Raw genomic sequence first — 51,782 nt, 5'->3', positions numbered from 1 at the left:
CGCTGTTGAGTTCTCAAAGAACGGACGCTTCCATCGCAACCCTTTCACAGGCCACTCCGGGCGCTTCCCTCTCGGTGTCCACTACTTTAGCGGATTTCCTTCCCGGCTCCTAATCGGAACCTTCAGGGACGTTTATGGCACGCCAATTAACGACCCGTTGGGGAAATCGTAGGTAGTGTTTGGCCGCTTCCGGATGCATCCGCCCGGCTTGAGAGCCTGAGGACGACCTGCCCGGTTTCAGCGACTCGGTCAACGTTAGACCTTGGGACCATCGGAGTCAAGTGAGCTTTGGCGCCGCCTGGGTTGGTGCGGACGGTACGGGCTCACGGTGGGGTCGCCGTCGGCCCAGTAGCGCCACGGGTGGACCGATCCGGCACCGCCCACACCGGTCCTGGGGCCGCTCCGCACTTGCTTCTGCTGTACGGGCTCACCGGTGAGGACACGGAGCGGGGCGCTCTCGTCGACGCCGCACAGATCCGTTCCGTTCAGGGACTTGTCGACGTCGAGGGCGGTCGCGAGCCGGGCGGGCCCCTTGGCGAGCTCCGCGTCCTTACGTGCCTTGGGACGCCGCGCACGGGCCAGCCCGGCCCCGGTGATCACCTCGCCTGCGCGCAGCAGGACACCGCTCGCGTGGCCTTCCGCGCCGCACACGAGGTTGAGGCTGAACCACATGCCGTAGATGAAGTAGACGTACGCGTGGCCGGGCGGTCCGAACATCGAGGCGTTGCGGCGGGTGAGGCCGCGGAAGGCGTGCGATCCGGGGTCCGCCTCCCCCGCGTACGCCTCCACCTCGGTGAGGCGGAGGACGATGCAGCCCTCGTCGCTCGTCCGCACCAGGTAGCGGCCCAGCAGTTGCGGGGCCACCTCCAGCACCGGGCGGTCGAAGAACGAACGGGGTAGCGGTGTGTGGCTGGGGTCGTTCCTTCGCGTACGGTCTCGGCCAGCGATCATGCCGCCCGAGGGTAACCGACCCGGGATTCCGGCTTCCGACGCATCAAGTGCGCGAGAACGGGGCGCTTTCCGGTGCGGGGCGGAACCGCCGGCCCTCCTCGGGCGTACTGGTAGCAGAGCACGCACGAGTGATCGGCGAAGACACACAGGCTGCGCCTGGGAGGGACTGGAGAGATGGGTTTCAAGAAGCTGTTCGCGAGTCTGGGCGTAGGCAGTGCCTCTGTGGACACCGTCCTGCACGAGCCGAACGTGGTGCCGGGAGGGGTGGTCCAGGGTGAGGTGCACATCGAGGCGGGCTCTGTCGACCAGCAGATCCAGGGGCTGTCCGTCGGTCTCATGGCGAAGGTCGAGGTCGAGACGAACGACGGGGAGATGAAGCAGAACATCGAGTTCGGCCGGCAGCAGCTCGGCGGCGCGCTCGAGCTGAAGGAGGGTGCCAAGCACACGGTGCCGTTCCAGCTGGAGGTGCCCTGGGAGACGCCCGTCACGATGTTCATGGGGCAGCAGCTGACGGGCATGAGCATCGGCGTCTCGACGGAGCTCGCCATCGCGCAGGCCGTCGACTCGACCGACATCGACCCGGTCAACGTGCACGCCCTGCCCGCGCAGCAGGCGATCCTCGACTCCTTCGGCGCCCTCGGCTTCCGCTTCAAGTCGGCGGACATGGAGAAGGGGCGGATCCGCGGCACGCGCCAGCAGCTGCCCTTCTACCAGGAAATCGAGTTCCTGGCGCCGCAGCAGTACCGGGGGCTCTCGCAGGTGGAGCTGTCCTTCGTGGCCGACGGCAGGGAGATGGACGTCGTCATGGAGATGGACAAGGCGCCGGGTCTCTTCACCGGCGGCAGTGACTCGTACCGGGCGTTCCAGGTGAGCCTGACGGACTTCCAGCAGACGGACTGGACCGCGTTCATCAATCAGTGGCTGACGGAGGTCGGGGGCCAGCGCAACTGGTTCTGATCCGACTTCACGAGGGGCGGTGGGCGCTTCGCCTGCCGCCCCTCGGCGTGCTCAGCCCAGGAGAACGGTGAGGGGGGCGCTGCGAACCGTCCAGTAGCCCACCGCCGCGGTGAAGACGTTGACGGCGGTGGCGGCGGAGGCCGGGTCTGCCTGCTCGAAGCCGGGCCAGCCGGCCGTCATCAGCATGTAGCCGTTGGTCTCGCCCCACCAGGAGAGGTCGGTGAGGGAGTCGGCCAGCGCGTCCCAGTTGCGTCCGAACCAGTCGGGAAGTTCCAGACCGGTGGCGCAGCGGTCCATGAACTCGACCTTGGTGGTCACGTCGCTGAGGTCGATGACGGCGCCGATCCAGTCCGCGGCCTCCGCCTGCATGAGGACGTCGGGGCCCACGGAGTCGCAGCGGTACACGCCGGGCGGGACGGTGCCCTCGAAGAGGCCCGGCAGCCCGTCACCGGGCAGTTCGGGGAGTTCGGGCAGGTCCACGGGACTGGTCATCGTCGCACCACCGCTTTGCAGGTCTCGTCGTGGATCCCATGGTGACAAAGTCCGGCACCATGGCTCGTTAGGCTGGCCGGTGCAGCGATTCGCGCCATCAGGAGGTTCCCACGTGACCGAGCAGAAGCAACCGCCGCTCCCCCACGACTTCCACCCGCCCGTCGCCTCGTTCGAGGTGGTGAGCAGCGACGTCTCCGAGGGCGGACGGCTGCGTCCGGAACAGCAGTATGCGAAGGGCAACGTCTCCCCGCATCTGCGCTGGGAGGGGTTCCCTCCGGAGACCCGGAGCTTCGCCGTGACGTGCTTCGACCCGGACGCGCCTACGGGCAGCGGTTTCTGGCACTGGGTGGTCTTCGACATTCCGCTCTCCGTGACGGAGCTGCCGGTCGGCGCCGGTACGGGTGAGATGGAAGGTCTGCCCGAGGGCGCCGTGCACGTGCGCAACGACTTCGGGACGCGCGACTTCGGCGGCGCCGCACCGCCCCCCGGTGACGGCCCGCACCGTTACGTCTTCACCGTCTACGCGGTGCAGGAGGAGAAGCTGGGCCCGGATGCCGACGCGACGCCTGCGTTCGTCGGGTTCAACCTGCGCTTCAAGACCATCGGACGTGCGCAGCTGATCGGCGTCCACGAGGTGCCCGCGGACGGCTGAGCCTGCCGGAACGCCCTCCGGGGCGGGCGGAAAATCCTTTGCGCCTCGTCGTCCCCGAAAGCACAGTTGTCGCCGGGCAGCCGGCACCGCAGTGCGGGGGCGGCGAGGCGCTCGTGTCTGCGCCAGCAGTCCGTCGGAGGCCGGCCGGGGGCCGGGCGACCGCGTCGGCTGCCCCTTTTCCGCATTGCTGTTTCTTTCCCCTCCCGGTTTCGACCTTTCCGGTTCTCTGCCGGTTGCGATCTTCCGGTCCGCCGGTACGGCCCGCTCGTCATCTCCCGCGCGCCGCCCCGTAATTGCGTTGTCCCCTGTCCCGTGCGACGGCACAGTGGTGCCAACCGCCAACGGGGGCGGAACGGAATCGGGGAGGTGGAGGGGATGCGCGAGACGCTGATCCTCAATGCGAGCTTCGAGCCGCTTTCGACGGTGTCGCTGCGGCGAGCCGTTGTGCTTGTCATGCAGGACAAGGCCGTCGTCGAGCAGTCGCACCCCGGTCTCCGTATACGAGCGGCTGACATCGACCTTCCGGTGCCCCAGGTCGTGAGGCTCCGCAGATACGTGCGGGTTCCCTTCCGACAACGGGCGCCGTGGTCGCGGCGCGGCGTCCTCGTACGGGACCGGCACCGGTGCGCTTACTGCGGGCGGCGGGCGACCACCGTCGACCACATCCTGCCGCGCTCGCGGGGCGGTGCCGACACGTGGCTCAACACCGTGGCCGCGTGCGCGGCGGACAACCACCGCAAGGCCGACCGGACGCCCGCTCAGGCGGGCATGACGCTGCTGGTGAAGCCGTTCGAGCCCACGCCTGCCGACGCGCTGCTCCTGGCGCTGAACCGCGCGGACGGTACGTCGCTGCCGCAGTGGCTCACCGTCTCGCGCGCCGCGGACTCCGCGACGGGACTGCCTGCCACTGCGTGAAAAAGGAGCCGGGCCTCAGGGCCCGGCTCCTTTCGTCAGCGGACGAGCTGGTGGACGAGGGCCGCGGTTCCGACCGTCACGATGATGACGCGGAGGGTGGTGGGCCGCAGTCTGCGGCCCACCGCTGCTCCGAGCACGCCACCGGCCGCGGAGCCGCCCGCCACCAGGAGGACGGCCGTCCAGTCGAAGTCCGCCACGAAGAGGAAGAACACCGCCGCGGCGCCGTTCACCAGGGCACCGAGCACGTTCTTCACGGCGTTGATCCGCTGCAGGTCCTCATCCAGCAGCAGTCCCATCAGGGCGAGGTAGATGATGCCTTGCGCCGCGCCGAAGTAGCCGCCGTAAGCGCTCGCGAAGAGCATGCCGGACGGCAGCAGCACGCCGCCCTGGGGACGGGCGGACGCCCCCTTCCGCTCGCGGCGTCGCTGCACGGCGCGGGCGAGGCGGGGCTGGAAGGCGACCAGGAGCAGCGCCACCGCGATGAGCGCCGGCACGATCGTGTCGAAGGCGCTGGACGGCAGGACGACCAGCAGTGCGGCTCCGGAGAGGGCACCGACGAGCGCCACGCCGCCCAGCAGCAGCACCCGGCGCAGCTGCCCGCGCAGCTCACGCCTGTAACCGATCGCCCCGCTCACCGATCCGGGCACGAGTCCCAGTGCGTTGGAGACGTTGGCCGTGACGGGCGGCAGGCCGACGGCGAGCAGCACCGGGAAGGTCAGCAAGGTGCCGGAGCCGACGATCGTATTGATGGCGCCTGCGCCGACGCCGGCGACGCAGACGGCCACTGCCTCCCAGATGGTCACGCGAATCCCCCAGTTGATCAGTGCCGTACACACTGATCATGCCCGAGGGGCATTTCGCGCGGGCATCCGGGTCCGGTCGGCCGTGCGGGCCGGCTTCCGCTCAGTCGATCCTGGGGCTGTCCCGCCGGGGCGGCTTGACCATGCTCGTGGGGTCGCTGCCGCTGCCGCCGGTGCTGCCACTGTTCCCGCCGCCTCCGGGCCGGAAGCCGTCGAGGGCGCCGCCGAGTCCCTTCAGGGCGTCGCCGATCTCGCTCGGGACGATCCAGAGCTTGTTGGCGTCGCCTTCGGCGATCTTCGGGAGCATCTGCAGGTACTGGTAGGAGAGGAGCTTCTGGTCCGGGTCGCCGGCGTGGATCGACTCGAAGACCGTGCGGATCGCCTGCGCTTCGCCTTCCGCGCGCAGCGCCGCCGAGCGGGCCTCGCCCTCGGCGCGCAGGATCGACGACTGCTTCTCGCCCTCGGCGGTGAGGATCGCCGACTGCCGCACACCTTCGGCCTGCAGGATCGCGGCGCGCTTGTCGCGGTCGGCACGCATCTGCTTCTCCATCGAGTCCTGGATGGACGTCGGGGGCTCGATGGCCTTCAGCTCGACGCGGTTGACGCGGATGCCCCACTTGCCGGTGGCCTCGTCGAGCACGCCGCGCAGCGCCGCGTTGATCTCCTCGCGGGAGGTGAGCGTCCGCTCCAGGTCCATGCCGCCGATGATGTTGCGGAGCGTCGTCACCGTGAGCTGCTCGATCGCCTGGATGTAGCTGGCCACCTCGTACGTGGCAGCCCGGGCGTCCGTCACCTGGTAGTAGATGACGGTGTCGATGTTCACGACGAGGTTGTCCTGCGTGATGACGGGCTGCGGCGGGAACGGGACGACCTGTTCACGCAGGTCGACACGGTTGCGGACCGTGTCGATGAAGGGGACCACGATGTTCAGGCCCGCGTTGAGGGTGCGGGTGTACCGGCCGAAGCGCTCGACGATGGCGGCGCTCGCCTGCGGAATCACCTGAATCGTCTTGATGAGTGCGATGAAGACCAGCACCACCAGGATGATCAGGACAATGATGATGGCGTCCATCGCCGTCCCCCTGCACGTATGTCACTGATTGACGTCTGTCAGACGGTAGAAGTACCCCGGGCGCAAGCAACTCGCCCTGCTCGCAAGGGTGTTACCCCGCCTCGCGGCTATCCCATCACGACCGCGGTGGCTCCGTCGATCTCCACCACGTCGACCTGCCTGCCGGTTTCGTAGGCCGCGTCCGCGTCGAGCGCGCGGGCCGACCAGACCTCACCCGCCAGCTTGATCCTTCCGCCCTGCCCGTCGACGCGTTCCAGCACCGTCGCCTGGCGGCCGCGCAGGGCGTCGACGCCGCTGCTCATGGCCGGCGCCTGACTCCGTGAACGGCGCGCGATCGGCTGGACGACGACGATCAGCGCGGTCGAGACGACCGCGAAGACGAGGACCTGCGCGACCATGCCTCCGCCGAGCCCGGCGGTGACGGCGCCCGCCACACCTCCGACGGCCAGCATTCCGAACTCGGGCATCGCCGTGAGGACGAGTGGAATCCCGAGCCCCACCGCGGCTATCAACCACCACACCCATGCATCCACAAGGCCATGGTAGGCCCGCGATCAGCTCAGCGGCAGACCCTGAGCGGTCCAGCGGTCGCCGCGCTCCTCCACGACGAGCGGAAGTCCGAAGCAGCGGGAGAGATTTCGGGAGGTCAGCTCGGTCTCCAGGGGGCCCGCGGCGAGGACCTGGCCCTGACGGATCATCAGTACGTGCGTGAAGCCCGGTGCGATCTCCTCGACATGGTGGGTCACCATGATCATGGAGGGGGCGTACGGATCGCGGGCGAGGCGGCCCAGCCTGCGCACCAGGTCCTCGCGGCCGCCGAGGTCGAGTCCTGCCGCCGGCTCGTCCAGCAGCAGCAGTTCGGGGTCGGTCATCATGGCGCGGGCGATCAGGGTGCGCTTGCGCTCGCCCTCGGAGAGCGTGCCGAACTTGCGGTCCAGGTAGTCGCTCATGCCGAGGCGGTCGAGGAAGGCGCGGGCACGCTCCTCGTCGATCGCCTCGTACTCCTCCTGCCAGTGCGCCGTCATGCCGTACGCGGCGGTGAGCACCGTCTGCAGGACGGTCTGGGAGCGGGGGAGCTTCTCGGCCATGGCGATGCCCGCCATGCCGATGCGGGGACGGAGCTCGAAGACGTCGACTGCGCCGAGCCGTTCACCGAGGACGGTGGCGGTCCCGGAACTCGGGAAGAGGTAGCTGGAGGCCATGTTGAGCAAGGTCGTCTTGCCGGCGCCGTTGGGTCCGAGGATGACCCAGCGCTCGCCCTCCTTGACCGACCAGGAGACGTCGTCCAGCAGAGCGTGGCCCTCGCGGACCACGGATACGTCCACCAGCTCCAGTACTTCGCTCATGAGCGCGTTGTCTCCCATTGCAGTCGCCGTTTCCCGTGCCTTGTGGGCACAGTCCCCAGACAAAACCTACGCCACGCGTTCGACGGCCTGTTCCTTAGGCTGTGCTCATGCTCCAAGAACCTCGTTCAGGGCGGATGGCCGCCTGGGGAAATGCACTCTTTGCCGGGCTGATCTCGCCCGATGAGGCCGCCGAGCGGATCGTCGGGGAGGACGCGGCGCACCGCGTGGCGGCGCTGCCGTCGTCCGCCGCTCCCGGAGCCGGGCCGGAGCCGGAGCACGTGGGTCTCACTCTCGCGCTGGGCCGGCTGCGGTCGCTGGGCACGCACGGACTGCGGGTGGCACTTCCCGCGCCCGGGCATCCGCTGGGGCTGAGCGGGCCGCCGGAGCTCAACTCCCGCGCTCTCGACGCGGGCGAGGCGGTGCTGGCTCCGGGGGCGGGTCTGGGGCTCGTCCCGGAGCTGTACGAGGCGGGGCCCGAGGGAGACGTGCAGGTCGAGGTGGTGTGGCACTGCCTGCCCCTGCGGGACGGGCCGCCCGCGGACGTGCCCTCCCTCGCCGAGGCGGAGCGTGAGCTTGCCGAGGCCATGCGGGAGGCCACGGATCTCCTCACGAAGCTGGACGTGGCAGGTTCGGGCCCCGTGGCGGACGCGGCCCTGGAGGCGTACCGGGCGCGGATGGAGGCGGGCAGGCGACTGCTGGCCCCGGGCTACACGCCGCGTGCCGTGCGGGTGCTGGAACTCGCGCAGCGTGTGCGGGCGCTGGTGGACATCGCGCAGGGAGACGTGCCGGGCGGCGGCAAGGGCGCGGGAGACGGCCGGGAGCACGGCGGCGCGGTGAGCTCGTCCGAGATCGCGGCGCGGGCCGAGGCGCTCCGTCCGGTGGAGCGCACGGCGAGGCGGGCGCAGGTCGCGGCGTACAACGCCTACGCGGAGGAGCTCGAACGCAAGCGGATGTAAGCGAGCCTGGCCGCTGAGGAGCGGAACTCGCTGCGTGCGGCGCCCGGAAAGTCCGCCGGAGGGGAGTGCCGCCGGGCTCAGGGCGGGGCCCGTCAGTGCGTGAGCCCGTGGCGGACGGCCCACAGCGCCGCCTGGGTGCGGTCGGCGAGGTCGAGCTTCATCAGAATGTTCGACACGTGGGTCTTCACCGTCTTCTCCGACAGGACGAGCGCCCGGGCGATCTCCCGGTTGGAGCGCCCGTCCGCTATCAGCTCCAGCACCTCCCGCTCGCGCTCGGTGAGCTGCGTGCCGCGCCCCGCGCTCCCGCCCGGCCCCTCGGAGAGCAGCGCCCCGGCGACTTCGGGCTGCAGCAGCACGTGGCCCGCGTGGATGGAGCGGATGGCCCCCGCGAGGGCGTCCGGGTCCACGTCCTTGTAGACGTAGCCCGCGGCTCCCGCCCGCAGGGCCGGGACGACGGTGCGCTGCTCGGTGAAGCTCGTGACGACGAGCACGCGGGCGGGGTTGCCGAGCTGCACGAGCTGTCTCAGCGCCTCGATCCCGTCGGTGCCGGGCATCTTCACGTCCATCAGGACGATGTCCGGGCGCAGTTCCTCGGCGCGGGCCACGCCCTCCTCGCCGTCGGCGGCCTCCCCGACCACCTCGATGTCGTCCTGGATCTCCAGGAAAGTGCGCAGTCCGCGCCGTACGACCAGGTGGTCGTCGACGATGAGCACACGGATCGGGTCAGCCACCGGGCACCTCCATCTCGATGACGGCGCCCTTGCCGGGCTCCGACTGCACGGCCAGCCGGCCGCCGACGCACTGGGCCCTGTCGCGCATCGACACCAGTCCCAGGTGACGTCCCGCCTTGCGCACGGCCTTCGGGTCGAAGCCCCGGCCGTCGTCGGCGACGCGCAGCCGCACGGCGGAGGCGCCGAAGGTGAGCACCACGTCGACGCGGACGGCCGAGGCATGGCGGAGCGCGTTGTGCACGGCTTCCTGCGCGACCCGCAGCAGCGCCTCCTCGTGCGCCGAGGGCAGCGCCCGGGGGCTTCCCTCGGTGGAGAAGGCGACCTCGGCCGAGTGGGCGCGGTGGAGCACTCGGGTCTGGGTTCTCAAGGTGGCGACGAGCCCGTCCTCGTCGAGCGCTGCGGGACGCAGTTCGACGACGGCGGCCCTCAGTTCCTCGGCCGCCTCGGCCGTGAGCCGGTCGATCTCGTGCAGTTCGGCCTTCGCGCGCCCGGGATCGCGGTCGACGAGGGCCGTCGCCGCCTGGGCGGTCAGCCGCAGCGAGAAGAGCTTCTGGGCCACGGCGTCGTGCAGGTCGTGGGCGATGCGGGCGCGCTCGCCGGCGATCGTCAGCTCGCGGCTCCGCTCATGGAGCCGGGCGTTGGTGAGGGCGATGGCGGCGTGCTGGGCGAGGAGGCGCAGCAGCCGCTCGTCGTCCTCGGAGAACGAGCAACCGCGCGCCGCCGCCTGGTCCGGAGGCCCCTGCCCGGGTTCGTCCCGGGCGGGCGGGCAGCGCTTGTTGGCGAGGAAGAGGGCGCCCAGGACGTTCTCGCCGTCGGCGACGGGCATGCCCAGGAAGTCGGCCAGTTCGGGGTGGGCGCTGGGCCACCCCTCGAAGCGGGAGTCGGCGCGTACGTCCGCGAGGCGCTGCGGTGTCGCCTCGTGGAGCATCGCCGCGAGGATGCCGTGCTGCCGGGGCAGCGGGCCGATTGCCTTCCACTGCTCGTCCGAGACTCCGTCGACGACGAACTGGGCGAACCCGCCCTGGTCGTCGGGTACTCCGAGTGCCGCGTATTCGGCGTCCAGCAGATCGCGGGCCGAGGCGACGATCGTCTGCAGTACGTCGCGCACCTCGAGTTGCCGGTTCATGGCGAGCAACGCGGCGCTGACAGCGGCGAGCCCGGAGCTTTGGAGCATGCCGTCACGGTACCGGCGGGACGTCGCGGAGGTATCGGACGGACGCCCCGGAGGAGGGGGTCTCAGGACCTAGGACCGAGACCCAGGCGCGTGACTCTGCGTTTATAGCTTCTACACACTGCGTAAATGTAATCGGGTATGCGGTGTGAGTCGCCGCATAGGACGCAGATCACGTACGAGCTTGCTTAGTAGTAGTTGCCCACTGACCGGACGTGCAGCGCTGACACGTCAAGGCCTCCGACCTTTTCGCGAACCACTATCAAGGTTAGTAATGGTGATTTTTGCTCGGTGACTGACGGCAGCTGAGAATTGCTGCCGCCGTAGCGGCCACTGTCGCTGCGGTCCGCAATCTGGAAGAGGTTTCCTCCCCATGAGCGTTCCCACTCCCGAACGCCACGGCAGGCTGTCCCGTCTGCACAAGATCTCGGCGGCCACAGGTGCGGCCGCCGTCGGCGTGACCGCCATCGCGTTCAGCGTCGTGCCAGGGCAGAAGGACAGCGGAAACGACACTGCCGGATCGGAGCCGGCAGCACAGGCGATCGCCCTTCAGACAGCCGCCGGCAGCCCCGCCGCCCAGAAGGCGGGCATCGACGCCCAGACCACGGCCGCCGACGGCCGGGCCCGCGCGAGCGCCGAGAAGGAGGCGCGCGAGAAGGCCGAAGCCCGCGCCAAGGCGCGGCTGGAGGCGGCCGAACAGGCGAAGAAGGCCGAGCGCGAGCGTCAGCGCAAGCAGGCGGCGAGCCGGTCCGCCGAGCGCGCCGCGTCCCCCTCGGGCTCTCCGAAGCAGATCGCGCGGCAGATCATCGGTTCCGAGAAGCAGTTCCAGTGCTTCTCGAACATCGTCGAGCGCGAGAGCGGCTGGGACGTCCACGCGCAGAACCCCAGCGGCGCCTACGGCCTCGTGCAGGCCCTGCCGGGCTCCAAGATGGCCTCAGCCGGCCCGGACTGGCGGAACAGCGCGACCACGCAGATCAAGTGGGGCCTCGGCTACATGAAGGACCGCTACGGCAGCCCGTGCGGCGCCTGGTCCTTCTGGCAGGCCAACAACTGGTACTGAGCCGGCAGCAGCGGGGCGTGTTCCCGTACAGCGCGAAGGCGGCGGTCCCCGCGAAGGGGGCCGCCGCCTTCCGTGCGCGCCGAGCCGAAGGGCCCGGCCCTGCCGCTACTTGCGCATGACCTCCGGCTCGTGGCGGCGCAGGAGCCGCGCGACGACGAAGACCAGCGCGACGCCGAGCCCCATGAGGACGGCCATGTCGAGCACGTACGTGGCGGCCGTGTGCTCCCACAGCGGATCCGGGTTGCCCTTCTCCCACGGCAGCAGCGTGTTCATGTCGGCCGTGGCGCCCATGGCGGCGACCGCCCAGCGGGACGGCATCAGCCAGGAGAACTGCCCCACACCCGGGGTGTCGAACAGCTGGAAGAGCACGCCGGTGAAGACCACCTGGACGATGGCGAACATGACCAGCAGCGGCATGGTCTTCTCCGCCGTCTTCACGAGCGCGGAGATGATCAGGCCGAACATCATCGAGGTGAAGCCCAGCGTGATGACGGCGAGCGTCATCTCGACGGCGGGCAGGTCCTCCGCCAGCAGGCCCTCCGACGGGAGTTCACGCGGGGCGAAGCCGATGGCGGAGATGATCACACCCTGCACGGCGGTGACGATCCCGAGCACGAGCACCTTGGACATCAGATAGGCCGACCGCGAGAGGCCCGTGGCCCGTTCGCGCTCGTAGATGACCCGTTCCTTGATCAGCTCTCGTACGGAGTTGGCGGCTCCGGAGAAGCACATGCCCACCGCGATGATGAGCATGATCGTGCTGGCGTCCCGGTTCGTCCGCGCCTTGTTCAGCGGGCCGTAGCCGAGTCCGTAGTCGCTCGGGATGAGGGTGCTGACGCCGCCGAGGACAAGGGGCAGGATCACCGTCAGCGCCAGGAAACCCTTGTCGGAGGCGATGACGGAGACGTAGCGGCGCACCAGCGTCCAGAACTGCGAGCCCCAGCTCTGCGGTTTGCGCATCCGCGTCGGCGGGGCCTGGACCTGCTGCGCCTGCTGCGGGGAGACGGCGTCGAGGTCCGCGGCGTACATCTGGTAGTGCTGCGAGCCCTGCCAGCGGCCCATCCAGTCGTAGTCGCGGTAGTTCTCGAAGGCGGAGAAGACGTCCGCCCAGGTGCTGTAGCCGAAGAAGTTCAGCGCCTCCTCGGGGGGCCCGAAGTAGGCGACGCCGCCGCCCGGCGCCATCACCAGCAACTTGTCGCACAGGCCGAGTTCCGCCACGGAGTGCGTGACGACGAGGACCGTGCGGCCGTCGTCGGCGAGGCCGCGCAGCAGCTGCATGACGTCGCGGTCCATGCCCGGGTCGAGGCCCGAGGTGGGCTCGTCCAGGAATATCAGCGACGGCTTGGTCAGCAGCTCCAGGGCGACGGAGACGCGCTTGCGCTGACCGCCGGAGAGCGAGGTGACCTTCTTGTCGGCGTGGATGTCGAGCTTGAGCTCCGCGAGCACTTCCTCGACGCGCGCGTTGCGCTCGGCGACCGCGACGTCGCCGGGGAAGCGGAGCCGGGCCGCGTAGCGCAGAGCGGTACGGACCCGCAGCTCCTTGTGGAGGATGTCGTCCTGCGGGACGAGGCCGATGCGCTGCCGGAGTTCGGCGAAGTGCTGGTAGAGGTTGCGGTTGTCGTACAGGACTTCACCGACGTCGGCGGGACGGTAGCCGGTCAGCGCACGCAGCAGCGTGGACTTGCCGGAGCCGGACGGGCCGATCACGCCGATCAGCGACTTCTCCGGCACGCCGAAGGTGACGTTGTTGAGGATCACCTTGCCGTTGTCGACCTTCACCGTCAGATGGCGGGCCGAGAAGGAGACCTCGCCGGTGTCGACGAACTCCTCGAGCCGGTCGCCGACCAGGCGGAACGTCGAGTGGCCGACGCCGACCGTGTCCTGCGGTGTGATCACCGCGGAGCCGGACTTCGGAAGCAGCTGCCCGTTGACGTACGTGCCGTTGTGGCTGCCGAGGTCGCGGATCTCGAAGCGTCCGTCCGGCGACGCGTGGAACTCCGCGTGGTGCCGCGAGACCTGCAGGTCGGAGACGACCAGCTCGTTCTCGAGGGCGCGGCCGATGCGCATCACCCGGCCCAGCGCGAGCTGGTGGAAGGTGGTCGGACGCTCGCCGCCCCTGTGCGGTGCTCCCCCGGCCTGGGGGTGTGCCTGCTGGGCGCCCTGCTGGGGGTGCTGGCCCTGCTGCGGGTGCTGAGGCGCGTAGGGCTGAGCCTGCGGTGCCGCCTGCTGCGGTGCGTACTGCTGTGCGCCCGCTCCCGCGGGGTAGGCCTGGCCGCCGCCCTGCTGTGCCGGGACTCCCGGCTGCTGCCAGCCCGCTTGCTGCTGCGGGACACCGGGCTGCTGGGGCTGCCCGCCCCAGCCCTGCGCCGCCGGCTGCCCCTGCACGCCGCCGGGTGCGCCGCCGCCAGGGTGCTGCGGCGGGGCCTGAGCGGCCCGCCCCTGGGGCGCCTGCGCCTGGTGTGCGGGCTGCTGCTGGTGCTGCGCGGGTGCGCCCGCGCCCCCGCCCGCCGGTGCCCCCGAGCCCGAGAGCTTCAGATGCGGCCCGTCGGTGGCGTTGCCCAGGTGCACGCTCGTGCCCGGGCCGAGCTCCGCCTGCTGGACGCGCTGCCCCTGGACGTACGAGCCGTTGGTGCTCCCGCTGTCCTCGATGACCCAGCCGCGTCCGCTCCACTTGATGGTGGCGTGCCGCCAGGAGACCCTGGCGTCGTCGATCACCACGTCGCCCTGGGGATCGCGCCCCAGCGCATACGTCCTGGACGGATCGAGCGTCCAGGTTTGTCCGTTCAATTCCAGTACGAGTTCCGGCACTCCATGCCCCACAAAGTTGTCCCCCGAGTGACTCCCCCACTACGGGAGCCTAGGGATGGCGAACATCGTCTGGAACTATTTCAGGCCCAGGTCCCTGACAGGAAGTCGGCCCATGTCACAACCCCGATTCGACTGTGGCCGACCGGGTGCGTACGAGCCCTCGCCGAGTGCAACGTGGCTGCTCAAGACCGCCTCCGGCGAGCGAAAGGATCCGGACGGAGCTGAGCCCCCGGGGGGTGCGACCGGCCTCGCAGCGATACCGTAAGAACATCATGACCACATCGCCGGCCACCCCGCCTTCGTACGCCGACACCCCCACGCTCCTGGTGAAGATCTTCGGCAAGGACCGGCCCGGCATCACGGCCGGACTGTTCGACACCCTTGCCGCCTTCAGCGTGGAAGTCGTCGACATCGAGCAGCTCGTCACCCGTGGACGCATAACGCTGTGCGCGCTCGTGACCGCACCCGGCACCGGCGGCTCCGGCAACGGCCAGGGACCGGCCTGCGAGGGCGAACTGCGGGCCACCGTGCACAGCTGGGCGGAGTCGATGGGGCTCGAGGCCGAGATCATCTCCGGCGTGGGCGACAACCGGCCGCGCGGCACCGGCCGTTCGCACGTCACGGTGCTCGGGCAGCCGCTGACCGCCTCGTCGACGGCCGCCATCGCCGCCAGCATCACCGCGACGGGCGGCAACATCGACCGCATCTTCCGGCTCGCCAAGTACCCGGTGACCGCGGTGGAGTTCGACGTCTCCGGGACCGGGACGCAGACGCTGCGCACGTCGCTGGCGCTGGAGGCGGCGAAGCACGGTGTGGACATCGCCGTCGTCGCCTCCGGGCTGCAGCGCCGCGCGCAGCGCCTGGTCGTGATGGACGTCGACTCCACGCTGATCCAGGACGAGGTGATCGAACTCTTCGCCGCCTACGCGGACTGCGAGGACGAGGTCGCCGAGGTCACCGCACGCGCCATGCGCGGGGAGCTGGACTTCGAGCAGTCGCTGCACGCACGGGTGGCCCTGCTGGAGGGCCTGGACGCGTCCGTCGTCGACAAGGTGCGCAAGGACGTACGGCTCACGCCCGGCGCACGCACGCTCGTGCGGACCCTCAAGCGCCTCGGCTACCAAGTCGGCGTCGTCTCCGGCGGATTCACGCAGATCACGGACGCGCTGAAAGTGGAACTGGGGCTGGACTTCGCCTCCGCGAACACGCTGGAGGTCGTCGACGGCAAGCTCACCGGCCGCGTCACCGGGGACATCGTCGACCGGGAGGGCAAGGCGCGGCTGCTGCGCCGCTTCGCCTCCGAGGCGGGGGTCCCGCTGCTGCAGACCGTCGCCATCGGCGACGGCGCCAACGACCTCGGGATGCTCAACGCGGCGGGTCTGGGCGTGGCGTTCAACGCGAAGCCCGTCGTGCGCGAGGCCGCGCACACCGCCGTCAACGTGCCCTTCCTGGACACCGTCCTGTACCTGCTCGGGGTGACGAGGGAAGAGGTCGAGGCCGCCGACGGCTCCGCCGGGAGCGACGACCACGACACGGACGGCGAACGTCTGCTGGGCGTCCCGGCCTCCTGAACGTACGGCCCCCGGCTCCGCCGCGCACCGTCCGGTGCCGCCGCGCAAGGGCCGGGCCCCGCACCCGTGTTGCGCCCGCACACGCCAGGCGGCCCGCGCCGGGGACCGGCGCGGGCCACCGCGAGGCTCGGGGAATCAGGCGTGTCCGGGGGCGGCGCCCCTCACTCGTGCGGTTCGTGCGGCGCCCAGTAGCCGGTCAGGGTCGCGGTGCCCGGCTCGACGGACTTCCACGTCCCGTCGAAGCGCAGCACCGCGACCGCCGACGTCGGAAAGCCGTTGCGCTGCATGCGCTCCAGGGAGTCGCCCTCGGAGGAGCCGGTCAGCACCTCGGCGACACCCTGCACTCCCGGGTTGTGGGCCACGACCAGCAGGTTCTCGACGTCCTCGGGAACGTCGTTGATCACCGCGATGATCTCGCCGGGCGAGGCGTCGTACAGGCGCTCCTCGTAGACGGTTCTGGGACGGTGGGGCAGATGCGGCGCGGTCAGCTTCCACGTCTCACGGGTGCGGACGGCTGTCGAGCAGAGGGTCAGCCCGGGGGCGACGCCGTGGGTCGCCAGCCACTCACCGACTGCCGCGGCGTCCTTGCGGCCCCGGTCTGCCAGGGGGCGCTCGTGATCTGCGACTTCCGGCCAGTCGGCCTTCGCGTGCCGGACAAGGACGATACTGCGGGGCACATCGACGCTCATGTCTCCCAGCTTCGCACGAAACGCCGTGCGGGGCGGAGGGTGTTGACAGTGCGGAAAGAGCGGCCGCTTTCCGGCCGTCAGCCGAGCAACGCCTGCTCGAAGCGCTCCAGGACCACCGCGAGGACGTCCGCCCAGGGCTGCGGAGCCGCCGCGTTCGCGTCTCCCCCGCCGATCAGCAGGCTCAGCAGCAGCGCGAAGGCGAGGACCGGCAGCACCGCCGCCCACCAGGGCAGCAGCTCGCGGCCGTCACCGCCGGAAGGCGGGGCCTGCCGCCGGGCGGCGGTGACGCTGCGCGGACTGTCGTCACGGGCACGGGCCGTCGTCATGGGCTCGCCTCTCCCTCGTCCGTAGAGCGTCCGGCGGTGTACTCGGAGACGCTACGGAGCAGCGGGCGGGCGCCCCATCCGGTGATCCACCCACTTTCCCCTGACCCAGACCCCCTGGGGGTGGTGGGGCCAGCACCACCATCGGACGGCGCGGCGGTCCCGCAAGCCGGTCAGAGCCGGGCGTCGGGGAGGGGCAGCCTCAGGGGTCGGGCGGGCGTCGGGGTTCGGCGGAAGCCGGGGTGCAGGGGGCGTCAGGGAGCGGCGATGTTGGCGACGACGCCGATGACGATCATGATGCCGAAGATCGCTCCCATGATCAGGAGCAGCTTCTTCTGGCCGTTCTGCGGGGCTGGTTCGAGCACTGGCATACCGGTCAGTGTCGCACTCAGCGCCCGTCCTCGATGACGCGGTCCCGGCCGGCCAGCACTCCCACAGCCGTCTGGGCCAGCAGCAACGCCATCATCAGCAGCAGGGGGACGCGCCAGCCGCCGCTGACGTCGTGCAGAACACCCACGAGCAGCGGCCCGGGGATGGACAGCAGGTAGCCCGTGCTCTGCGCGAAGGCCGACAGCTGTGCCACGCCCGCGCTGGAACGGGACCGCAGGCTGATCATGGTGAGCGCGACGGGGAAGGCGCAGTTGGCGATGCCCAGCAGCAGCGCCCACAGCCAGGCCCCGGCTCCCGGCGCGAACCACAGGCCCGTGTACCCGGTGAGCCCGCACATGGCCAGGGCCACGATGAGAGGGCCCTGGTGGCGCATCCGGGCCGCCACTCTCGGCACGACGAAGGCCAGAGGCACGCCCATGCCCATGGTGACGGCGAGCATCAGCCCGGCGGAGGAGGCGGGGACGCCGGCGTCCCGGAAGATCTCCGGGAGCCAGCCGAGCACGATGTAGGCGGCGGACGCCTGGAGGCCGAAGAAGCCGCCCAGCGCCCACGCGGTGCGCGAGGTGCGGATACGGATGCGGCCGTCGCTCCCGGGGCTGTCTGCGTCGCCGTCGCGGCGGCCGGCGGCCCCGTCCCCGCCGCCGCTGCGTCGGCCGGCGGTGACGCCCGGACGGCCGGGCTCGCGCCCTGCCGGGGACGCCGCCCGGCGGCTGCCCGGGTCCTTCAGCACCACGGCCCACGGGATGATCGCCAGCACACCGAGCAGCGCCCAGGCGCCGAGACCCGCCCGCCAACTGCCTCCCAGGGCCCCGGTCATGGGCACGGTGACCGCCGCGGCGCCCGCGGTGCCGAGGGCGAGACCCATCGAGTAGAGGCCGGTCATCGACCCGATACGGCCGGGGAACCATCGTTTGACGACGACCGGCATCAGGACGTTGCTGACCGCGATGCCCGCGAGGGCCAGCGCGCTCGCCGCCAGGAAGGACACCGTGCCCCCGGCGAAGGGGCGCAGCGCGAGGCCCGCGGTGATCGCGACCATGCCGGCCAGCACCACCGGGGCGGGGCCGCGGCGCCGGGCGAGCCGCGGGGCGAGGCTGCCGAAGACGGCGAAGCACAGCCCGGGCACGGAGGTGAGCAGCCCGGCCACCGCGCCGCTCATGCCCAGGTCGGAGCGGACCTCCTTCAGGAGCGGGCCGAGCGCGGCGATGGCGGGACGCAGATTGAGCGCGGCGACGAGCAGGCCCGCGGCGAGCAGCGGCACGACCCAGCGCGGTACCGCGGGCGCGGCCCCGTGGGGGCCGGTCTGCGGGGTGGCGGGCGCAGCCGGGCGGCGGTCCGCGGGGAGGCCGTCGCGCTGCAGGTCGTCTTCCGTCATGGGCATGCGCCCCATCATAGAATCATGGGATGAATACGTGCCAACGCGTATCCTCCCCTCCACAGGAGCTGACGGGAAGAGCCCGCGGCCGACGCACACGGGAGAGAGATGAACCTTCCCTCGCCGCAACGCTCCGCTCTGGCAGACCAGGTGATCTCGGCGCTGCGCTCCGCGATCACGTCCGGCGAGTGGCCGGTCGGGACGCGCATCCCGACGGAGCCGGAGCTCGTGGAGCAGCTGGGAGTGGCCCGCAACACCGTGCGGGAAGCGGTACGCGCCCTGGCGCACAACGGGTTGCTGGACATCCGTCAGGGCTCCGGCACGTACGTCGTCGCGACCAGTGAGCTGGCGGGCGTCATGCACCGCCGCTTCGCCGACGCCGACCCGCGCCACGTGGCGGAGATGCGGGCCGCGCTGGAGACCTCGGCGGCGCGGCTGGCGGCGCTGCGGCGCACCGAGGGCGACATGGCGCAGATCGAGGCGCTGCTGGAGCGCCGCGAGGCGGCCTGGGCGTCGGGCGACGTGGAATCGTTCGTCGAGGCGGACGCGAGCCTCCACCTCGGCGTCGTCGCGGCCTCGCACAACGACGTACTGACAGCGGTCTACTCGGACTTGGGGGAAGTGATGCGCGACTTCCTCCGCTTCGACGTCGGCGGGGAGCTGCGCCCGGAGAACCACATGGACCACGCGGGACTCGTCCGGGCGGTCCAGGCCGGTGACGCGGAGGCCGCGGAGCGGGAGGCCGCCTCCCACACGCAGGAGTGGGGCTGCGGGGTGCGGAAGGCGAAACAGGGCGCCTGAGCGCCGCCCACGGGGCTCCCGCGCTGACGTCGACGCGCAGCGGCCCCGGCGTCGCACCGGGGCCGCTCGTGCCGTGAGGCGTGGGGTGGAACGTGGGTGGGGCGGGTGCCTGCGGTCAGGCGCCCATCATGTGCACGCCGCCGTCCACGTGGACGATCTCCCCCGTCGTCTTGGGGAAGAAGTCCGACAGCAGACCGACGACGCCGCGCCCCGCCGGGTCCGGGTCGGCCAGTTCCCAGCCGATGGGGGCCCGGTGGTTCCAGACGTCCGCGAGCTCCTCGAAGCCCGGAATGGACTTGGCCGCCATCGACTTGATCGGGCCGGCCGAGATCAGGTTGCACCGCACGTTCTTCGCGCCCAGATCACGTGCGAGGTAACGGTTCGTCGACTCCAGCGCCGCCTTGGCCACGCCCATCCAGTCGTACTTGGGCCAGGCGATCTGCGCGTCGAAGGTGAGTCCCACGACCGAGCCGCCGCGCGGCATCAGCGGAAGGCACGCCGTCGTCAGCGACTTGAGGGAGTAGGCGGAGACGTGCACGGCCGTGCCGACGTCCTCCCAGCTCGCCTCGAGGAAGTTGAACGCGCCCTGGGGACCGAAGGCGATGGAGTGGACGATGCCGTCGAGCTGGGCGTCCTCGCCGAGGTGCTCGCCGATCTTTCCGGCGAGAGAGTCCAGGTGCTCCTGGTTCGTCACGTCCAGCTCGATGACGGGGGCTTCCTTCGGCAGGCGCTTGGCGATCCGCTGGACCAGGGAGAGCCTGCCGAACCCGGTGAGTACGACCTCCGCGCCCTCCTCCTGCGCGATCTTCGCGGCGTGGAAGGCGATCGAGCCCTCGGTGAGGACGCCGGTGACAAGGATGCGCTTGCCGGCCAGGATTCCGCTCATCTTCAGTGGCCCATGCCCAATCCGCCGTCGACAGGAATGACGGCTCCGGTGATGTATGCGGCTTCCTCGGAGGCGAGGAAGCGGACGGAGGCGGCGACTTCCTCCGGCTGGGCGTAGCGGCCCAGCGGCACCTGCCCGACGATGTTCTCGCGCTGCTCGTCGGTGAGCGCCTTCGTCATGTCGGTGTCGACGAAGCCCGGCGCGACGACGTTGCAGGTGATGTTACGGGAGCCCAGTTCACGGGCGACCGAGCGGGCGAAGCCGACCAGTCCCGCCTTGGACGCCGCGTAGTTGGCCTGTCCCGCCGAGCCGAGCAGGCCGACGACGGACGAGATGAGGACGATCCGGCCGGAGCGCGCACGCAGCATCCGCTTCGTCGCACGCTTCACGACGCGGAACGTTCCCGTGAGGTTCGTGTCGAGCACCGCGCCGAAGTCCTCCTCGGACATGCGCAGCAGCAACTGGTCCCGCGTCACACCGGCGTTGGCGACGAGGACCTCGACCGGGCCGTGCTTCTCCTCGACCTCCTTGTAGGCCCTCTCCACCTGTTCGGGGTCGGTGATGTCGCAACGGACCGCCAGGGCACCGCTCTTCATGAGGGACTCGGGCGGCTCGCCCGAGCGGTAGGTGACGGCGACCTGGTCCCCTGCGTCGGCGAAGGCCCGGGCGATGGCGAGGCCGATGCCGCGGTTGCCTCCGGTGACGAGTACCGAGCGGCTCAAGGTAGGACCACCCTTTCTGCGGTCTCCGCTCTTGTCGCGTACGCGCTGCGCACGGCGAGGAAGCGGCCGATGTCTGTCCGTACGAAACTATCCGCCGAGGCGGCCCGACCGGGAATCCGTCAGCGACAGGGGGCCGCACGAGGCACTGTGGGATCCCTACACATTCCGGCGGCGGGGCGGGGCTCCCCCGACGGCCCGGCCGGACGGGCCCGGCGAGCGGCTCACCGACCCGAATAGACTCTGGGCGACCCTTGTCCGCTCCGATCTCCAGGACAGAACGTGACACGCCTCGGCGACTCCGTACAGCGCGCCAGCCAGCTGCTGGCGCAGGACCTCTCCTCCGACGAGACCGTCGAGCGGCTGCTCGCGGAGACGGGGTCGCGGCGGTATATGGATCTGAGCGACCTCCCGGCGAAGGACCAGGCCGCGCTCATCGGCGCGCGCGCCGTCGAGGTGCTGCCCTCGGTGGAGAAGCTCGCCGAGGCGATCGAGGCGAAGGCGACCGCCGGGAAGGGCCTGCACGTCAAGCTCGGCATCGACCCCACGGCGGCCGACGTGCACCTCGGTCATGCCGTGCAGATGATCGTCCTCAGCCGCTTCCAGCGGATGGGGCACGACGTGACGCTGATCATCGGCGACTTCACCGCGAAGATCGGCGACCCGTCAGGCCGCACCGCGGAGCGCCCCGCGCTCACCGACGCGGACATCGCCAAGAACCTGGCGGGCTACCAGGACCAGGTCCGTCCGTTCTTCGACTTCGAGAACGTGAGCTTCCGGCACAACAGCGACTGGCTCGGCAGCATCGGCTTCGCGCAGCTGATCTCCCTGCTCGCACAGGTGCCGGCCTCGGCACTGCTGCAGCGGGAGGACTTCCGCAACCGGCTCGCCCAGGGGTCGGGACTGACCATGTCCGAGCTCATCTACCCCGTGGCGATGGCTCTCGACTCCGTCGAGCTGGAGTGCGACATCGAACTCGGCGGCGTGGACCAGCTGTTGAACATGCAGATGGGCCGGCGGCTGATGGAGCAGCACGGCCAGCGGCCCCAGATGATCGCCGCCATGCCGTTGATCGAGGGCACCGACGGCTCGGGCGCCAAGATGTCCAAGTCCAAGGACAACTACATCGGTCTGACCGCCGCGGCGGACGACGTCTACGGCAAGATCATGTCGATCCCGGACCGGCTGATGGTGCCGTACCTGCGTGCCTGGACGGAGTGGACGGACGCCGAGATCGACCAGGCAGCTGCCCGCTGCGAGGCACGGACGCTGCATCCGATGGATCTGAAGAAGGTACTGGCGGGCGAGGTCGTCACCGCGCTGCACGGCGCCGCGGCGGCGAAATCGGCCCGGGCGGGCTTCACCGCCCAGTTCAGCAAGAAGTCCTTCGGCGACGTCGGGACGCTGCCGGTCGTGGACGCCGCGGAGCACGGCGGCGAAGGCATCGCGGCGATCCTCACGCGGGTGCTGGAGTTCACGCCGAGCGCCTCGGCGGCACGGCGCATCGCCAAGCAGAACGGGCTGAAGCTGGTCGTCGAGACGGACGGCGGGGACCAGCGGTCCATCGTGCTGCCGGAGGCGGAGGCGCTGCGCCCGCTCGGCGAGGTCGTGTCCGAGAAGCTCGCCGAGGCGGGCACGAGCGGGACGCTCTACCTCAAGGCGGGCCGCAAGATCGCGCAGATCCAGGGCATCTAGACGCCTGCCACACGTCCTGCCGCGCGCCGTGCAGTCCTGCGGTCGCGCGGCAGGACTGCACGGCGGGCCCCGCGGCAGGACGGGCCCGCGGACGGCTGCGGGACCCCGCACGGGTCAGACGCGCTGACGCCGCCTCCTCCCCCGGATCGACTCCCACAGCGGGGTGCCCAGGGCGACGACGAGCACCGCGCCGCCCAGCTGGAGCCCGTGCCTGATCCAGTCGAACCCGCTGGTGACGCCGACGCCCGCCCACGAGGCCACGGCGTTGCCCAGAATGGCGCCGAGGAGCCCGAAGACCGCCGTCAGCCACAGCGGGATGTGCTGCTTGCCCGGGATGATCGCGCGGGCGAGCACGCCCAGCACCAGCCCGACGATGATCGCCCACAACCAGTTCATCGTGCCTCCGTCTCCGTCCGCGCCCGGATCCGCCGTCGCCGGCGCGGGAGTGCGCTGCCGACGCGCGAGTGCGCCGCTGCCGCCGTCAGCTTGGCGCCGGGCGCCCTACGCCGCATGACGGACTGCTCCGTACGGGCCGCACCGCATCACCGCCCCGCTCCCCCGGCCGGGCGGCCCGGCCTCGTGAGCGTCCGACCTGAGGCGTACCGTGATGAGGGTTCGCATACCCGCGACGGGCTGCTCGCCGGCCCAGGGCGAAGGTGGTGGAGAGTGATGCGGAAGCAGCGCGAGGAAGAGGTCTTCCGGATCACGGGTGCCCGCCAGAGCCTCGCGGACGATGTGCGGGGCAGGCAGCGCCGGTACGTGATCTCGATGCTGATCCGTACGCTCTCGGTACTGCTGACCGTCGTGCTGTGGAACGTGCAACGCCCTCTGGCCATCGGGACTCTCGTCATCGGCGCGCTGCTGCCCTACGTCGCCGTGGTGATCGCCAACGCGGGCCGTGAGAACGCCCCTTCGCTCCCGTCGTCGTTCATCGACCCGCCCGTGCGCCCGGCGATCGGCCCCGGGGAGAGCGTTCCGGAACCTCGTCACGGCCGGCCCGGCGATTCGACGGCCGACCGCGGCTGATCGCCCGCGCGCGCCGAGCGCACGCGACATCCTCAAGAAAAGCTCAGATCAATCATGTTGTTCCGCTGCACCTCGCACGGGTCCCCGTGCCATACTTCTTAGGCGCTCCGCATCCCCCGTCGGAGCGACAAGACCGACGCCGGGCGGCTCCCCCCGTGGCTGCCCGGCGTCGTTTGTTTGTCCGGAGGGGGTGTTGGATGGGGGTGTGCTTCCCTCCAACGAGACCTCCGAGAGCCCCGAGACTCCCATCTGCTCCGCCAAGGGCTGCCGGGCGCCCGCGGTTTGGGTGCTGGCCTGGAACAACCCCAAGGTGCACACGCCGCAGCGCCGCAAGACGTGGCTGGCGTGCGACGAGCACCGGGAGCATCTCTCGTCCTTCTTGGACATGCGCGGATTCCTGAAGGACGTCGTCCGCCTCAGCGAATGGGAGGACGGGGCCCGCGACTCAGCCGCCGATGGCTGACATCGGGCGGTCGGGCTGCACGAACGACGGATCGTCGATGCCCGCGCCGGCCTTCTTGCCCCACATGGCGAGGCGCCAGCGGGCGGCGATCTCGTCGTCCGCGGCTCCGTCGCGCAGGGCGCCACGCAGGTCGGACTCCTCGGTGGCGAACAGGCATGTGCGCACCTGTCCGTCGGCCGTCAGCCGCGTGCGGTCGCAGGCGCGGCAGAAGGGCCGCGTGACCGAGGCGATGACGCCGACCCGGTGCGGGCCGCCGTCCACGATCCAGCGCTCGGCGGGGGCGGAGCCGCGCTCGTCCTCGCCCTCCGGGGTGAGGGTGAAACGGGTGCGCAGCGACTCCAGGATGTCGCCCGCGGTGATCATTCCGTCGCGCTGCCAGCCGTGCTGGGCGTCCAGGGGCATCTGCTCGATGAAACGGAGTTCGTATCCGTGGGCGACGGCCCAGGCGAGCAGGTCGGGCGCCTCGTCGTCGTTCTGCCCCGGCATCAGCACGGAGTTGACCTTGACGGGGGTGAGGCCGGCGTCCTGCGCCGCGGCCAGACCGCGGAGGACGTCCGCGTGCCGCTTGCGCCGGGTCATGCGCTGGAAGACGTCCGGATCCAGCGTGTCCAGCGAGACGTTGACCCTGTCCAGCCCGGCGTCCCGCAGGGCCGTGGCCGTGCGCTCCAGGCCGATGCCGTTGGTCGTCAGGGACATCTTCGGCCGCTTGGAGAGTGCGGCGCAGCGCTCGACGATGCCGACGAGCCCCGGCCGGAGCAGCGGCTCTCCCCCGGTGAAGCGCACTTCCTCGACGCCGAGTTCGTCGACCGCGATGCGCACCAGGCGGACGATCTCGTCGTCGGTGAGCAACTCCGGCTTGGCAAGCCACTGCAGGCCCTCCTCCGGCATGCAGTAGGTGCAGCGGAGATTGCAGCGGTCGGTCAGGGATACGCGCAAGTCGGTGGCGACTCGGCCGTATGTGTCGAGCAGCATGCCGGCGGCCCTCCCACGGTTGTGCCAACTCTCGCAGAGTACGGGACGCCACCGACATTCAACAGATCGTTGACGTCGGTGGCGCCCCACGTGCGGCAGCGGAGGTGCCGCCCCACGGCCGTTCTCCGTCAGTGCGCGCCGAACCCCGTCATGGAGCGGACCTCCAGCTCGGCGTGCTTCTTGACGGCTTCCTCTTCCTTGGAGATGACCGAGCCGATCCAGCCGAGCAGGAAGCCCAGCGGGATCGAGATCAGGCCGGGGTTCTCCAGCGGGAACCAGGCGAAGTCCGCCTCGGGGAACATCGAGGTGGGCTTGCCGGTGACGACCGGCGAGAAGAGCACCAGCAGCACCGAGGAGCCGAGACCGCCGTAGATCGACCACAGCGCGCCTTGGGTGGTGAACCGCTTCCAGAAGAGGCTGTAGAGGATCGTCGGCAGGTTGGCGGACGCCGCTACCGCGAAGGCGAGAGCGACGAGGCCCGCCACGTTCAGCCCGCCGGCGAAGATGCCGAGGACGATCGCGACGCCGCCGATGATCACCGAGGAGATCCGCGCGGCGCCGACCTCCTCCTTGTCCGTCGCCTGGCCCTTGCGGATCACGTTGGCGTACAGGTCGTGCGCGAAGGAGGACGACGAGGCGAGGGTGAGGCCCGCGACCACGGCCAGGATCGTCGCGAAGGCGACGGCCGAGATCATGGCGAGCAGGATCGCCCCGCCGGTCGAGTCCGCTCCGCCGCCGATCTCCTGGGCGAGCAGCGGCGCGGCCGTGTTCCCCGCCGCATCGGATTCGGTGATCGTCTTCGGTGAGAGCAGCGCCGCGGCGCCGAAGCCCAGCGCGATCGTCATCAGGTAGAAGCCGCCGATGATCCCGATGGCCCAGTTCACCGACTTACGCGCGGCCATGGCCGTCGGGACGGTGTAGAAGCGGATCAGGATGTGCGGGAGTCCGGCGGTGCCGAGGACGAGGGCGAGGCCCAGCGAGATGAAGTTGATCTTCGAGGTGGTGTCCACCCCGTACTTCAGGCCCGGCTCCAGGAAGGAACTGCCCTTCCCGCTGTTGGCCGCCGCGGCGTCCAGCAGGGTCGAGAGGTTGTAGTTGAACTTGTGGAAGACCAGCGCCGTGACCACGAGCGTTCCGCCGATGAGCAGGACGGCCTTGATCATCTGCACCCACGTGGTGCCCTTCATGCCGCCGATCGTCACGTAGAGGATCATCACGACGCCGACGAGGACCACGATGAGGTTCTTGCCGGCCTCGCCCGAGATGCCGAGCAGCAGCGCGACGAGGGCGCCCGCACCGACCATCTGGGCCAGCAGGTAGAAGATCGAGACGATGATCGTCGAGATGCCCGCGGCCGTGCGGACCGGGCGCTGCCGCATCCGGAACGCCAGCACGTCGCCCATGGTGTAGCGGCCGGAGTTGCGCAGCGGCTCCGCGACCAGCACGAGGGCCACCAGCCAGGCCACGAGGAACCCGATGGAGTAGAGGAAGCCGTCGTATCCGGAGAGCGCGATCGCACCGGCGATGCCCAGGAAGGACGCGGCCGACATGTAGTCGCCGGAGATGGCCAGCCCGTTCTGGAAGCCGCTGAACTCGCGCCCGCCCGCGTAGAAGTCCGTGGCGTCCTTGGTTCTGCGGCCGGCCCAGACGGTGACGCCGAGCGTGAGCAGGACGAAGACCGTGAACAGTGTGACGATCAGAGTGCGGTGCTGGCTCGCGGCGGCAAGCTGCAGTTGCTCCGATGCGAGGGACTGTGTGAGGCTCATGCGTCACCCTCCAGGCGCTTCTTGATGGCAGCAGCCTTGGGGTCGAACTTCGAGGCGGCGAACCGGGAGTACCACACGGCGATCAGGAAGGTGGTGAGGAACTGTGCGAGGCCCAGGACGAAGGCCATGTTGATACTGCCGACGACCTTGGTGGCCATGAATCCGGCCGCGTAGTTCGAGAGCAGTACGTACAGGAGGTACCAGGCGATGAAGCCGACGGTGAGAGGAAAGGCGAAGGAGCGGTAGGTGCTGCGCAGCTCACCGAACTCGGCGCTGTCCTGCACCTGCGCGTAGTCCGTGCTGTCTGCGGGGCCGGACCTCTCGCTTTCTGATCCTGAGGCTGGTGCTGAGTCCACGGGAACTCCAGTCGATGTGGTGGTGCTGTGAGGAAAATATGCAGGTCGGGGTGTACTTACTAGCTGTCCGGTGCCGCGCATCGTAGATCTTCACAAGGCCCGGGCAACAGGGGTCGGTCGTTGAATCACGAAAGAGGGATCCCGGGCAAACCCGGGTCATCTTCAGGAAAGCGTTGCTGAGCTGGTCCGATCAGCGCTAAGTTCCCAGCTCTGTGGTCAACTTCAAAGAACATGGAGACCCCATGGATTCACAACCTTCCAGACGGTGGCGCAAGTTCGCGATGCCGCTGGGACTGGTTCTGACCGCCTCTCTCGGCCTGGCGGGCGCCGCCGTGGCCAACGGTCAGGATGAACCCGCCTCCTCGAAGAAGGACGGCGAGACGCTGAGCTACGTCGTCAACACGGAGGCGGACGCCGGCACGATCAAGCGCGTCGCGAAGGAGATAAAGAAGGCCGACGGCAAGGTCGTCACGGCGTACGAGCAGATAGGCGTGATCGTCGCCCACTCCGCGAACGCGAAGTTCGGCGACAAGATGCGCGCGGTCAAGGGCGTCGACACCGCGGGCGCGACCCGCACCGCGCCCCTGAAGGCCGCAGGCACCACCGACGTGGGCAAGCCGAAGTTCGTCGAGGTGCCCAAGTCCAAGACGGGTGCGCAGGCCAGGGCCAAGGCGAAGGCCGAGGGCAAGGAGCCGCTGGAGTCCCTGCAGTGGGACAAGCGGGCCATCCGCGCCGACAAGGCCAGCAAGATCAGCGAGGGCAGCAAGGACGTCACCGTCGGTGTCATCGACACCGGTGTGGACGACACGCACCCGGACCTGCAGCCCAACTTCGCGGCCGGCCAGTCCGCCAGCTGCGTGGGCGGCAAGGCCGACACCTCCGAGGGCGCCTGGCGTCCGTTCGACCCGGCGAACGACTACCACGGCACGCACGTCGCGGGCATCGTGGCCGCCCCGCGCAACGGAGTCGGCGTCGCCGGCGCCGCGCCGGGCGTCAAGGTCGCCTCGTTGAAGGTCTCGGAGGAGGAGACCTCGCTCTTCTACGGCGAGGCCGTCGTCTGCGCGATGGTCTTCGCCGCCGACAAGGGCGTCGAGGTCACCAACAACAGCTACTACACCGATCCGTGGCTGTTCAACTGCGCCGACCACGACGACCAGGCGGCCATCGCCGACGCGGTGAGCCGGGCGACGAAGTACGCCACGGACAAGGGCGTCACCCACGTCTCCTCCGCGGGCAACTCCTCGCACGACCTGGCCGCGAGCGAGATCGTGGACGACACGAGCCCCAACGACACGAAGCCGGTCGAGCGCACCGTCGACCCGGCCGAGTGCCCGGACCTGCCCAGCATGCTGCCCGGCGTGACCTCGGTGTCGTCGACCGGCGCGGAGGACGGCAAGTCCTACTTCTCCAACTACGGCCTGGACGAGGTCGACGTCTCCGCCCCCGGCGGTGACCGCCGCTACCAGACGCCGGAGGACCCGGCCAAGGACGGCGGCGTCCTGTCCACGATGCCCGAGGGCGACTACGCCTACCTGCAGGGCACCTCGATGGCCGGGCCGCAGGTCGCGGGCGTCGCGGCGCTCCTCAAGAGCGAGCACCCCGAGTCCTCGCCGAAGGAGATCGCCTGGATGCTGAAGGCGCAGGCGAAGAGCGTGACCTGCCCCGAGGAGTACGACCCTGACGGCAAGGGCACGTACAAGGCCGACTGCACCGGCCTCAAGGGCAACAACAGCTTCTACGGCCACGGCATCGTCGATGCCCTCGCGGCCGTCAAGAAGTGACGCCGCCGCGGGAGTCCTCCGCGGAAGCACGACGGCGGTGACACCGCACTGCGCAGCGACGCTCGCGGACGGGCCCCAGGGTCAGGACGTGACGCGCTGAGCCGGCGGACCGTCCGGTGAGGGGCCGGGTTGCTCAGGCAGCCCGGCCCCTTCCGTCGGGTCCTCGGCGGGGCGCCAGCCAGGCCCGCGGAAGACCCTCCCGGCGCGCTCGCTCCAATTGCGCGCCGCCCGCAGATCGCGTCCGATCGCGGCGTATTCATGGGTCGCCACACGCAGCGGGTTGTACGTCGAGATGTTCTTGGTGAGCCCGAAGACGCACGGCTCGGTCTCGGGCGTGAAAGAGCCGAAGAGCCGGTCCCAGACGATCAAAATGCCGCCGAAGTTCCGGTCCAGGTAGCTGCCTTGGGAGGCGTGGTGGACGCGGTGGTGCGAGGGCGTGTTGAACACGAACTCGACCGGGCGCGGCAGCTTGCCGATCCGCTCGGTGTGGATCCAGAACTGGTAGACGAGGTTCGCCGAGGAGCAGAAGGCGAGCGCCGCGGGGTGCACGCCGAGTGCGATCAGCGGCACGTAGAACGGCCAGACCGTCCATGACGTCCACGGCTGGCGCAGCGCGGTGCTGAGGTTGAACTTCTTGCTGGAGTGGTGCACCACGTGGCAGGCCCACAGGATGCGGATGACGTGGTGGCCGCGGTGCGACCAGTAGTAGAAGAAGTCCTGCCCGAGCAGCATCAGCAGCACGGTCCACCAGACCACGGGGACGCGCAGCGGCGTCAGTTCGTAGACAGCCGCGTAGATCGCCACGATCGGGATCTTCCACAGGGCGTCGAAGACGAGGCTCCCGAGCCCCATCCCGATGCTCGTCGCGGCGTCCTTGGTCTCGTATCCGGCGGCGTCCTCGTCCGGATGGATGCGGTAGCTCACGATCTCGACGACCGTGAGCAGGATGAAGGCGGGTATCGACCACAGAACGACATCGGGCAATTGAGACGGCATGTCAGCAAGGTAAAGCTCGGCGGAGCCGCCCGCCAGGGGTTGTTACCGGTTAGTACAAAATGAGTGGCGCCCCGCGTCGGGCCCGCCGGCTCCGACACCCGCCTCCGACCCGGCCGGAAAGATCACCCGGCCCCGGCCCCGGACGGCGGCAGAACCCGACGGAGGACGGTGGCGCGAGGACCGCGGCCGCTCGCCCCGAACGCTCAAACAGGCGCGCGTGAGCGGACATTGACGACTCTTCGGCACGTCGGCGCCCGCGGAGCCGGGGCTGTCAGTGCCGCACCGTATTCTCTGTGACCATGCTCGAAGACCAGACGGCACGGCCGGACGAGCCCGCGGACGAGACCGGTGAGCCTCTCCGAATTCCGGTTCAGTCACCCGCCGTTCAGGCACCGGCAGCGCTGCCCCTTCCCCTGGAATTCCCGGTTCCGCAGCAGCACGCGTCACCGGATCCGGCAGCCGCCGAGGACGGGGAGGGCTGGCCGGAGAGCTATCCGCAGGGATACGCGGTGGTCGACGTGGAGACCACGGGCCTCGCCCGTCACGACCGCATCGTCTCCGCCGCGGTCTACCGGCTCGACGCCAGGGGCGAGGTGGAGGACCACTGGTACTCCACCGTCAATCCGCAACGCGATCCCGGCCCCACCTGGATCCACGGCCTCACGGCCGAAGTCCTCGCCGACGCGCCGCTGTTCGCGGAGATCGCCGACGCTTTCGCGGACCGCCTGGCCGATCGCGTCCTCGTCGCGCACAACGCCGTGTTCGACTGGTCGATGATCGCGCGCGAGTACGCAAGGGCGGAGCGGACCCCTCCCGTCCGGCAGCGGCTGTGCACCATCGCGCTGGCCAAGCAGCTCTCGCTCCCGCTGCCCAACCACAAGCTGGAGTCGCTCGCCGCGCACTACGGCGTCGCCCAGCAGCAGGCCCACCACGCCCTCGACGACGCCCGTGTGCTCGCCGAGGCGTTCCGGCCCAGCCTCCGGCTCGCCGCCCGGCACGGGGTCCGGCTGCCGCTGCTGACGTGCCAGCCGCTCTCGGAGTGGTCGGAAGGCGGCTTCGGAGGCGGCGGCCGCAGGGGCCAGGGCGGCAGCGGCTACCGGTCGTACGGGCGCAGCTGGCGTCCCGCCCGGAAGCGCCCGGCCTGCCCCTACCCGAACCCGGGTCGGTACGAGCCGGGCGGCAGGCTGGTGCAGGGCATGCGCGTCGCCATCTCGGGCGACACCTCCGTGGACCGGGAACTGCTGGAGGACCGCGCCACCGAGGCGGGCCTGCACATCGCTTCCCAGGTCTCGCGGCTGACCAGTCTGCTGGTCACCAACGACCCGGACTCCCTCACCTCCAAGGTCGTCAAGGCGCAGGCCCACGGGACCCCGGTGGTCGACGAGGCGGCGTTCGGGCAGCTCCTGCTGGACGTGGCCCCGGCGCCGGGCTCCGGAGGCTGAGGGGTAACGTCGTCAGGCGTGTACCGCTTCCTGTTGTCCCGGCAGTGGGTGATCCTCACCCTTCTCGGTGTCGCACTCGTGCCCGTGATGATCGAACTGGGCTTCTGGCAGCTGCACAGGCACGAGGCGCGCGTCGCGCACAACGAGCTGATCAGCTCCAGCCTCCGGGCGCGGGCGGTACCGTTCGCGCAGGTCAGCCAGGGTAAGCGCGGCCCGGCGGAGGACGACCAGTTCCGTACGGCCACGGCGACGGGCCGCTACGACACCGCGCACGAGGTCGTCGTACGGCAGCGCACGGGAGCCGACGAGCAGTCGATCGGCTACTTCGTCCTGACTCCCCTGATCCAGCGCGACGGCAAGGCCGTCCTCGTCAACCGCGGCTGGATCGAGGCGGACGGCGACCTGACCCGCTTCCCCGACGTCCCCGAGGCGCCGGACGGCGAGGTCACCGTCACCGGCCGGGCCATGAGGGACGAGACGAGCGAGGCCAGCGGCATCAAGGACAAGCGGGGGCTGCCCCCGCGCCAGGTCATGCTCATCGACAGCCGCCGGCAGGCCGAGGCCATGGACCGCCCGGTCGTGGGCGGCTACCTGCAGCTCACGGACACCACGCCGAAGCCCTCGGGCCATCAGCCGGAAGAGGTCGCCGAGCCGGACCACAGCAGCATCGGCCCGCACATGGCCTACGCCGTCCAGTGGTGGCTCTTCGCGGCGGGCGTGCCCGTCGGCTGGGTGGTGCTGGTACGGCGCGAGCGCCGCGACCGTCTCGCGGCCCAGGGCGCGGAGGACGCCGGAGGTTCGGAGGACAGGGCCGGTTCCGGCGGGCCCGCGTCAGGTCCGGACGGAGCCGGTCCAAGCGACGGGATCGGAGAAGGCTCGGAAGAGGGCACCGGGGCCGGAGCGGCCGGCCAGCGTGACACGGTCTCCTCCGCCGGCGCCGGCGGCCCGCCGCCCTCCGCGGTCTGACGTCCGCCTGGGCCCCTGCGTGCGCGCGCCGCGGGCGGTGCCGCACACTGTGAGCCATGGATCTTGGGCTGAAGGACCGCGTATACGTCATCACCGGCGCCACTCGTGGCCTGGGCTTCGCCGCCGCCGAGCAACTCGTCGCCGACGGAGCCCGAGTGGTCGTCACAGGCCGCACCGACGAGGCCGCCACGGAGGCCGCCGCCCAGCTCGGAGCGGGCTCGGCCGTCGGCATCGGGGCGGACAACGCCGCGCCGGAGACCGCGGAGCGACTGGTGGAGACCGCCAGGTCGCGCTTCGGGCGCTTCGACGGCGTGCTGATCAGCGTGGGCGGCCCGCCCGCGGGCGTACCCGCCGACGAACTGTCGGACGAGCAGTGGCAGTCCGCGTTCGAGACGGTCTTCCTCGGCGCGGTACGGCTGGCCCGCAAGGCGTCCGCCGAGCTCGGCGAGGGCGGCGTCATCGCGTTCGTGCTCTCCGGTTCGGTCCACGAGCCGATCCCCGGGCTCGCCCTCTCCAACGGCCTCCGCCCCGGCCTCGCCGGATTCGCCAAGAGCCTCGCCACCGAGGCCGGGCCCCGCGGCGTCAGGGTCCTCGGGCTGCTGCCCGGGCGCATCGCCACGGAGCGCCTCCAGTACCTCGACTCCCTCTCGGGCGACGGAGAGGCGGCCCGGCGCCGCAACGAGGCGATGATCCCCCTGCGCCGCTACGGGACTCCGGAGGAGTTCGGACGCACAGCTGCCTTCGCCCTCTCGCCGGCCGCCTCCTACCTGACGGGCGTCATGATTCCCGTGGACGGCGGCGCACGGCGCGGCTTCTGAGCGGGAGCGAGGTCAGAGCACCCGCTCCGGACGGTGCTTGACCGTACGCAGCCGCACCTCGGCGGGGAGCTTCTCCAGCGCCGCCGAGCTGCGGGCGTGCTCCAGCGCCTCCTTGGTGAGACGGCCGAGCACCGGCCCCGGCGCGGCGTGCGCTTCCAGCCGGAGGCCCATGACCGCCTGCGGCGCGGTGCGCCGTCCGGTGAGCCGTACGGCCGCCCCGTCCACTCCCGGCAGGCCGGACGCCTCCGCCTCCAGGACGTTCTCCATCGCGCTGCCGCGGAGCAGGGCGCCCTCGCCGTCCCCGGTGTCCACCAGGACCTCGCCGAGCCTGCGCCGCCGCAACTGCGCCAGCAGCCACCACAGCAGCAGGAGCACCAGCAGGGAGAGCACCGCGATGACGGCCGGCCACCACCAGCTCTCGGACCGCCAGCGGGTGCGCTCGCCGTCCGTGAGCAGCGCGTCGTCAGGGGCGGTCCAGGGCCAGCCGGAGGGCATCGAGAAGTTCAGGTGCCGGGGCAGGTCGAAACCGGCGACGAGCACCGCGAGCCCGAGGGCGAGGAGCAGCGCTCCCGCCAGGCCGAGCAGTACCCGGTTCACGGACCGCAGCGTTCCGCCCATCCTGATCAGCCTCTCTTCGGGCGCCGCACGTGGACTGACAGGCCGGGCTGCCGTGCGAGGCCCAGCTGCCGGATGCCCTCGGCGAGCGCCGAGTCGAGATCGCCCCGTACCTCGTGGAGGTCCCTGAAGTGCGCGCGGGCGTGCGCCCGCACCTTCCGCCGTCCGACCGAGACGTCGACGGACTGGACCCCGGTCACCTGCATCGCGCGGTCCCTCAGCACGAGACCGGCGGCGGAGCGCTCCAACCCGGCCCGTACATGCGGGTGTTCGCGCCGCATCGGGAGGAGCCCGCGGCGGCCGGGCGTCACCGCCAGTGTGATCAGCCACACCCCCAGCAGCGTGACGACGCAGGCGGCGGCGAGGACCTTGGCGTCGTTCACGGCGGTGCCGGCCAGTTCGTCGGCGAGGGTGCGCCGCCAGCCCATCGCGGGCTCTCCGGCACGCACGGCGGCGACGTCGTAGAGCAGCACTCCGGCCAGGGCCGCCGCCAGCAGCGCGACGATCCCGGCCGGCACGCGCCGCAGCGACCAGAAGCGGCCGGCGCGGGAGGCCGTTTCGCCGGAGCCGCCCGGGTCGTACGCGGCCGCCGACGCCGCCTGCTCGAGGTGACCTCCGCCGCCTCCACCCGACTGGGCGGCCGGGGGCGTCTTCTCGAGAGTCGGCATCTGCTGGGTGCGCTCGTCGCTCACCGGACCCTCCCGGGTCTCTCGCTGTCCAGCTGCTCGGAGTGCAGCCGCTCCACGCCGACGGCTACCTCCGGCACATCCATGCCGACCAATTCCTTGACACGTGAAGCGACTTGCCGGCGCACCGCAGCACACTGCGCGCCGATGTCCGAAGGGTAGCCCAGCTCCACGACGACGCGGACCCGAGCTGTCCGGTCCCTGAGCGACGCCGTGGCGCGGGGCGGGCGGAGAGGCCCGCGGGGCACCTTGAAGGCGGCGGGTACGGTGCGCAGGGCCTCCCGGGCAGCCTGCGCCGCGACCTTGGCCACGACCCGCTCGACGATCGTGGTCGATCCCCTCGCGGGTACGGCCACTTCGGCTGAGGTCACCCTCTCACCCCCTCACCGGCGCCGGCTCTCGTCGCGGACGCGGAAGATGTCCTCCGCCTGCAGGTCGCCGTCCAGGAAGCGGCCCGCCACGAAGCCGAAGCCGCCCAGCGCGGCCACGAGCAGGAAGGCCCCGAAGCCGCCGAAGTATCCGGCGAAGCCGAGCGCCATCCCTGCGATCAAGCCGATCACGGCCATGCTCATCGTGAGCTCCTTCGCTCAGTGGACGTCGTGTGCCGCCACTTCGTCCGCCGGACCGCCGCTGCCGCGCTACTGCACGCGCGTACGGCCCGAGTCCTCGTCCTCGTCCTCCTCGTCGGGCAGCTTCACGTCGCTGACCGCGATGTTCACCTCGACGACCTCGAGGCCGGTCATCCGCTCGACGGCGTTGACGACGTTCTCCCGTACGGAAGCGGCCACGTCGGCGATCGCGACGCCGTACTCGACGACGATCTCCAGGTCCAGCGCGCTCTGCACGTCGCCGACCTCGGCGCTCACGCCGCGCGAGGCGGACTTGCTGCCGCCCGGGACGCGGTCGCGCATCGCGCCGAACGTGCGGGCCATTCCGCTGCCCATCGCGTACACGCCGTCGACGTCGCGCGCCGCCATCCCGGCGATCTTCTCCACGACTCCGTCGGCGATGGTGGTGCGCCCGCGGCTGCCCCTGTCGCCCCTGGGCCGCCTCGTCTCGGACTTTCCGTCGTGGGCCGCCGTGCTGGAGCCGCCTCCGCCAGCTTCGAAGCGGTTGCCGGGCTTGGTGTCCGTCATCGTCCTCACCCTTCAGATAGGGAACGCCTGACGGCATACGAAATGCCGCTCTTGTGTCACATTAGGTGCATTCGTCGTGATTCGCCTGCGTACGCCGACCTCCCGGCTCACCGCAGGCACGCGAGCAGCGGCGCACCCGGGTTACTGACGCAGAACACCGGCAGACACGACAGGGAGTCGCACATGGCCGCCGATCAGCTGGCACAGGACGTACGGCATCAGCTGAGCCTGGGAAACCTGCTGCCTCTGGGCGGCGCCGGAGACGGGGCGTGGCTCACGGAGAGCGCGGCGGTGACCGTACTGCGCGCGGCCGCCGCACGGACGGTGCCGGACGTTCGGCTGGAGGGAGTGCGGCTGAGGCTTGCGGACCCGGCTGAGGCGGATACTCCCTCCGTGCCCGCGCCTCCTTCGGCTCTCCCGCCCGGCGCGCTGCACATCGAGGCGAATTTCGCCGCCCCCGCCGACGCCCCGCTGACCACGACCGCGGACCGCCTCCGCACCGCGCTTCTCACGGCGGCCGACGAGCGGCTCGGACTCGACGTGGCGTGGGCGGACCTGCGGGTGACGGATCTGCTGGACGGGCCCGCCGCCTCCGTGGACGGCGGCCAGGACGGGACCCCGGACGGATCCGCTCCTGGGACTCAGGACCACGTCACCGACGGGACCGACGAGCATCCGCCGGCCCCCGCGGACCACCCCCGGGCGACGGCGACGGCCGAGACGGTCATCGCCGTGCCGGGCGTAACGCGGCTGGCGCCGGTCCTCGGGCCGCTGCTGGGCGGGCACAGGACCGACGCCGTGAGCGTCACGGACGTCGAGGACGGATCCGGGGTCCGCAGCCGCCATCTGCAGATCCAGATCGGGGTGGACGAGCAGGCCCGCGCCCTGGACGTGGCGCTGGCGGTGCGGGAGGCGGCCGCGAAGGCCGCCGCATGGGACGCACCGGAGCCGGCACCGGCCGTGACGGTCGCCGTGGTGGTGACGGCAGTCGACCCGGCCATCGGCTCCGGCGGCGTGCGCACCGCGTGAGCCCGCGGGTGCCGACCGCGCGGGGCACGTCGCACCATGCAGGGGCGGGCGTGCCCGGCGCGGAACGGCTGCAAGACGGCCGTCGCGCCGGGCCCCCGCCCGCGGATCAGTCGCCGATGCCGGCCAGGTCGCGCAACCTCCGTGCCTGGGCTGCCCGTTCGGCGGCCAGTTGCTCCTCGTACGTCCGCGTGGCCGCCCCGGCGAGCAGCGCCTTCGTCTCGACGACGGCGTCGCGCGGCGCGGCGAGCAGGGCGGCGGCGAGGTCGGAGACGGCCGCGTCGAGCTCCTCGGCGGGGACCACCAGGTTCGCCAGCCCCGTCCGCTCGGCCTCCTCGGCCTGGATGAACCGCCCGGTGGCGCAGACCTCCAGGGCGCGCGAGTAGCCGAGGATCCGCACCAGGGGGTGCGTGCCCGTCAGGTCGGGCACGAGACCGAGGCTCGTTTCACGCATCGCGAACTGCGCGTCGTCGGCACACACGCGCAAGTCGGCGGCGAGCGCGAGCTGGAAGCCCGCTCCGACGGCATGGCCCTGCACGGCCGCGACGCTGACGAGGTCAGGACGGCGCCACCAGGTGAACGCCTCCTGGAAGACGGCGATCGTCTCGTCGATCTCCTGGTCGGAGGCGTGTGCGAGGTCGCCGAAGTTCAGTTCGCCCTCGATGCCCTCGGGAGCGAACGCCTGCCTGTCGAGGCCCGCGGAGAAGGACCGGCCCTCGGCGCGCAGCACCACCACCCGGGCGTCGCCGGGCACCATGCGGCCCGCTTCGGTCAGCGCCCGCCACAGGGCGGGGGACTGGACGTTGCGCTTGGCCGGATTGGTGAGCGTGACCGTGGCCACGGCACCGTCCACGGCGAGGCGCACGCCGTCCTTGTCCAGCAGGGTCATCGACATCCTCCGGTGGTTACTCGGCAGTCATGTGACTGAAGAGTAACCACCGGAAGGGGATGCCTGGAAGTCCCGTCAGGCCGAGGCGGACTTCTTGCCTCGCGTGGCCCCGCCGCGACCTCGCAGGGTTACACCGGATTCGCTGAGCATCCGGTGCACGAATCCGTAGGAACGGCCCGTTTCTTCGGCCAGCGCCCGGATGCTCGCACCGCCGTCGTACTTCTTCTTGAGGTCTGCCGCGAGCTTCTCGCGCGCGGTGCCGGTCACCCGGCTGCCCTTCTTCAGAGTCTCGGCCACCCGTGCCTCCTCATGGGAAGTGCGCTACGTGACTCTCATGATCACCCCTCCCCCTGCTTCTGGCCACCCATTCGGCAAGGTCCATCGGGGCGGGGTCACCGGAGGGCTACTGTCCGTTGACGTCGGAGTATGCGATTCCGGTGGCTTGATCCTTTGCCCCGGACACCGGCCGGCGGTGAACACACAGGTCAGGCAGGCCCGTTGAGCGCCGTCCGGCACCGGGGGCAGGACATGCCACAGGCGTCTCGCGGCGCCGCGCGGGCACGCCGGGGTACGAGCCGCCCTCACTCAGATGAAGGATCAAGTGTCGGCCGAATGATCCAGAAGAGGTTGATCAAGGGGCAGCGGCCGCCGCAGCCGCGGAACGTCAGGCGAGGGCGACGAGGTCCGCGTAGTCCTCGCTCCACAGGTCCTCGACGCCGTCCGGCAGCATGATGATCCGCTCCGGTTCCAGCGCCTGCACCGCACCCTCGTCGTGGGTGACGAGGACGACGGCTCCCGTGAAGGTGTGCAGGGCGCCCAGGATCTCCTCGCGGCTTGCCGGATCGAGGTTGTTGGTCGGCTCGTCCAGCAGCAGGACGTTGGCGGAGGAGACGACCAGGGTCGCCAGGGCCAGCCGCGTCTTCTCACCGCCCGACAGCACCGAGGCCGGCTTGTCCACGTCGTCGCCCGAGAAGAGGAAGGAGCCCAGCGTCTTGCGGATGTCGACGAGGTCCATGTCGGGGGCGGCCGAGCGCATGTTCTCCAGGACGGTGCGCGCCGGGTCGAGCGTCTCGTGCTCCTGGGCGTAGTAGCCCAGCTTGAGCCCGTGGCCCGGGACGACCTTGCCGGTGTCGGGCTCCTCGTTGCCCGACAGCAGCCGCAGAAGCGTCGTCTTGCCGGCGCCGTTGAGGCCCAGGATCACGACACGGGAGCCCTTGTCCACGGCGAGGTCGACGCCCGTGAAGATCTCGAGCGAGCCGTAGGACTTCGAGAGGTCCTCCGCCATCAGCGGCGTCCTGCCGCAGGGCGCGGGGTCGGGGAAGCGCAGCTTCGCGACCTTGTCGGAGACGCGTTCCGCCTCGAGCCCGGAGAGCAGCTTCTCGGCGCGCCGGGCCATGTTCTTGGCCGCTACCGCCTTCGTGGCCTTGGCGCGCATCTTGTCGGCCTGCGAGTTGAGCGCCGCGGCCTTCTTCTCCGCGTTGGCGCGCTCGCGCTTGCGGCGCTTCTCGTCGTCCTCGCGCTGGACGACGTACTGCTTCCAGCCCATGTTGTAGACGTCGATCGCCGCACGGTTGGCGTCCAGGTAGAAGACCTTGTTCACGACGGTCTCGATCAGGGCCAGGTCGTGGGAGATCACGATCAGGCCGCCGCGGTAGGTCTTGAGGAAGTCTCGCAGCCAGACGACGGAGTCGGCGTCCAGATGGTTGGTGGGCTCGTCGAGGAGCAGGGTGTCGGCGTCCGAGAAGAGGATGCGGGCCAGTTCGATGCGGCGCCGCTGACCGCCGGAGAGGGTGTGCAGCGGCTGGGTCATCACCCGGTCGGGAAGGCCCAGGCTGGCCGCGATCGTCGCGGCCTCCGCCTCCGCGGCGTACCCGCCCTTGGTGAGGAACTCGGTCTCCAGGCGCTCGTACTTCTTGAGCGCCTTCTCGCGGGTGGCGCCCTGGCCGTGCGCGATGCGCTCCTCGTTCTCGCGCATCTTGCGGATGACGGTGTCCAGTCCGCGGGCCGAGAGGATGCGGTCCCTGGCGCTGACGTCGAGATCGCCGGTGCGCGGGTCCTGCGGGAGGTAGCCGACCTCCCCGCTGCTGGTGATGGTGCCCCCCGTGGGGTTCGCCTCACCGGCGAGGCACTTGGTGAGCGTGGTCTTCCCGGCTCCGTTGCGGCCGACGAGGCCGATGCGGTCGCCCTTGGCGACGCGGAACGTGGCGGACTCGATCAGGATGCGGGCGCCGGCGCGCAGCTCCAGGCCGGTGGCGGTGATCACGGACTACTCCAGGCATGGTTTACGGGCGTACGTACGGACACTGAGGCGGACGTACGGCGCTAATGCGTGCGGGAAGTAGCCATGCCGTCAGTCTAACGGCGCCGCGCAACGGATTTGTCTCCGGCGATTGTCAGTGCCCGCTGCGAGACTGCGAAGCAGGTGAAACGGTCCGCGGCGGCGCGGGCCACGCGTCGAGGAGGCACCGTCATGACTGACGCACCGACCCTGTACCCGACGCTCGTGTATGGGGACGCGAAAGCGGCCATCGCGCAGCTGGAGGAGGCGTTCGGCTTCAGGCGCTCCGCGCTGTACGAGGGGGAGGACGGCACCGTTCTGCACGCCGAACTGACCTACGGCAACGGCGCGGTGATGCTCGGCTCGAAGAAGGAGGGCGTGTTCGCCGAGGCGATGGGCAAGGCGGGCCCCGCGGGGGTGTACGTGGTGGTCGACGACGTCGACGCGCACTGCGCCCGGGCCCGCGAGGCCGGCGTGGAGATCCTCATGGAGCCGACCGACCAGGACTACGGCTCGCGGGACTACATGGCCAGGGACCTGGAGGGCAACGTCTGGAGCTTCGGCACCTACGTGCCGCCGCTCGGCCCGTAGACCGCATCCCGGCCCCCGGCGGAGGAGGCCAGTCAGAGGCCCCTGGTCAGAGGCCCCCGGTGTGGACCTGGAACGCGGCACGGCGCACCGCCTTGGCGAGCGCCGGGTCGGGGTGCGCGGCGGCGAGCGCGACGAGCACCTGCACCGTGCGGGGGTGGCCGATGGCCCGCACCTCCTCCAGCAGCTTGGGGACAGTGCCCTGCACGGCCGTCTCCAGGTGGTCGACGAGCAGGCGCTCCTCGCCGTGGTCGGTGACGGCTGCCGCGGTGTCCACCCACAGCCAGGTGGCCTCCTCGCGGGTGAGGACTCCGGGGGCGCCACCCGCCAGGTCCTCCGGGTCGGCACCGTCGTGCTCGGCGAGCCAGAGCAGCGCGTAAGGGCGCAGCGTCGGCTCCGCGGCGGCCGTCCGCACCTCGGGTTCCGCGGGGGCGCCGACGACGCGCAGCGCCTCGAAGGCCAGCCCGCGGATGAGGGCGTCCTCCCCACGGGCGGCGCCCAGCAGTTCGGTGATGGCGGTTCCCGTGGAACGGGCGGCCAGCCATGCGCGGTACTCGTCGCGGGCGGGGCCGGGGCTGAGGCGCGCGCACCCGCGCAGCATGTCCTGGGCGGGCTGCTCGATGTTGCCGGCGGGGCTCTGGGCGGCCACGCAGATCTGTTCGAGCTTGGTCCACACCGCCCAGTTGCCGAGCGGGGTGAGCACGGCGGAGCCCTGGCGCACGGCCGGCTCTCCCGGGGGGTTCCCCGGTTCCGGGCTCCCCTCGGACGCCGTGGCGCGCGGTCCGGCGGGCGCCTCGACGTCGGAGCACCGGGTGAGGGCTCCGACGGCCGCGAAGCCGTCGAGGGCCCAGTCGAGCAGGCCGGGGAGCGAGACCTCGGTGGCCGGGGTCGCCGCCGGGGCATCGGCCGGCGCGTCGCGGCGCTCCGGCGCGGTGTCAATGCCGCCGGGCTCCCCGTCGGCCGGCGCCTCGCCCGCTGCCTCGGGTGCGGCGTCGCGCTCGGCGCGCAGCTCGGCCACGCGCTTGGCGAGCAGGTCGTGCAGATCGGGGAAGGTGAGCGGCCCGGCCGTCAGATGCATGACGGACAGCAACTGCGGGGCCGCCTCGACCACTTCGGCGACGAGGCCGGGGTCGGCGGGGGTGGGTGCCGGGTAGGCCAGGGACCACGCGTCGAAGAGGGCGACCCAGCCGCGCAGTACTGCGCTGTCGTCCCGCTCCCAGGCGCGCAGCCGCCAGCCGGGGCGGGCCGTCCCGTCGTGGAGCTCGACGAGGCCGGCGAGGCGCGCGCGGTCCCACTGGGTCCGGACGTGCGACGGGGGCATCCGGAGCGCCGCGGCGGCTCGTTCGGTGTCCGGTCCGCTTCCGGGGTGTGCCTCGTGCCGCTCGGCCCACCGGGCCAGCGTCACGGCGTCGGCCAGCGCGGCTCTCGCCTGACGGGCGAGCTCCTCGCGCGGAGGCAGCCCCTCGGGCGGCGGCGGCGCGGGGCGCGTACGCCGGGCGGTCACCGTGCGCCGGGCAGCGGCGATCGGCCGCGTGGGGACGAGGCGGAGCGGGTTGTCTCGCGGGGTACGGGACGGCGTCACAGGAGCAGTCTTCATGGTCTGTGGCGCAAATCCCAAACGGGGTCCCGGAATTCTCCGTTCCGTTTTCCCCTGCCGGGTCCAACTGCCCTGGTCCGAGCGGCGGTTGGCGACAATTCAAAGGTTTTCACGGCTGCGCCCGCGGCACCGGCCGACCGGGTGCCGCAGCCGTTCCGCGGAGGCTGTCCCGGATCCCGGGAAGAGCGGCGTTCACAGCAGCGGCGTCAGAAACCGCCGAAGCCTCTCCTCGTACTCGCCCGGGTCCGCGTTCCACATCGCGGCGTGCGGGGCGTCCGGAACCGTGTACAGGCTGACGAGTTGCTCACGGGCGGTCGCGAACGCCGTCGACGCGTCCCAGGGGGCGATCGTGTCGTCCGGGCCGTGAACGATCAGGGCCGGCACGGCGAGGCGGTCCGGGCGGACCACCGGAGCGGGCTGATCGGGTTCGGCGGCGCGGGCGTGCCCCTGAGCGGCGCGTACGGCCAGCGGGAGCAGCGGGCGCGGTACGTGGCGCTCCGCGGCGAGCGCCCGCAGGGTGGTCCACCAGTCGAGCACCGGCGAGTCGAGCACGAGGCCGCTGATGCGTCCCGCGGCGCCGCCCTCCCCCTGCCCGGCCCCGGACCGCAGTTCGTCCGCGGCCCGCAGCGCCATGGACGCCCCGCTGGACCAGCCGTGCAGCACGATCTGCGCGGCCCCCTCCCCGACGGCGTACCGCACGGCGGCCTCCACGTCACGCCACTCGGTGCCGCCGAGGTGGCGGACGCCGCCCGGCGGGGCGGGAGCGCCGGCGTCGCCCCGGTAGGAGAGGCCCAGGACGGGGAGCCCCAGGGCGGAGTAGAAGGGGAGCAGCGGCAGCGCCTGCTCCGGTCCGGCTCCGAGGCCGTGCAGCGCGACGACCCAGACGTCGCGAGGCCCGGGCACGAACCACGCGGGCAGCGGCCCGAGTTCGCCCGGCACCTCGATCTCCGTGCGGTCCACGCCGAGCGCGTCACCGGGCCCTCCCGTGTACACCTGGGGCGTGAGCCAGACCTTGGTACGGGGGGCCAGCTCGCCGTAGGTGATCCGCTCCAGCCGGCGTACGACGGTGTCGGCGGCGGCGCCGGCCTGGTCGCCGCCGCTCAGCACGGGGCCGACGACGGCGTGGCAGCCGCGTCCGATCAGGCCGTACGTCCCCGGGAGCAGGGTCGTCAGGGAGCGGGTCAGCGCGATATGACCGGTGCCCACCTCGTGCACCGTGAGGGAGGGCCCGCCGAAGCCCGCGGGGAGGTGCCCCCGTCCCGCGGCCGGGGCGGAGCGCGCCGGCCGGAGGGCGGCCCCGGCCGCGTACCGGCCCGCGGCCACGGCGGCCGCGGCGGCGCCGAGCGCGGAGGTGGCGGCCACCGCCGCCGTACGCATGCGCATCCAGCCAGTGTCACGTCTCAGGGAGGCGTACGGCCAGCGGGCGGCGTCGCCCGGGTGACCGCGGCGGGGGGTCCGAACCCGCGGCGGCGGCTTCGGCCGGAGCGGTGCCGGGCGGGTCCACGCGGCGGGGAGGGCGGAGGGGCAGCGGGGGAGCCGCGGAGCGAGGTCCCGCAGGACGCACGTGTGGCGGCCGTCGGCCTCACCCGGCCGGCGTCTGGCCGTATCCGCCGAACTTCTCGGCGACGCGGCGGAGTTCCTCGTCCGGCAGCAGCGACGGGGTACGTCCCGGCACGGACGAGGCCGTCAGCCACAGGCGGCACATCCACTCGAGCTGCGCCGTCCTGTCGTACGCCTGGTCCAGGTCGGCTCCGTAGGCGATGGTGCCGTGGTTCTGCAGCAGGCAGGCGCTGCGTCCGTCGAGAGCCTCGAGCATGCCGGCGGCCAGCTCGTCGCTTCCGTAGGTGGCGTAGGGGGCGACGCGTACGGGACCGCCCAGTGCGGCCGTCATGTAGTGCACGGCGGGGAGTTCGGCGACGAGCGTGGAGACCGCGGTCGCGTGTACGGCGTGGGTGTGGACGACAGCCCGGGCCTCGGTGTGCCTGTACACGGCCAGGTGCATGGGGAGTTCGCTGGTGGGCTTCAGACTGCCCGCGGTACGCCGCCCGTCGAGGTCCACCGCGCACAGGTCGCCGGGGCCGAGCCTGTCGTAGGGGACTCCGCTCGGGGTGACGAGGACGTTCTCCCCCACGCGAACGGACACGTTCCCCGAGGTGCCCACCACGAGGCCCTCCGCAGCCGTACGGCGGGCGACGGTCACCAACTCGTTCCAGGCGCTCAGCAATTGAGGACCTCCGGGAGGGTGCGGGGCCCCGCTCGGGGCGGCCGGGGAAGGGCCCGGCGACGGGCCCGAGGAAGCGTGTCACACGGGGCGGACGGTGGCGGCGGGACCTGCTGTGGTACCGCTCACAACGTACGGCGGGGAGCGACACTCCGCTGCCCGCCGTAGTTCATCTTCCGTTCACCCACCGTCCCTACGTTCAACGAGTCATTAACCTTCGACTGATTGTGCCTGGGTGAATGGAACACATCACGCTTCTCATCGGGATCGTGATCGTCACGGCCTTGGTGTTCGACTTTACGAACGGCTTCCACGACACGGCCAACGCCATGGCCACCACCATCTCCACCGGGGCACTGAAGCCCAAGACCGCGGTGGCGATGTCGGCGGTCCTCAATCTGATCGGCGCGTTCCTGTCCGTCGAGGTCGCCAAGACCATCTCTTCGGGGATCATCGACGAGGGCTCCGGTATCCAGCCTGAAGTGATCTTCGCCGGCCTGGTCGGCGCGATCATCTGGAACCTCCTGACGTGGCTCGCGGGGCTTCCCTCCAGTTCCTCCCACGCACTGATGGGCGGCCTCCTCGGCGCCACCGTCGCGTCCGTGGGGCTCGGCGCCGTCAACGGCGGCACCGTGGTGATGAAGGTACTCATCCCCGCTCTCGCGGCCCCGCTCGTCGCCGGGCTCGCCGCGCTCCTGGCGACACGGCTGACCTACCGGGCGGCACGGAACGCCGACGAGCAGCAGACCGCGAAGGGCTACCGGGCCGGGCAGATCACCTCGGCCGCGCTGGTCTCCCTCGCGCACGGCACCAACGACGCGCAGAAGACCATGGGCGTCATCACCCTGGCGCTGATCACGGGCGGCGCGCTGGCGCCGCAGGCCGACCCTCCGACCTGGGTGATCGTCTCCGCCGGTGTGGCCATCGCGTTGGGCACGTACCTGGGCGGCTGGCGGATCATCCGCACCATGGGCAGCGGCCTGACCGACATCAAGCCGCCTCAGGGCTTCGCCGCGCAGACCAGCGCCGCCGTGACGATCCTGGCCTCCTCGCACATCGGCTTCTCGCTCTCCACCACGCACGTCTGCTCCGGCGCGATCATGGGCTCCGGGCTCGGCCGCAAGGGCGGCGTCGTGCGCTGGTCGACGGCGGCCCGCATGGTCATGGGCTGGGGCCTGACCCTCCCGGCCGCGGGGCTCGTCGCCGCGGGTGCGGCCCTTCTGGCGGGGCAGGGCACCTGGGGCGTCGCCACGGTCGCCGTGCTCGCGGTGGTCGTCAGCGGCGGCATCTGGCTGCTTTCGCGGCGCCAGCCCGTCGACCACACCAACGTCAACGACACGGCGGTCCCGGGCGAGACCGCGGAAGAGGACGCCGCGGGCGTCGTCACGGCCGCGCTCCAGGCCGTCGCACCGCCGCCCACCGTGAAGGCGGGAAGCGACGCCTCGCTGCCGGAGATGTCGCTGCCGCAGGGCACGCCGGCTGCCGGGCCTGTCGCCGAAGCCGAAGCCGAGAAGGAACGCCCCCGGGCTGGCTCCACGCTCGGCTAGCAAGGCGTCCGCCGGACGGGACAGCTCGCACCGGACCGACTAGAGAAGTCCCGACCCCGACCCCGACCGCACTGCAGACCGGCGTCAGCCGGACCTCTGCCGGACCTGAGACAGGGAAACGCTATGAACATCGACTGGGCAGCACTGGGCGAGGTATTCGGCGTCAGCCTCGTGGCCACTGTCGGCCTGGTGGGGCTGTTCACGCTCGGCATCGTGAACGGCTCCGCGGGCAAGGCGCAGGGCGGCGGCGCGTCGGCGCTCGCGCGCACCGGCGCGTACGCCTGTTACGCGCTGTGCGCCGCGGCGGTGGCGTACGGCATCTACATCATCACCGCACCGTGAAGTAGCGCCCGCCGGCCGGACTTCAGAGCACGGCGGGCATCGGCCGAGGGGTACGGGCGTGGAGCCCGTACCCCTCGCCGTGCGTCTGCTCACACTCTTCCGCCGCAGGTCAGCGGCGAGTTGACGGCCCATCCCGTACATGGTGGACTTCCGGTTGCCCAACGGCGGCTGGAGAGGAAGCCGGTGAGAATCCGGCGCGGTCCCGCCACTGTCACCGGGGAGCGAACCCCAAGCGAAGGTCACGGCCCACGAGCGTCAACGGGCCGGAAGGCCGGGAGACGCTGCGATCCGGGAGCCAGGAGACTCTCGCCGCCGGTACGTCGAGCCAGGGCGAGGACCCTGAGTGAGGACACCGCCATGCGTGGCTTCCCGGCCGCACCCCGTCCCGCAGTCGCATCCGCCGGCCCGGCGGGACTCCCCCAGCCGCGCCTCCCCCGTGCCGGCAGCCCGCCGTCCCGGGCGGCCCGTCCCGTCCGCCGGAGCCCGACGGCGAGCTGAACCATGCGAGTTCATCGCGCGTACGCCTGGGGCGCGGCCCTCGGCTACCTGGGAGACGTGCTCCTGGGCGATCCCCGGGCCGGGCATCCCGTCGCCGTCTTCGGGCGGGGCGCCGCCGCGGCCGAGCGCGTCCTGTGGCGCGACTCGCGCGCGGCGGGGGCCCTCCACACCGCACTGTGCGTGGGCGTCCCGGCCGCGGCGGCCGCGCTCCTCACCCGCGCGCCGCGCCGAAGGGGTCCGGCAGCGCCCGGCGTAACGGCACACGCGCTCGCGGGCATCCCGGCGCATGCGGCGGCGACGTGGACCGTCCTCGGCGGCAACGGGCTGTGCGCGGCGGCGCGTTCCGTCCAGGCCGCCCTGGACGCGGGGGACGTGGACGGCGCGCGCCTGCTGCTGCCCCGACTGTGCGGCCGCGACCCGCAGTCGCTGGACGCGGACGGCATCGCCCGTGCCGCCGTCGAGTCGGTGGCGGAGAACACCTCGGACGCCGTCGTGGGCGCTCTGGTGTGGGGAGCGCTGGCCGGCGTCCCCGGCATGGCTGCGTTCCGGGCGGTCAACACGCTCGACGCCATGGTGGGCCATCTCTCCCCGCGTCACCGGAAGTTCGGGTGGGCCGCCGCGAAGCTGGACGACGCGGCGGGCTGGCCCGGCGCCCGCCTCACGTCGGCGCTCGCCGCGCTCGCCGGACCCCGCCCGCGCGGCGCGCTGCGGGCCTGGCGCAGCGACGCGCACCGGCATCCCAGCCCCAACGCGGGCCCGGTGGAAGCCGCGTTCGCGGGTGCGCTGGGAGTACGGCTCGGCGGCACGCTGAGCTACGGCGGACGCACGGAGCACCGGCCGGTGCTCAACTCCCCCGGCAGGGCCGTACGTTCGGGCGACATCACACGCGCCGTACGCCTCTCGCGGCGCGTGGGGCTCCTCTCGCTGGCGCTCACCACCGCGGCGGGCGTGGCGGGGCGGATGGCCGCTGCCCGCTTCTGCTCGCGCGCCGGAAGCCGTACGGGAACGGGAGGTACCGCGACGTGACGGGCAGGCGAAAAGAGCGCGGCGGCCGGGGTCTTGGCGCCGCCGCACGGGGCGGCGGGCTGCTCGTCGCCGGCACGACGTCCGACGCCGGCAAGAGCGTGGTCACGGCGGGCATCTGCCGCTGGCTGGCGCGCAAGGGGCTGAAGGTCGCACCGTTCAAGGCCCAGAACATGTCCCTCAACTCGTACGTGACGCGGGAGGGCGCGGAGATCGGGCGGGCCCAGGCCATGCAGGCCGCCGCGGCGCGCACCGAGCCGACGGCCCTGATGAACCCGGTGCTGCTCAAGCCGGGCGGCGACCGCAGCAGCCAGGTGGTGCTGCTGGGCAAGGCGGTCGGCGAACTCAGCGCGCGCGGCTACCACTCGGAGCGGCAGGAGAAGCTGCTGGGGACGGTCACCGACTGCCTGGAGGAGCTGCGGCGCACGCACGACGCCGTCATCTGCGAAGGCGCGGGAAGCCCGGCGGAGATCAACCTCAGGCGCACCGACATCGTCAACATGGGGCTGGCGCGCAGCGCGCGTCTGCCCGTCGTCGTGGTCGGCGACATCGACCGCGGCGGGGTCTTCGCCTCCTTCTTCGGTACGACGGCGCTGCTCGCCGCGGAGGACCAGGCGCTCCTCGCGGGTTACATGGTGAACAAGTTCCGCGGCGATGTGTCGCTGCTGAGGCCCGGGTTGGAGATGCTGCGCGGACTGACGGGACGGCCCGTGCTGGGGGTCCTGCCCTGGCGGCACGGCCTGGGCATCGACGAGGAGGACGGGCTGCGCGTCTCCCTGCGCGGCGCCGTGCGGGAGTCGGCCGCGGAAGGGCCGTACGGAACCGACCTGCTGCGCGTCGCGGTCGTGCCGCTTCCGCTGATGTCGAACTTCACGGACGTCGACGCGCTGGCCGCCGAACCGGGCGTCGTCGTGCGCTTCACGGACCGCCCGGAGGAACTCGCCGACGCGGACCTCGTGGTGCTCCCCGGAACCCGCGGGACGGTGCGTGCGCTGGAGTGGCTGCGCTCACGCGGGCTCGCGGACGCACTGCTGCGCAGGGCGGCGGAGCGGCGTCCGGTGCTGGGTGTCTGCGGCGGCTTCCAGATGCTGGGCGAGCGCATCGAGGACGAGGTCGAGTCGCGGGCGGGAACCGTCGACGGGCTCGGGCTCCTGCCCGTCCGCGTGCGCTTCGCCGCCGCCAAGACCCTTGCCCGGCCGGGCGGTTATGCGCTCGGCGAGCTCGCGGAGGGCTACGAGATCCACCACGGCGTCGCCGAAGTCCTGGGCGGCGAGGCCGTGTTCACCGGCAGCGGAGGCGAGCCGCTCGACGGGTGCCGGGCCGGACCGGTGTGGGGGACGCACTGGCATGGGTCGCTGGAGAGCGACGGGTTCCGCCGGGCTTTCCTGCGGAGGGTCGCCCGCGACGCGGGCCGTACGGGGTTCGTCCCCGCGCCCGGCACGAGCTTCGAGGCGCTGCGCGAGGAGCAGTTGGACCGCCTCGGCGACCTCGTCGAGGAGCACGCCGACACCGACGGGCTGCTGCGGCTGATCGAGTCGGGCCCGCCAGCGGGTCTGCCGTTCGTCCCGCCCGGGGCGCCGGGAGATTTCCAAGATGTCCGAGACGGCCGAGACGCGGGAGCGCACTCATGAGCACCATCCGGAGCCCCTACCCCTTCTCAGCGATCGTGGGCATGTCCGACCTGCGGCTGGCGCTGCTGCTCAACGCGGTCTCGCCCGCCGTCGGCGGCGTGCTGGTGCGCGGTGAGAAGGGAACCGCGAAGTCCACCGCCGTACGGGCGCTGGCGGCGCTGATGCCCGAGGTCGCGGTCGTACCGGGGTGCCGCTTCTCCTGCGACCCCGCCGCGCCGGACCCCGACTGCCCCGACGGGCCGCACGAGGCGGGGGGCGGAGGGGCGCGACCCGCGGCGATGGTGGAGCTGCCCGTCGGCGCCTCCGAGGACCGCCTCGTGGGAGCGCTCGACATCGAACGCGCCCTGTCGGAGGGCGTGAAGGCGTACCAGCCGGGTCTGCTGGCCGACGCCCATCGAGGCGTGCTGTACGTGGACGAGGTCAACCTCCTCCACGACCACCTCGTGGACCTGCTGCTGGACGCCGCCGCCATGGGCGCCTCGTACGTGGAGCGCGAAGGCGTCTCCGTCCGGCACGCCGCGCGGTTCCTGCTCGTCGGCACGATGAACCCCGAAGAGGGCGAACTGCGGCCGCAGTTGCTGGACCGCTTCGGACTGACCGTGGAGGTGACGGCCTCCCGCGACACCGACGAGCGTGTGGACGTCGTACGCCGTCGGCTGGCCTACGAGGCCGACCCCGCCGCCTTCAGGACGAGTTGGGCCGACGAGGAGCAGTCGCTCCGTGAACGCATCGCCGCGGCACGGGATTTGCTGCCGGGCGTGCGGCTGGGCGATGAGGCGCTGCGGCAGATCGCGGCGACCTGTGCGGCGTTCGAGGTGGACGGCATGCGCGCCGACCTCGTCATGGCGCGCACCGCGACCGCTCTCGCCGCCTGGGCCGGACGCACCGACGTCGTGGCGGACGACGTGCGTCAGGCGGCGCTGCTGGCGCTGCCGCACCGCCGCCGCCGCAACCCGTTCGACGCGCCCGGATTGGACGAGGACAAGCTCGACGAGACGCTGCGGCAGCACGGCACGCCGGACGGCGGCGACGGAAGCGGAAGCGACGACGACGGGGACGACGACCCGGACGGCGGTCCCGACGGCGGCGGGCAGCCCCCCGAGAGCGACGGCCCGCCGCCCCCGGAAGCACCCGGGGAGACCGGCCGGGATCCGGCGGACGCACCCCTCCCGGAGCCGCGCCAGAGTGGTGACGGGCAGCAGGAGCCGTCCCCGGCGTCCGGTGAGGCAGAGGCAGGGTCAGCGCAGGAGGGCGAGGACGGCGCCGGCGGGACGCCGGGCCGCCCCGGTGAGAAGGCGCCCGCCCCCGCGTCCGAACCGTTCCGGGCCCGCACCCTCTCCGTCCCCGGCCTGGGCGAGGGAGCCGCCGGCCGCCGCTCCCGCGCCCGCACCGCCCATGGCCGCACCACCGGCGCCCGCAGGCCCCGCGGCACGCTCGGCAGGCTGCACGTCGCGGCCACAGTGCAGGCGGCGGCTCCGCACCAGCACGTCCGCGGACGCAGCGGGCCGGGCCTGGTGCTGCGCCGCGACGACCTGCGGGAGGCCGTGAAGGAGGGACGCGAGGGCAATCTCGTCCTGTTCGCCGTGGACGCCTCGGGCTCCATGGCCGCCCGCAAGCGGATGGGCGCGGTCAAGGGGGCGGTGCTGTCGCTGCTGCTGGACGCCTACCAGCGGCGCGACAAGGTGGGCATGGTCACCTTCCGCCGGTCCGGGGCGGAGGTCGCGCTGCCGCCGACGTCGTCGGTGGAGGCCGCGGCGGCCCGGCTCGAGTCGCTGCCGACGGGCGGACGGACCCCGCTGGCCGCCGGACTGCTGAAGGCCCGCGACGTGCTGCGGGTGGAGCGGATGCGGGACGCGGCGCGCCGCCCGCTGCTGATCGTCGTCACCGACGGGCGCGCCACCGGCGGCGCCGACCCGGCACGGCAGGCTCAGCGTGCCGCACGGCTGCTGGAGGCGGACGGCACCACGTCGGTGGTGCTGGACTGCGAGGCCGGTCCCGTACGGCTCGGCCTGGCGGGTGACCTCGCGCGGGATCTCGGGGGCACCGCGGTGACGCTGGAGGAGCTGAGGGCGGACGCCGTGACCGATCTCGTACGGCACGCCACCGGTTCGCGGCCCCGCGGCGGGACGGACCCGGCGGCACGGCGGGGTCCGGGCCGGGGGCACGGTCCAGCAGCGACAGGATCAGCGACAGCAGCAGAGTCGCGGGCGGGGACACCCGCCCGCCGAGGGAGGGCGGCGTAGTGCCGAAGGGACAGCCGAACACCGTGCCCGACGACGGCCTGACGACGCGCCAGCGCCGCAACCGCGCCCTGGTCGCGGTTCACACCGGAACCGGCAAGGGCAAGTCGACCGCCGCCTTCGGCCTGGCGCTGCGGGCCTGGAACCAAGGCTGGCCCATCGGGGTCTTCCAGTTCGTGAAGTCGGCCAAGTGGAAGGTCGGGGAGGAACGGGCCCTGCGCGTGCTGGGCGATTCCGGCGAGGGCGGTCCCGTCACCTGGCACAAGATGGGCGCGGGCTGGTCCTGGATCCAGCGCGACGGCGAGATGGGGAGCGAAGAGGCCGCACGCGAGGGCTGGGAGCAGGTCAAGCGCGACCTGGCCGCGGAGACCTACCGGCTGTACGTCCTCGACGAGTTCGCCTACCCGCTGCACTGGGGGTGGATCGACACGGACGAGGTGGTCCGGGTGCTGCGCGACAGGCCCGGCACCCAGCACGTGGTCGTCACCGGGCGCAACGCCCCGCGGCAACTCCTCGACG

At 71.6% G+C, this 51,782-nt stretch carries 53 protein-coding genes and 1 riboswitch (1 of these 54 running past the window's edge); of the genes, 22 read left to right on the top strand and 31 right to left on the bottom strand.

Annotated features, from left to right (window positions below; genetic code table 11):
- Positions 1-255 precede the first annotated feature (255 nt).
- On the bottom strand, positions 256-951 hold the full coding sequence (locus IEY56_RS17055) for a DNA-3-methyladenine glycosylase (RefSeq protein WP_189038043.1): 696 nt from the start codon (positions 949-951) through the stop codon (positions 256-258).
- 174 nt (positions 952-1,125) lie between these two features.
- On the opposite strand from IEY56_RS17055, the gene IEY56_RS17050 reads away from it, so the two are divergent.
- Positions 1,126-1,908, top strand: a complete 783-nt coding sequence (locus IEY56_RS17050) for a sporulation protein (RefSeq protein WP_189038042.1) — start codon at positions 1,126-1,128, stop codon at positions 1,906-1,908.
- Between the two features lie 51 nt (positions 1,909-1,959).
- Here the strand turns inward: IEY56_RS17050 and IEY56_RS17045 are convergent, their stop codons facing one another.
- Positions 1,960-2,400: a barstar family protein gene (locus IEY56_RS17045; protein ID WP_189038041.1), complete on the bottom strand. Its 441-nt coding sequence runs from the start codon at positions 2,398-2,400 to the stop codon at positions 1,960-1,962.
- A 112-nt stretch (positions 2,401-2,512) separates the two neighbouring features.
- Between IEY56_RS17045 and IEY56_RS17040 the strand changes: the two genes are divergently transcribed.
- A complete protein-coding gene (locus IEY56_RS17040; RefSeq protein WP_189038040.1) occupies positions 2,513-3,052 on the top strand; it encodes a YbhB/YbcL family Raf kinase inhibitor-like protein in 540 nt (179 codons plus the stop codon).
- Positions 3,053-3,427: 375 nt separating this feature from the next.
- Positions 3,428-3,967 (top strand): HNH endonuclease, encoded by a 540-nt coding sequence (locus IEY56_RS17035; protein ID WP_189038039.1) that lies wholly within the window; start codon positions 3,428-3,430, stop codon positions 3,965-3,967.
- Positions 3,968-4,002: 35 nt separating this feature from the next.
- Here the strand turns inward: IEY56_RS17035 and IEY56_RS17030 are convergent, their stop codons facing one another.
- The 4 genes from IEY56_RS17030 to IEY56_RS17015 form a co-directional block, all read right to left on the bottom strand.
- Positions 4,003-4,776 (bottom strand): sulfite exporter TauE/SafE family protein, encoded by a 774-nt coding sequence (locus tag IEY56_RS17030; RefSeq protein WP_189038078.1) that lies wholly within the window; start codon positions 4,774-4,776, stop codon positions 4,003-4,005.
- A 94-nt stretch (positions 4,777-4,870) separates the two neighbouring features.
- Complete coding sequence (locus IEY56_RS17025) at positions 4,871-5,839, bottom strand: SPFH domain-containing protein (protein ID WP_189038038.1); 969 nt, start codon at positions 5,837-5,839, stop codon at positions 4,871-4,873.
- Positions 5,840-5,946: 107 nt separating this feature from the next.
- Positions 5,947-6,372 (bottom strand): NfeD family protein, encoded by a 426-nt coding sequence (locus IEY56_RS17020; protein ID WP_189038037.1) that lies wholly within the window; start codon positions 6,370-6,372, stop codon positions 5,947-5,949.
- A 21-nt stretch (positions 6,373-6,393) separates the two neighbouring features.
- The gene (locus IEY56_RS17015; protein ID WP_189038036.1) at positions 6,394-7,185 is read right to left on the bottom strand and encodes an ABC transporter ATP-binding protein; all 792 of its coding nucleotides are present in this window, start codon (positions 7,183-7,185) and stop codon (positions 6,394-6,396) included.
- 107 nt (positions 7,186-7,292) lie between these two features.
- On the opposite strand from IEY56_RS17015, the gene IEY56_RS17010 reads away from it, so the two are divergent.
- Positions 7,293-8,141 (top strand): Rv1486c family protein, encoded by an 849-nt coding sequence (locus tag IEY56_RS17010; protein ID WP_189038035.1) that lies wholly within the window; start codon positions 7,293-7,295, stop codon positions 8,139-8,141.
- A 92-nt stretch (positions 8,142-8,233) separates the two neighbouring features.
- On the opposite strand, the gene IEY56_RS17005 is transcribed toward IEY56_RS17010, so the two are convergent.
- A complete protein-coding gene (locus tag IEY56_RS17005; RefSeq protein WP_189038034.1) occupies positions 8,234-8,872 on the bottom strand; it encodes a response regulator in 639 nt (212 codons plus the stop codon).
- Complete coding sequence (locus tag IEY56_RS17000) at positions 8,865-10,046, bottom strand: GAF domain-containing sensor histidine kinase (RefSeq protein ID WP_189038033.1); 1,182 nt, start codon at positions 10,044-10,046, stop codon at positions 8,865-8,867. The genes IEY56_RS17005 and IEY56_RS17000 overlap by 8 nt, the downstream gene beginning before the upstream one ends.
- Positions 10,047-10,416: 370 nt before the next feature.
- Here IEY56_RS17000 and IEY56_RS16995 point away from each other — a divergent pair, with 370 nt between their 5' ends.
- Entirely contained in the window at positions 10,417-11,103 is a 687-nt protein-coding gene (locus tag IEY56_RS16995; RefSeq protein ID WP_189038032.1) for an aggregation-promoting factor C-terminal-like domain-containing protein, read from the top strand.
- Between the two features lie 105 nt (positions 11,104-11,208).
- Here the strand turns inward: IEY56_RS16995 and IEY56_RS16990 are convergent, their stop codons facing one another.
- A complete protein-coding gene (locus IEY56_RS16990) occupies positions 11,209-13,923 on the bottom strand; it encodes an ABC transporter ATP-binding protein/permease (protein ID WP_189038031.1) in 2,715 nt (904 codons plus the stop codon).
- A 260-nt stretch (positions 13,924-14,183) separates the two neighbouring features.
- Here IEY56_RS16990 and serB point away from each other — a divergent pair, with 260 nt between their 5' ends.
- Entirely contained in the window at positions 14,184-15,482 is a 1,299-nt protein-coding gene (gene serB / locus IEY56_RS16985) for a phosphoserine phosphatase SerB (RefSeq protein ID WP_189038030.1), read from the top strand.
- Positions 15,483-15,643: 161 nt separating this feature from the next.
- Here the strand turns inward: serB and IEY56_RS16980 are convergent, their stop codons facing one another.
- The 4 genes from IEY56_RS16980 to IEY56_RS16970 form a co-directional block, all read right to left on the bottom strand.
- Positions 15,644-16,171, bottom strand: coding sequence for a SixA phosphatase family protein (locus IEY56_RS16980; protein WP_189038029.1), 528 nt, complete (start codon positions 16,169-16,171; stop codon positions 15,644-15,646).
- 77 nt (positions 16,172-16,248) lie between these two features.
- On the bottom strand, positions 16,249-16,497 hold the full coding sequence (locus IEY56_RS16975; RefSeq protein ID WP_189038079.1) for a hypothetical protein: 249 nt from the start codon (positions 16,495-16,497) through the stop codon (positions 16,249-16,251).
- A 251-nt stretch (positions 16,498-16,748) separates the two neighbouring features.
- Entirely contained in the window at positions 16,749-16,865 is a 117-nt protein-coding gene (locus IEY56_RS28860; RefSeq protein ID WP_254666801.1) for an SGM_5486 family transporter-associated protein, read from the bottom strand.
- A 17-nt stretch (positions 16,866-16,882) separates the two neighbouring features.
- Complete coding sequence (locus IEY56_RS16970; protein WP_373292109.1) at positions 16,883-18,259, bottom strand: CynX/NimT family MFS transporter; 1,377 nt, start codon at positions 18,257-18,259, stop codon at positions 16,883-16,885.
- Positions 18,260-18,367: 108 nt separating this feature from the next.
- Between IEY56_RS16970 and IEY56_RS16965 the strand changes: the two genes are divergently transcribed.
- On the top strand, positions 18,368-19,060 hold the full coding sequence (locus tag IEY56_RS16965) for a FadR/GntR family transcriptional regulator (RefSeq protein ID WP_189038027.1): 693 nt from the start codon (positions 18,368-18,370) through the stop codon (positions 19,058-19,060).
- 115 nt (positions 19,061-19,175) lie between these two features.
- Here IEY56_RS16965 and fabI read toward each other — a convergent pair whose 3' ends face one another.
- Positions 19,176-19,946, bottom strand: a complete 771-nt coding sequence (gene fabI / locus IEY56_RS16960) for an enoyl-ACP reductase FabI (protein WP_189038026.1) — start codon at positions 19,944-19,946, stop codon at positions 19,176-19,178.
- Positions 19,947-19,948: 2 nt separating this feature from the next.
- Entirely contained in the window at positions 19,949-20,668 is a 720-nt protein-coding gene (fabG, locus tag IEY56_RS16955; RefSeq protein ID WP_189038025.1) for a 3-oxoacyl-[acyl-carrier-protein] reductase, read from the bottom strand.
- A 279-nt stretch (positions 20,669-20,947) separates the two neighbouring features.
- Between fabG and tyrS the strand changes: the two genes are divergently transcribed.
- Positions 20,948-22,360 (top strand): tyrosine--tRNA ligase, encoded by a 1,413-nt coding sequence (gene tyrS, locus IEY56_RS16950; RefSeq protein WP_189038024.1) that lies wholly within the window; start codon positions 20,948-20,950, stop codon positions 22,358-22,360.
- A gap of 114 nt (positions 22,361-22,474) precedes the next feature.
- Here tyrS and IEY56_RS16945 read toward each other — a convergent pair whose 3' ends face one another.
- Positions 22,475-22,756 carry a GlsB/YeaQ/YmgE family stress response membrane protein gene (locus IEY56_RS16945; RefSeq protein WP_189038023.1) on the bottom strand — a complete coding sequence of 94 codons (282 nt, stop codon included), beginning with the start codon at positions 22,754-22,756 and terminating at the stop codon, positions 22,475-22,477.
- A gap of 273 nt (positions 22,757-23,029) precedes the next feature.
- On the opposite strand from IEY56_RS16945, the gene IEY56_RS16940 reads away from it, so the two are divergent.
- On the top strand, positions 23,030-23,386 hold the full coding sequence (locus IEY56_RS16940; RefSeq protein ID WP_189038022.1) for a DUF3099 domain-containing protein: 357 nt from the start codon (positions 23,030-23,032) through the stop codon (positions 23,384-23,386).
- A gap of 205 nt (positions 23,387-23,591) precedes the next feature.
- A complete protein-coding gene (locus IEY56_RS16935) occupies positions 23,592-23,849 on the top strand; it encodes a hypothetical protein (protein WP_189038021.1) in 258 nt (85 codons plus the stop codon).
- Here the strand turns inward: IEY56_RS16935 and moaA are convergent.
- The 3 genes from moaA to IEY56_RS16920 form a co-directional block, all read right to left on the bottom strand.
- Positions 23,832-24,821, bottom strand: a complete 990-nt coding sequence (moaA, locus tag IEY56_RS16930; RefSeq protein ID WP_189038020.1) for a GTP 3',8-cyclase MoaA — start codon at positions 24,819-24,821, stop codon at positions 23,832-23,834. The two genes, IEY56_RS16935 and moaA, sit on opposite strands and share 18 nt — an antisense overlap.
- 128 nt (positions 24,822-24,949) lie before the next feature.
- Entirely contained in the window at positions 24,950-26,587 is a 1,638-nt protein-coding gene (locus tag IEY56_RS16925; protein ID WP_189038019.1) for a monocarboxylic acid transporter, read from the bottom strand.
- Complete coding sequence (locus IEY56_RS16920) at positions 26,584-26,943, bottom strand: DUF485 domain-containing protein (protein ID WP_074467822.1); 360 nt, start codon at positions 26,941-26,943, stop codon at positions 26,584-26,586. The genes IEY56_RS16925 and IEY56_RS16920 overlap by 4 nt, the downstream gene beginning before the upstream one ends.
- Positions 26,944-27,185: 242 nt before the next feature.
- On the opposite strand from IEY56_RS16920, the gene IEY56_RS16915 reads away from it, so the two are divergent.
- Positions 27,186-28,724 (top strand): S8 family peptidase, encoded by a 1,539-nt coding sequence (locus tag IEY56_RS16915; RefSeq protein ID WP_444544892.1) that lies wholly within the window; start codon positions 27,186-27,188, stop codon positions 28,722-28,724.
- An 81-nt stretch (positions 28,725-28,805) separates the two neighbouring features.
- Here the strand turns inward: IEY56_RS16915 and IEY56_RS16910 are convergent, their stop codons facing one another.
- On the bottom strand, positions 28,806-29,720 hold the full coding sequence (locus tag IEY56_RS16910) for a sterol desaturase family protein (RefSeq protein WP_189038017.1): 915 nt from the start codon (positions 29,718-29,720) through the stop codon (positions 28,806-28,808).
- Between the two features lie 299 nt (positions 29,721-30,019).
- Between IEY56_RS16910 and IEY56_RS16905 the strand changes: the two genes are divergently transcribed.
- Genes IEY56_RS16905 through IEY56_RS16895 form a run of 3 tightly spaced genes read left to right on the top strand, consistent with a single transcriptional unit; the run spans position 30,020 to position 32,946 of the window.
- Positions 30,020-31,162, top strand: coding sequence for a DEDDh family exonuclease (locus IEY56_RS16905; RefSeq protein ID WP_189038076.1), 1,143 nt, complete (start codon positions 30,020-30,022; stop codon positions 31,160-31,162).
- 18 nt (positions 31,163-31,180) lie between these two features.
- Complete coding sequence (locus IEY56_RS16900) at positions 31,181-32,128, top strand: SURF1 family cytochrome oxidase biogenesis protein (protein ID WP_189038016.1); 948 nt, start codon at positions 31,181-31,183, stop codon at positions 32,126-32,128.
- Between the two features lie 56 nt (positions 32,129-32,184).
- Positions 32,185-32,946: an SDR family oxidoreductase gene (locus IEY56_RS16895; RefSeq protein WP_189038015.1), complete on the top strand. Its 762-nt coding sequence runs from the start codon at positions 32,185-32,187 to the stop codon at positions 32,944-32,946.
- Positions 32,947-32,958: 12 nt separating this feature from the next.
- Here IEY56_RS16895 and amaP read toward each other — a convergent pair whose 3' ends face one another.
- From amaP to IEY56_RS16870, 5 genes are all read right to left on the bottom strand, one after another.
- Entirely contained in the window at positions 32,959-33,564 is a 606-nt protein-coding gene (gene amaP / locus IEY56_RS16890; RefSeq protein ID WP_189038014.1) for an alkaline shock response membrane anchor protein AmaP, read from the bottom strand.
- Between the two features lie 5 nt (positions 33,565-33,569).
- A complete protein-coding gene (locus IEY56_RS16885; RefSeq protein WP_189038075.1) occupies positions 33,570-34,229 on the bottom strand; it encodes a DUF6286 domain-containing protein in 660 nt (219 codons plus the stop codon).
- A gap of 20 nt (positions 34,230-34,249) precedes the next feature.
- Entirely contained in the window at positions 34,250-34,618 is a 369-nt protein-coding gene (locus IEY56_RS16880) for an Asp23/Gls24 family envelope stress response protein (protein WP_189038013.1), read from the bottom strand.
- 12 nt (positions 34,619-34,630) lie between these two features.
- Entirely contained in the window at positions 34,631-34,819 is a 189-nt protein-coding gene (locus IEY56_RS16875; RefSeq protein ID WP_189038012.1) for a hypothetical protein, read from the bottom strand.
- Between the two features lie 66 nt (positions 34,820-34,885).
- Positions 34,886-35,383, bottom strand: coding sequence for an Asp23/Gls24 family envelope stress response protein (locus IEY56_RS16870; RefSeq protein ID WP_189038011.1), 498 nt, complete (start codon positions 35,381-35,383; stop codon positions 34,886-34,888).
- 183 nt (positions 35,384-35,566) lie between these two features.
- Between IEY56_RS16870 and IEY56_RS16865 the strand changes: the two genes are divergently transcribed.
- The gene (locus IEY56_RS16865; RefSeq protein ID WP_189038010.1) at positions 35,567-36,412 is read left to right on the top strand and encodes a nucleopolyhedrovirus P10 family protein; all 846 of its coding nucleotides are present in this window, start codon (positions 35,567-35,569) and stop codon (positions 36,410-36,412) included.
- A gap of 106 nt (positions 36,413-36,518) precedes the next feature.
- Here IEY56_RS16865 and IEY56_RS16860 read toward each other — a convergent pair whose 3' ends face one another.
- From IEY56_RS16860 to IEY56_RS16850, 3 genes are all read right to left on the bottom strand, one after another.
- Positions 36,519-37,298 carry an enoyl-CoA hydratase/isomerase family protein gene (locus tag IEY56_RS16860; RefSeq protein WP_189038074.1) on the bottom strand — a complete coding sequence of 260 codons (780 nt, stop codon included), beginning with the start codon at positions 37,296-37,298 and terminating at the stop codon, positions 36,519-36,521.
- Between the two features lie 75 nt (positions 37,299-37,373).
- Positions 37,374-37,595, bottom strand: coding sequence for a helix-turn-helix domain-containing protein (locus tag IEY56_RS16855; RefSeq protein WP_045864328.1), 222 nt, complete (start codon positions 37,593-37,595; stop codon positions 37,374-37,376).
- A 367-nt stretch (positions 37,596-37,962) separates the two neighbouring features.
- Positions 37,963-39,561 carry an ABC-F family ATP-binding cassette domain-containing protein gene (locus tag IEY56_RS16850; RefSeq protein WP_189038009.1) on the bottom strand — a complete coding sequence of 533 codons (1,599 nt, stop codon included), beginning with the start codon at positions 39,559-39,561 and terminating at the stop codon, positions 37,963-37,965.
- A gap of 207 nt (positions 39,562-39,768) precedes the next feature.
- On the opposite strand from IEY56_RS16850, the gene IEY56_RS16845 reads away from it, so the two are divergent.
- The gene (locus IEY56_RS16845; RefSeq protein WP_189038008.1) at positions 39,769-40,167 is read left to right on the top strand and encodes a VOC family protein; all 399 of its coding nucleotides are present in this window, start codon (positions 39,769-39,771) and stop codon (positions 40,165-40,167) included.
- 46 nt (positions 40,168-40,213) lie between these two features.
- On the opposite strand, the gene IEY56_RS16840 is transcribed toward IEY56_RS16845, so the two are convergent.
- From IEY56_RS16840 to IEY56_RS16830, 3 genes are all read right to left on the bottom strand, one after another.
- Complete coding sequence (locus IEY56_RS16840) at positions 40,214-41,761, bottom strand: hypothetical protein (protein ID WP_189038007.1); 1,548 nt, start codon at positions 41,759-41,761, stop codon at positions 40,214-40,216.
- A gap of 192 nt (positions 41,762-41,953) precedes the next feature.
- Complete coding sequence (locus IEY56_RS16835) at positions 41,954-43,144, bottom strand: alpha/beta hydrolase (RefSeq protein WP_189038006.1); 1,191 nt, start codon at positions 43,142-43,144, stop codon at positions 41,954-41,956.
- Positions 43,145-43,343: 199 nt separating this feature from the next.
- Positions 43,344-43,985: a class II aldolase/adducin family protein gene (locus IEY56_RS16830; RefSeq protein WP_189038005.1), complete on the bottom strand. Its 642-nt coding sequence runs from the start codon at positions 43,983-43,985 to the stop codon at positions 43,344-43,346.
- A gap of 236 nt (positions 43,986-44,221) precedes the next feature.
- Between IEY56_RS16830 and IEY56_RS16825 the strand changes: the two genes are divergently transcribed.
- The 6 genes from IEY56_RS16825 to cobO form a co-directional block, all read left to right on the top strand.
- Complete coding sequence (locus IEY56_RS16825) at positions 44,222-45,529, top strand: inorganic phosphate transporter (protein ID WP_189038004.1); 1,308 nt, start codon at positions 44,222-44,224, stop codon at positions 45,527-45,529.
- Between the two features lie 123 nt (positions 45,530-45,652).
- Entirely contained in the window at positions 45,653-45,871 is a 219-nt protein-coding gene (locus IEY56_RS16820) for a hypothetical protein (protein ID WP_189038003.1), read from the top strand.
- A 134-nt stretch (positions 45,872-46,005) separates the two neighbouring features.
- A riboswitch (cobalamin riboswitch) is annotated at positions 46,006-46,199 on the top strand.
- Between the two features lie 173 nt (positions 46,200-46,372).
- A complete protein-coding gene (locus IEY56_RS16815; protein ID WP_189038002.1) occupies positions 46,373-47,395 on the top strand; it encodes a cobalamin biosynthesis protein in 1,023 nt (340 codons plus the stop codon).
- The gene (locus tag IEY56_RS16810) at positions 47,392-49,023 is read left to right on the top strand and encodes a cobyric acid synthase (RefSeq protein ID WP_189038001.1); all 1,632 of its coding nucleotides are present in this window, start codon (positions 47,392-47,394) and stop codon (positions 49,021-49,023) included. The genes IEY56_RS16815 and IEY56_RS16810 overlap by 4 nt, the downstream gene beginning before the upstream one ends.
- A gap of 5 nt (positions 49,024-49,028) precedes the next feature.
- Complete coding sequence (locus IEY56_RS16805) at positions 49,029-51,266, top strand: putative cobaltochelatase (RefSeq protein WP_189038073.1); 2,238 nt, start codon at positions 49,029-49,031, stop codon at positions 51,264-51,266.
- Positions 51,266-51,782, top strand: partial view of a cob(I)yrinic acid a,c-diamide adenosyltransferase gene (gene cobO, locus IEY56_RS16800; protein ID WP_189038000.1) — the 5' portion only. Its footprint extends 83 nt past the window's final position; 517 of the gene's 600 nt are visible here — the first part of the coding sequence; the start codon lies at positions 51,266-51,268; its stop codon lies off the right edge, out of view. The genes IEY56_RS16805 and cobO overlap by 1 nt, the downstream gene beginning before the upstream one ends.

The organism is Streptomyces daqingensis (assembly GCF_014645895.1).
GTDB classification, from domain to species: Bacteria; Actinomycetota; Actinomycetes; order Streptomycetales; family Streptomycetaceae; genus Streptomyces; species Streptomyces daqingensis.
This window is presented reverse-complemented; position numbering and strand designations above follow the sequence as displayed.

What these genes read in the sequence shown, in the direction of transcription:
- IEY56_RS16945 (WP_189038023.1), bottom strand. Translation starts at nt 22,756, where the DNA reads ATGAACTGGTTGTGGGCGATCATCGTCGGGCTGGTGCTGGGCGTGCTC.
- IEY56_RS16895 (WP_189038015.1), top strand. Translation starts at nt 32,185, where the DNA reads ATGGATCTTGGGCTGAAGGACCGCGTATACGTCATCACCGGCGCCACT.
- IEY56_RS16870 (WP_189038011.1), bottom strand. Translation starts at nt 35,383, where the DNA reads ATGACGGACACCAAGCCCGGCAACCGCTTCGAAGCTGGCGGAGGCGGC.
- IEY56_RS16835 (WP_189038006.1), bottom strand. Translation starts at nt 43,144, where the DNA reads ATGCGCATGCGTACGGCGGCGGTGGCCGCCACCTCCGCGCTCGGCGCC.
- IEY56_RS16825 (WP_189038004.1), top strand. Translation starts at nt 44,222, where the DNA reads ATGGAACACATCACGCTTCTCATCGGGATCGTGATCGTCACGGCCTTG.
- IEY56_RS16845 (WP_189038008.1), top strand. Translation starts at nt 39,769, where the DNA reads ATGACTGACGCACCGACCCTGTACCCGACGCTCGTGTATGGGGACGCG.
- IEY56_RS16970 (WP_373292109.1), bottom strand. Translation starts at nt 18,259, where the DNA reads ATGACGGAAGACGACCTGCAGCGCGACGGCCTCCCCGCGGACCGCCGC.
- IEY56_RS16915 (WP_444544892.1), top strand. Translation starts at nt 27,186, where the DNA reads ATGGATTCACAACCTTCCAGACGGTGGCGCAAGTTCGCGATGCCGCTG.
- moaA (WP_189038020.1), bottom strand. Translation starts at nt 24,821, where the DNA reads ATGCTGCTCGACACATACGGCCGAGTCGCCACCGACTTGCGCGTATCC.
- IEY56_RS16875 (WP_189038012.1), bottom strand. Translation starts at nt 34,819, where the DNA reads ATGAGCATGGCCGTGATCGGCTTGATCGCAGGGATGGCGCTCGGCTTC.
- amaP (WP_189038014.1), bottom strand. Translation starts at nt 33,564, where the DNA reads ATGGGCGGAACGCTGCGGTCCGTGAACCGGGTACTGCTCGGCCTGGCG.
- IEY56_RS16865 (WP_189038010.1), top strand. Translation starts at nt 35,567, where the DNA reads ATGGCCGCCGATCAGCTGGCACAGGACGTACGGCATCAGCTGAGCCTG.
- IEY56_RS16840 (WP_189038007.1), bottom strand. Translation starts at nt 41,761, where the DNA reads ATGAAGACTGCTCCTGTGACGCCGTCCCGTACCCCGCGAGACAACCCG.
- IEY56_RS16910 (WP_189038017.1), bottom strand. Translation starts at nt 29,720, where the DNA reads ATGCCGTCTCAATTGCCCGATGTCGTTCTGTGGTCGATACCCGCCTTC.
- IEY56_RS17000 (WP_189038033.1), bottom strand. Translation starts at nt 10,046, where the DNA reads ATGCTCCAAAGCTCCGGGCTCGCCGCTGTCAGCGCCGCGTTGCTCGCC.
- IEY56_RS16940 (WP_189038022.1), top strand. Translation starts at nt 23,030, where the DNA reads ATGCGGAAGCAGCGCGAGGAAGAGGTCTTCCGGATCACGGGTGCCCGC.
- IEY56_RS16820 (WP_189038003.1), top strand. Translation starts at nt 45,653, where the DNA reads ATGAACATCGACTGGGCAGCACTGGGCGAGGTATTCGGCGTCAGCCTC.
- IEY56_RS28860 (WP_254666801.1), bottom strand. Translation starts at nt 16,865, where the DNA reads ATGCCAGTGCTCGAACCAGCCCCGCAGAACGGCCAGAAGAAGCTGCTC.
- IEY56_RS17050 (WP_189038042.1), top strand. Translation starts at nt 1,126, where the DNA reads ATGGGTTTCAAGAAGCTGTTCGCGAGTCTGGGCGTAGGCAGTGCCTCT.
- IEY56_RS17045 (WP_189038041.1), bottom strand. Translation starts at nt 2,400, where the DNA reads ATGACCAGTCCCGTGGACCTGCCCGAACTCCCCGAACTGCCCGGTGAC.
- IEY56_RS17010 (WP_189038035.1), top strand. Translation starts at nt 7,293, where the DNA reads ATGCTCCAAGAACCTCGTTCAGGGCGGATGGCCGCCTGGGGAAATGCA.
- IEY56_RS16815 (WP_189038002.1), top strand. Translation starts at nt 46,373, where the DNA reads ATGCGAGTTCATCGCGCGTACGCCTGGGGCGCGGCCCTCGGCTACCTG.
- IEY56_RS16925 (WP_189038019.1), bottom strand. Translation starts at nt 26,587, where the DNA reads ATGAGCCTCACACAGTCCCTCGCATCGGAGCAACTGCAGCTTGCCGCC.
- IEY56_RS16995 (WP_189038032.1), top strand. Translation starts at nt 10,417, where the DNA reads ATGAGCGTTCCCACTCCCGAACGCCACGGCAGGCTGTCCCGTCTGCAC.
- serB (WP_189038030.1), top strand. Translation starts at nt 14,184, where the DNA reads ATGACCACATCGCCGGCCACCCCGCCTTCGTACGCCGACACCCCCACG.
- IEY56_RS17035 (WP_189038039.1), top strand. Translation starts at nt 3,428, where the DNA reads ATGCGCGAGACGCTGATCCTCAATGCGAGCTTCGAGCCGCTTTCGACG.
- IEY56_RS17055 (WP_189038043.1), bottom strand. Translation starts at nt 951, where the DNA reads ATGATCGCTGGCCGAGACCGTACGCGAAGGAACGACCCCAGCCACACA.
- IEY56_RS16965 (WP_189038027.1), top strand. Translation starts at nt 18,368, where the DNA reads ATGAACCTTCCCTCGCCGCAACGCTCCGCTCTGGCAGACCAGGTGATC.
- IEY56_RS16980 (WP_189038029.1), bottom strand. Translation starts at nt 16,171, where the DNA reads ATGAGCGTCGATGTGCCCCGCAGTATCGTCCTTGTCCGGCACGCGAAG.
- IEY56_RS16885 (WP_189038075.1), bottom strand. Translation starts at nt 34,229, where the DNA reads ATGCCGACTCTCGAGAAGACGCCCCCGGCCGCCCAGTCGGGTGGAGGC.
- IEY56_RS16905 (WP_189038076.1), top strand. Translation starts at nt 30,020, where the DNA reads ATGCTCGAAGACCAGACGGCACGGCCGGACGAGCCCGCGGACGAGACC.
- fabI (WP_189038026.1), bottom strand. Translation starts at nt 19,946, where the DNA reads ATGAGCGGAATCCTGGCCGGCAAGCGCATCCTTGTCACCGGCGTCCTC.
- IEY56_RS16860 (WP_189038074.1), bottom strand. Translation starts at nt 37,298, where the DNA reads ATGACCCTGCTGGACAAGGACGGCGTGCGCCTCGCCGTGGACGGTGCC.
- IEY56_RS17025 (WP_189038038.1), bottom strand. Translation starts at nt 5,839, where the DNA reads ATGGACGCCATCATCATTGTCCTGATCATCCTGGTGGTGCTGGTCTTC.
- IEY56_RS17015 (WP_189038036.1), bottom strand. Translation starts at nt 7,185, where the DNA reads ATGAGCGAAGTACTGGAGCTGGTGGACGTATCCGTGGTCCGCGAGGGC.
- IEY56_RS16975 (WP_189038079.1), bottom strand. Translation starts at nt 16,497, where the DNA reads ATGACGACGGCCCGTGCCCGTGACGACAGTCCGCGCAGCGTCACCGCC.